The organism is Collimonas sp. (genome assembly GCF_035566375.1).
Lineage (GTDB): Bacteria > Pseudomonadota > Gammaproteobacteria > Burkholderiales > Burkholderiaceae_D > Collimonas.
Genome location: NZ_DATMRK010000071.1, coordinates 1 through 57,671 on the forward strand (window position 1 = coordinate 1; position 57,671 = coordinate 57,671).

Below are 57,671 nucleotides of genomic sequence, written 5' to 3' on the forward strand. Positions count from 1 at the left end.
CCACGTTTTACTCTAGGCATAATAACTCCTTAGTATGAGGTTAAGCGTTCGGCAACATGCGCGAAACGGATACCATGTTGTGGTCATTGACCCCAACGGAACCGCGCAATTGACGTTTGTTTTTGGTGGTTTTCTTGGTCAGGATGTGGCGTTTGAACGCTTGACCGCGCTTAACAGTTCCACCCGGACGCACACGAAAGCGCTTTTTGGCGCTGCTTTTCGTTTTCATTTTTGGCATGACACTATCTGTCCTCTGAGGACAGCTCCTTTTTTAACATGATTGCAGGTGGCAACATATCGTTACGCTTGGATGCCTGCTCTCACTTGTTTAAACCCAGCAGCACAATAACCACAGCTGGATTTCGCAGCAGAATCTGGTCTGCTGCTTTTGGGTGATCCAGATGATTGCTCATCCGGATCGCCTAAAATCTTACTTTTTCTTTTTAGGGCCAATGATCATGATCATCTGACGCCCTTCCATCTTCGGCCACTGCTCGACCTGTCCGTACGGTTCCAGATCCAGCTTCAGACGTTCCAACATGCGCACACCGATATCCTGGTGAGCCATTTCACGGCCGCGGAAACGCAGCGTGATCTTGACTTTATCGCCGTCCTCATCCAGGAAGCGGGTCAAATTGCGCAGCTTGATGTTGTAATCCCCATCATCGGTACCTGGGCGGAATTTGACTTCCTTGACCAGAATGACCTTCTGCTTCAACTTGGCTTCGTGCGCCTTCTTCTGCTCCTGGTACTTGAACTTGCCGTAGTCCATCAAACGGGCTACTGGCGGCTGTGCAGTCGGTGCGATTTCCACCAGATCAACGTTTGCCTCTTCCGCCAAACGGAAGGCCTCAGCCAGACTGACGATACCGAGTGCTTCGTTCTCGACACCAGATAGGCGCAATTCTGCCGCAGTAATTTCGCCGTTGATGCGATGTGACTTGTCCGTAGCTATTGCAGTTTCCTTTAAAAATCAAATAATTAAGCCGTGCTCTTGCGCTTGGGGGTTACCCCGTTCAGGCCTTGGTTTCAACCTCGCTCTTGAGGCGCTCCACCAGTACGTCAATAGGCATCACACCCAGATCGACATTGCCCCGCGCTCGCACGGCCACTGTGTTTGCATCCCGCTCTTTATCACCGACAACCAGTATATAAGGCGGCTTCTGCAAAGAATGCTGCCGTATTTTATAGGTAATCTTCTCATTACGCAAATCGCTCTCAACTCTAAACCCTTGTTTTTTCAGCGTTTGCGCAACATTCTTTACATATTCCGACTGAGCATCGGAGATATTCAAAATAACAACTTGCACCGGAGCAAGCCACAATGGCATGGCGCCGGCGTGATTTTCGATCAGAATGCCGATAAAACGCTCCAGCGAACCGACAATCGCCCGATGTAACATGACCGGCACCTTGCGGCCGTTCTCTTCCGTCACATATTCCGAACCGAGCCGACCCGGCATCGAAAAGTCGACCTGCATGGTGCCGCACTGCCAGGAGCGGCCGATCGAATCTTTCAGGTGATACTCGATTTTCGGTCCGTAGAACGCGCCCTCGCCTGGCAATTCTTCCCACTCTGTGCCGGAAGCCCGGATCGCTTCACGCAAAGCGCTTTCCGCCTTATCCCAGACCTCGTCTTCGCCGACCCGCTTTTCCGGGCGCAAAGCCAGTTTCACCGCCACTTCGGTAAAACCGAAATCGGTGTACACCTGACGCACCACTTTATCGAACGCCGCCACCTCTTCCTGCACTTGCTCTTCTGTACAGAAAATATGGCCGTCATCCTGGGTAAAGCCGCGCACCCGCATCATGCCGTGCAAGGCGCCGGACGGCTCGTTGCGGTGGCATTGGCCGAATTCGCCATAGCGCAGAGGCAGGTCGCGGTAGCTATGCAAGCCTGAATTGAAGATCTGGATATGGCCGGGACAGTTCATCGGCTTCAGCGCATAACTGCGGCTTTCCGATTCCGTCGTAAACATGTTGTCACGGTAGTTTTCCCAGTGACCGGTTTTCTCCCACAAGGAGCGATCCAGGATTTGCGGCGCCTTGACTTCCTGATAGCCATTGTCTTGATAAACACGGCGCATGAATTGTTCGACCTGTTGCCAGATAGTCCAGCCCTTTGGATGCCAGAAAATCAAACCCGGCGCCTCATCCTGGAAATGGAACAAGTCAAGCGCACGCCCCAGCTTGCGATGGTCGCGCTTTTCCGCCTCCTCCAGCATGTGCAGATACGCTTCCTGCTCATCCTTCTTGGCCCAGGCCGTGCCATACACACGCTGCAACATTTCATTTTTTGCATCGCCACGCCAGTAGGCGCCGGCCAGCTTCATCAGCTTGAACACCTTCAGCTTGCCAGTTGACGGCACGTGCGGACCGCGGCACAAGTCGGTGAATTTGCCTTCGGTATACAGGGAGACTTCCTGATCCTGGGGAATCGAAGCGATCAATTCTGCCTTGTAAGCCTCACCGATGGATTCGAAATAGGCGATCGCTTCGTCACGCGCCACCACCTTGCGTGTAACCGGCTCATCCTTCTTGGCCAACTCGGCCATTTTCTTTTCAATTTCCAGCAAGTCTTCCGGAGTAAACGGGCGCTTGTAGGCAAAATCATAGTAGAAGCCGTTTTCAATCACCGGCCCGATAGTCACCTGCGCATCCGGAAACAACTCCTTGACCGCGTACGCCAGCAAATGAGCGGTCGAATGGCGAATCACTTCCAGGCCGTCGGCATCCTTGTCGGTCACGATAGCCAACTCGACATCGCGCTCGATCAGGAAAGAAGTATCCACCAGTTTGCCATCGACCTTGCCGGCCAATGCCGCCTTGGCCAGGCCGGCGCCGATACTGGCGGCGACCTGCGCCACAGTCAGCGGCGCTTCGAATTGACGCTGTGAACCATCGGGAAGTTTGACTGCTATCATTTGGAGCCCCATATCGGTGAGCGCGGTGAGCGCCACTATCGATGGCGCTCGCGGATTGAATGAAATTAATTTGTTTTACAAAAATGCGGACGAAAAAAAACGCGGACCAGCCGCGCTTTTTTCAACAGGAAAAAGGCCTCGACTAGTGTCGCTCACAGATTGTGGTGGTAGTTCGCGGTGTCATAACCGGGATGCCTTTCTCGCTCTTACAGATGTTGAATTGGTTTTAACTTGCCTGCCGCAAATGGTAACAACGGCGACGACAACAGAATGCTGCCGATCATACCAGAAAATGGCTGCAACATGGCAAGTGCGCGAGCAGCCATGTTGCTTATTTGCCTAAATGCCGGCCCGCCGGATCAGCCGGGCCAATTTATCTGGCGGCAGTACTGGACGCAGGCTCGCTGCGATTCCACCAGCCCCCTCCTAAAGCCTGAAACAAGGCCGCCGTATCGGCAAACCGCGCCGCCTGCGCCAGCGCCAGATTGATCACCGCTTGCTGATAGGTTTGTTGCGCCGCCAATAGTGTCTGCGGGCTGGCAGCGCCCAGTTGCACCGACTTGCGCGAAATCTCCAGGCTATGCGCAGCAGCACGCTCAGCAACGTCCTGCGCTTGCAAGGCGTCGGCATCGTATTGCAAGGCGCGCAGACTGTCGGCGACGTTCTGGAAGGCCAGGATCACCGTGCTTTTATACTGCGCCGCGGCCTGGTCCAGCAGGGCTTCCGAGGCACGCTTCTTATGCAGCAGCGCACCGCCGGTAAACAGCGGTTGCGTCAGACCGCCAACCAACCCCCACAAGCCCGTACCCGAGGTAAACAAATTTCCCATTTCCGCCGCAGCGCTACCGATATTCGCGCTCAGGGTGATCTGCGGCAGCATGTTCGCGCTAGCGACACCGACTGCAGCACTGGCAGCATGCAACTGCGCCTCGGCCGCACGCACGTCCGGCCGCTGTTGCACCAGGCTGGATGGCAGGCTGAGCGGCAACTGCTGTGGCAGAGTAAGGCTGGCGAGGTCAAATTTCTGCTCCAGTTCCTGGCTCGGAAAACGTCCAGCCAACGCCGTCAACCGATCGCGTTGCTGCGCCAGGGATTTCTGCAAAGGCGGCAAACTGGCCTGGGTCTGCGCCAGTGCGGCCTGTTGCGTCAGAACATCCGCCTGGGCGACGTCGCCCAGCGCATACTGACGCTGCAACAAAACCAGCAATTCGCCCTGAATCTTGAGCACCTCCTGGGTCGCAGCGATCTGCGCGCGCAATCCGGCTTCCTGCACCGCGGCTGCCACCAGATTCGAGGTCAGCGTCAGATAAGCCGCCTCCAGCAGAAATTTCTGCTGTTCCGCCTGCGCCTGCAAGCCCTCTACCTGGCGTCGGTTGCCGCCGAAAGCATCCAGTGTGTAAGACACGCTGACTTGCGCCGTGTGCAAATTGAACGGCGAACTGCCCTGCCCGGCAGACACCGGCTGCTTCTGCCGGGTCGGCGCCAGACTGGCGTTGACGCTTGGGAAAAACGCGCCCTGCTGCACCGATACCTGCTCCTGCGCCGCACGCAAGGCGGCTTGCGCCGATTGCAAATCGGGACTGGCCTTGAGCGCCTCTTCAATCACCGCATTCAACGCCGGAGAATTGAACAGCGTCCACCACTGGGCGGGAATATCCATGCCCTCGACAAATTGCTGGGCGTCGCCGCCAAGCGTCGCCGCGGAAGCGGTTTTTGCTTGCAACGGCTCTTTGGTATACCCCTGCAGCTGGGGCGCCTCCGGCCGCTTGAAATCCGGCCCAGCGGCACAGCCCGTCAGCGCCAGCAGCGCAGCCAGCGCTGAGGTCTTCAGTTGCAATGCGAATTTGAAATCTATTCTGCTCATGTTTTTACCTGCTCAAGATTTGGTCGACGCCGCCGCAACGGCTGGCATTGCGGCGGAGGATAACGTTTTGCTCGCCCGCCCTAGCGGTCGTCAGGTTCCTCGCTTATCCCACGACGTTTCTCAATCCAGTTCTCCAGCGAGTAATAAAAGGCTGGCAGAACGAATAAAGTCAGCATGGTGGCCACAATCAAACCGCCCACCACTACCGTCGCCAGGCCACGCTGGACGTCGGTGCCGACGCCGGTCGCCAAGGCTGCCGGCAACATGCCGACCGACGCTACCGTCGCCGTCATCAGCACCGGTCGGAAACGTTCGAAGGCGCCCGCCTGCACCGCCTCCAGCAAGGCCACGCCTTGACGCCGGACCCGATTGATATTGGATACCATGATGATGCCGTTCTGCACCGCCACGCCAAACAGCGCGATGAAGCCGACCCCGGTAGCCACATTGATCGTGCCATTGGTAACCCGCAGTGCGATCAAGCCACCTAGTGCGGCCAGCGGCACCACGCCCAGGATCAGCAATGCTTGCCGCAATTTGCCGAAACCCGCATATAAAATAATCGCCATCAAGCCCAGCACCAGGCCGAACACCAGTATCAGACGCGATTGCGCCCGCTCCTGGTTCTCGAATTGCCCGGCCCATTCGAGACGACATTTGGTTTTATCGAAATGCACCTTCTGCGCCACCTGAGCCTGCGCATCTTTGTAATACGACAGCAAATCGCGATCCGCATAATCCAGGCGCACGGTCAGTTGGCGATGCGTGTTCTCATGCGCAATCGTGCTCTCGCCGGTGGTGGTCCGGATATGCGCTACTTGCGACAGGGGAATCCGCGCGCCGCCGGCAGTCGTCAACAACAAGTTGCCCAACGCCTCCGGATTGTCACGGCTGCTCTTGGGGAAGCGCACCGTGACGTTATGCACCTTATCCGCCAGATACAACTGGGTAACCGGCGCGCCGCCAATGCCAGTCTGGATCAGATTGGCGATATCGGCAACGTTAATTCCCAACCTGGCGGTAGCAGCACGGTCAATCTCGATAGCCACCTGCGGCACCGGCGGCTCCTGGAAAATCGCCACGTCAGCCGATCCTTTCACGCCATTCAACACCTCGACGATTTGATTGCCGATACGCCGCAGCTCCTTGAAATCATCGCCATACACGCGAATCACCAAAGGACTATGTGCACCACCCACGGCATCGTTGACGCCATCGCTGATCGGCTGGCTGATGCCGATGGAAAAACCGGGCAGTTGCGACAGGCGGGCGTTGAGCCTGCGTACAAACTGTTCCTTGGTTTCACCGCTGGGCCAGGTGCTGTATGGCTTCAACCCTACCGGCACCTCCATGTGCGACGGCGTCCAGGGATCGGTGCCGTCATCGCTGCGGCCGAGCTGGGTCACGGCATAGGACACTTCAGGGAATTCCAGCAGCGTGCGACGCAATTCACTGGCCATCTCGCTACCCTTTTCCAGCGACAGGCCGGACGGCATTTGCACCTGCAGCCAAAGCGTTCCCTCATCCAGGTTCGGCATGAATTCACGGCCGGTAGCGGCGCCCAGCACGATCACGCCGGCCAGCGCCGCCGCCCCAATCCCGTACGAAACCACGGGATTATTCAACAAGCGGCCCAGGGTTTTGCGATAGCCGGCGCTCAGCCATTCAAGCGGCTTGTTGTGAAAAATCCGGCGCGGCTTGTGCAACGCCATGTAAGCCAGGCCGGGCACCAGCACGATGCTGCACAGCAGAGCGCCGATCAAGGCGTAGGCTACCGTGAAAGCCATAGGCGATAACAGCTTGCCTTCGGCGCGTTCGAAAGCGAACAGCGGCAGATAGGCAACGATGATAATCAGGGTTGCAAAGAAAATCGGCCGTATTACCTCGGTGGTGGCGTCACGCACATCGGTTTCGGTCAGCTCTGCTTCAGGCCGGGCTTCACGGCGACGCAAGATCGCTTCGGTCACCACAATCGCGCCATCGACAATAATGCCGAAATCAATCGCTCCCAAAGAGAACAGATTGGCGGGCATCTTGGTCAGGTACATCATGATGAACACGGTCACCAGCGCCAGTGGGATCGTCACCGCAGCCACCAGCGCGCTGCGCGGGCTGCCGAGAAACAGGATCAGGACGATACACACCAGGCCGATGCCTTCCATCACGGTATGGCCGACCTTGTGTATGGTCAGCTGGATCAAGTCATCGCGATCGATATACGGCACGATCTTGACATCCATCGCCGCCAGCTGCTTTTGCAACTGATCGACCTTGCTGTGCACATCCTTGATGACTTCCGAGGCGTTCTGATATTTCAGCAGCTTGACGACACCCTGGATAGTGTCGGGATTATTATCCTTGCCAAGGATGCCCTGCCTTTCCTGATGGCTGTATTGCAGCTTGCCGAGATCACGCACCAGCACCGGCACGCCATTGGTTTGCTTGACTACCACGTTGCCGAGATCGGTCAGGCTGCGCATGTAGCCGATGCCACGCACTACATAACCTTGTTCGCCGCGCGTGATACGGCTGCCGCCGGCGTTGGCGTTATTGTTGCTTATGGCAGTCGTCACATCCGACAGGGAAACGCTAAAGCGCTCCAGCTGTTTCTGGTCGACTTCCAGTTGATATTCCATCGTCAAACCGCCAAAATTGCCGACTTCGGCGATGCCAGGCACCTGCTGCAGCTCCGGGATCACGATCCAGCGCTGGATCTCCGACAGCTCCATCAGATTCTTGCTGTCCGATTCCAGCGTATAGCGATAGATTTCCCCGGCAGGACTGGTGACTGAATCCAGGCTGGGCGTGATACCGGCAGGCAGCCCCGCTTGCGCCATACGCTCGGTGACACGCTGGCGCTGCCAGTAATCTTCCGCACCATCCTTGAATGTCAGCGTGATCAGCGACAAGCCGAAAGTACTGGACGAGCGCATGTGTACCAGGCCGGGTGTACCGCTCAACTGGCGCTCTAGTGGAATAGTTATCTGCTGCTCGATTTCCTCGGCGGCCAAACCCGGCGCCTGGGTGGTCACCTGTGCGGTCACATCCGATAACTCGGGGTAAGCTTCGACCGCCATCCGGGTCCACGAGTAGTAGCCGAACAGTGTCACCATCAGTGTCACCAGAATCACTGCATAGCGTTTTTGCAGGCAATAACGAACGATCTTGTTAATCATTGAGCAGCACTCCGCCCTTGATCACAACCCGGTCGCCAAGCTGCAAACCCTTTACGATCCGCACACTGCCGTCTTCTTCGTTGCCGGTTTCTATCGTGCGCCGGACAAACGTCCAGGGCGCGGTTTCGACGAATACCGTCGTGTTTTCGTTATTCATCAGCAGCGCCGACGGCGGGATTGCCGGCGCCGAGGCCTGCGCCACGGCAAAAGATGCGTTGGCGAACATGTTCGGCTTGAACTTTCCATCCGCATTAGAGACGCTGATCCGCACCAGCGCCCTACGTGTGTCCGCCTGCAGCACGTCGCTGACGAAAGACACATTGCCGTGGAACTGCTCGCCAGGATAGGCCGGCAAGCCAATATTTACCGCCTGCCCTTTCTTGATCGACGACAGCATGTTTTCCGGTACGCTGGCGGTAATCCAGACACTCTCCAGATTGGCAATCGTCATCAAGACGGCATTCGGATCGTTGGCGGATTGCCCTGCGCCGATGGCCAGGGTGGTGATGCTGCCGGAACTCGGTGCGATCAGATTCAAGCGCTGGCCGCCGCTGTCGGCGGCGCTGGCGCCGCTGGCGCTAAGTGACCTAAGGCGGGTATCGGCGCGCGCGAACTCAGCCTGCGCCTGAACATAAGCGCTTTCGCTTTGCTCCAGATCCTTGGCCGCAGCGGCGCCGGCCTGTTGCACACCGCGTTGCCGCTCCAGCACCCGCTTAGTCAATTGCATTGCGTCGCGCGATTTTTGCAGATCAGAGGTAGCCTGGGCAAAATCACCGGAAGTCATCACCAGCAACAACTGCCCTTTGCGAACCCGATCGCCAAGACCGACCTTCAGTTCAAGCACTTTACCCGCAACCGGCGGCAGGATATTAATGGTGCGCGCCGGATCGGCCTCGACTTGCGCCGGCAACTCAAGCGCGTGGGCGGCATCCAGCGCTGTCACCGTTTCTACAGCAAGACGCTGCCGTAATGGCGAACGCGCCGGAATAGTGATGCGATCACCCTGCCTGATGAAATTCGCAACTGCTTCATTATCGGCACCGGCGGCGTGAGCCGAAACCTTGCTGCCGGATTCGACGAAGGCAAGTCCGCCGACAATAAGTACGCTGACGACAGCAATCGCCAAAGATTTTCGTTGGGAAAAAAGATTATTCATGATCGTGCTCGGGATAAGAGATTGTTTGTCACGTCAGCTCCTAGCTACGTCGCTATGCGGAGCACTGGATGCCATTTTTTCAACCGGGATGCGCCAGACACGGCCGGCGATACCGGTTTAAATCAACGCGGCTGGAGAGCGGGGCAAGGAACGCACGACATTGTCGCTTCCTGCGCCTGCGCTGAAGGCCAGGCGGCAGTCAGCGTCAGCAGCAATGGGATAACCGGGGCTTGGCGCCAAAACAATAAAGTATTCTTGAACATCGGAAGTGGCGCCAATAAGTGGTCAGTAAACCGTCAATAAGCAGTCAATATGTAGTCAATAGCGATTTGACACATGCCATCGCTACAGGAACAGGATGTGGTCCCAAACTGGAATTCGTACAGAATACAGGCCGATTCTGTCAAAAACCTGAACCAAAGCTGACAAAATCCTGACAAACCGGATCTCCCCCTCGGATTCATCTAAAGGGGCGGTGCGCTATAGCGTCCGTGACGACAAATTTTGCCGCTCAGTCGGATCAGTGAGGCAGGAAACGCCAGATGGCGGGTGGACGATTCCATGGATTGCACCAGACGCAGCCGAATGTAATTAATTGCATCATTATTTGTTTTTTAAATAATCATAGGTATAGTTGGCGGCACTCAACATCACTCGACACCACTCGAAAATGACTATGAAACGCATGCTGTGCGCAGTTGCCCTCGTCGCCGTCAGTACCACCGCTCTATTGCCAGCCCAGGCGATGGCGCAAGTCGGCGTAAACATCATTATTGGCACGCCGCCACCGCCGCCAAGATACGAAGCAGTGCCGCCGCCACGCTATGGTTATATGTGGGCGCCCGGATATTGGAACTGGGACGGCCGTCGCCATGTCTGGGCCGGCGGTCACTGGGTACGAGCACGTAACGGTTATATGTATGACCGGCCGGAATGGCGCCACGGGCGCAACGGCTGGGAATTACGCCGCGGCGGCTGGCGGCGCGGCGACCATCGCGGGCGGCATGACGACCGACGCGATCATCATCGCGGCGATGGCTGGCGTCATCGTTAAGCTGCGCGTCTGATCTGCACGACAGCAGGCAAACACCAGGCAGGCGCCTGGATTCACATAAAACACGAACTTAGTGACAACCCTTAATGACAACCATGAAAATCAAAAAAATCCTTGCGATTGCGGCACTCCTGATGACAGCGGACCTTGCCACCGCTCAGGCACAAGAACCCGGCTCGCGCGTATCGCTCGATGCAGCAAAACCGCAAGCCAGCGAGGAATGCCGGCGCTTGCAGGAGCGTGTCGCTGAACTCGACAGAATGGACGACGAGCGTATTGCCCGCGCCGGACAAACCGGTGCACAGCAAAGCCCGGTACAGACCAAGGCATGGATAGACAAAGAACGTAAAGACGCCAAGACAAAAATGTTCTTTGCAAAGTGCTAGAACTCAGGAAGCTGACAGCCTGAGCAAGCAGCAAAATACGCAGCACCACGCGCAGCACGAAGTTCAAGTAAGCTTGAAGCCGATAACATTTCGAGGAAATCGAATGAGCGAGATATTGATCACTATCGGCGAACTGGCGAAACGATCCGGCGTGGCTGCGAGCGCCTTGCGGTTTTATGAAGAACAGGGATTGCTCAGCAGTAAGCGCGAAACTGGACGACAGCGGCAATTCTCCAGAGATGTATTGCGCCGGGTGGCCTTCATCCGCGTGGCGCAGACGGTCGGTCTCAGTCTCGATGAAATCAAGGTCGCCCTATCGACATTGCCGCAGCAGCGCACGCCGACCAAGCAAGACTGGGAACGGCTCTCGCGCTCCTGGCACCCTCTGCTGCAACAGCGCATAGATACCCTGACGGCGCTGCGCGATCAACTTACCTCGTGTATTGGCTGCGGCTGCCTGTCGCTTAAAAAATGTGCGCTATACAATCCCGAAGACGCCGCAAAACGGCGCGGCTCGGGGCCGCGTTATTTATTGGGCGACAATGCTGCGACAGTTCTCGCCGAGGATGACTCAAGCAGAGACAGCTAGCGTCAACGAAGCATCTGCGATGCCGATGCGCGGATTAAGGCGAGAGTAAATCCAGAAATTCCGCGGATGGCCGCGCACCATACGGAAATTGCGCAGCAAACCCTCGCATTGAAAACCACATTTTTCCAGTACTCTGACAGAGCGCGTATTCGAGTCGAGCGCAGTAGCTTGGATCCGAACCAGGCCAAGATGCGAAAAACCCCAGTCCACCATGACATCGCACACCGATGGCGCGATGCCTTTGCCCCAAACACTTGGGGCCAGGTCGTAGGCAATTTCCGCGCTCTTGTTCAGCACTGACACGCTGTGAAAGCCGACAGTCCCGACCAGCACGTCGGAGTCGCGCAAAACAATCCCCATGCGGATTTCCGAAGCAGGATCAATCGACTCCAAAGCATCGAATTTCCGCATCAGTTCGTCGATGGAGCGCAAATCCCAACTCGTATGCTCCAGCACATGCGGCTTGCTCAGATATTCGTACCAAGCAGGCGCATCCGCGCGGCTCAGCGGACGCAAGTAAACCAGTTTGTGTACAAACTCTGGCAGGTCGGGATAGTGCATAGATTTAGATTGCGCTTTGTACGAAAAGGGCTAGCTTTATACGCTAGACAGTCCCTCTCCATTCATTTAATTTGCTCCAAACCGAGCCGTCATTCGCTCAGTTTGAATGACTCCAACTCTCCGCTGTAACGTTCGGTACGAACACCGCCGTTGCCATAATATTCCTCAACTGATTTAACCCAGCGCTTAACTTCCGGGACATACCAGAACGCTTTGTAGGTTCTGCCAGTTGCCGGCAAGGCTGTAGTTTTTTGTATCTGAGTGACCATGGTGGTTCCACCCTGCCCCACTTGCGCCCCTTGCACAACACTCTGGCCGGGTTCCATCTCCGCATTCCATCGGCCTTCTTCTTCGATCTTGATAGCCTTGAATTTTCCTGCCGGCACTTCAACCGTTTCAAAGCCAATAACCGTAAACTTGTTGTTCCATTGCTCAAATCTGTGTGCTTTATTGGGGTGCTGTTCAGTGTACTGAATCTCCCATGTTTTCCCTGCGCTCAATGGAAATGACAACGGCTTGTTAACCACCGTCTCCTTGCCGTTCACATCGCGACTCCGGCTCCAGTCGGCGCCTGCAAACGTTTCATTTGGGGCTTGTGTAGATCCGCTTTGTTTGGTTGAGTAATAAATGCTGGAAGAAGTGACATGGGATACCGTGACTTCAGAACGGCTCTGCCCCCATCCTGTCGGCCCTTTCTCTACCGTAGTCCGATAAATCCAGCTGTCGCCTGCTTTGACCGAAGGAGCATCAATGGATTGTGCAAAGCTAGGCAAGGAGAAGACCACGCCCATCAAACCGAAAACGATATTTTTCATAGCGAATTATTGCAGTGGGGAAAAATTCCATAATAGCGATTTCGATCCGCGGCGTCATCTTTAACTAATAGCAAGTAAAAAGCTGCAGGTTCAAAGCCAAGGCGCCAATCCCGCCCCTACGGCTTTACGCCTCTTGTCGCGATAAAGCTCGGCATAAATTTCTCGATCTCAAACCGTGGCTTGGGTTGCTTCTCTTCCAGCAATCCCGCCAGCACGAATCCGGCGGCGAGCTCGCCGCCGATCTGGCTTGCCAGGCTATGACCGAAGATCAGGGCTTCGCCGCGCTCCTGTTTGCCTGCCAATGCGGCGCCGTCCAAATTTTCCAGGTCCGAATACGGGACAGCAAAGCGAGGCCGCATCACACCTTGGGCGGCATAGGCCGGATCACGGTCTGCAATAAATATGACCGGATTAAAAAAGCTCGCCAGCAATGCACCGCCCTTACGCAGTACCCGGAAACATTCATCCCATACCGGCTGGATGTCGGGGACGTACTGGACTGTCGGACAGGGCTTGTTGATCCCACGCTGCGGCGTTGTGGGCAAGCCAATCGAAGGGGATTGGTCGCGGCATGGGTAATACTCCTGGTGGTTAGGCTTGCGACCCGATCAATCGGGGAATCAAGGCCGTGTCAGGCACGGCAGTATCAAATGCTCATGTCGAAAAATTCTGTTGAAAAATGCGATTCATTATATCCGGATACATAAGCGGATACATGAGCGATGAGCGGCGCTTAAGCCAGCGTGACTGCGATTCCCATTTTGCGATACGGCGCAATCAAGCTTTCCGCCACTCCGGCATTGACCACTATTTCACTGACTTGCGTCAGGGGCGCAATCTGAAATGGCGATGCGGTATCGAGCTTTTCCGGCGACGCCAGCACCACAGTCTTCAAAGCCGCATTGCAGAGCGCGCGCTTGACGCACGCCTCTTCGTAATCGCCAGTACTGATGCCCGCCTCGGGATGCAAGCTGCACACTCCCATGAAGTACAGATCGGCGCGAATCTGACCGATGGCCTCGATCGCAGCGGCTCCCACGCTGACGATCGAATGCTTGAACAAACGACCGCCGATCATGATGACTTCAATTTGCGGATGTTCAAGCAGCTCCAGCGCGATGGACGGACTATGCGTCACCACCGTCGCCCTTAACGCGGGCGGCAACTGCCGCGCCAGTTGCACGGCGGTGGTGCCGCCATCAATGAACACCACTTGACCCGGCTGAATCATGGCGGCGGCGGCGCGGCCGATGGCGGGCTTGGCAGCGCTAGAAATCTGCTGCCGTTCAACGAAGGTAGCCGTCGCCGGCGATGCCGGCAAAGCGCCGCCGTGGACACGCTGTAGCAAGCCCTCTTTCGCCAGCTGGCGCAGGTCGCGTCGGATGGTGTCTTCCGACAGGCCGAGCTGTTCGCTCAGCAGTTTGGCGACGATCTGTCCGTCGCGCTCCAGGATTTCCAGCAAATGTTGTTTGCGTTGCAGAGTCAGCATGATTTTTTTCAGCGTGGTTTTTGCACGTTTTTTCTTGATATTTAACGATATTGCATGATAAATTCCCGAAACGCAAGTTCATCGCAACACCGACCGGAGATCCGCCATGCAAGATGACAGAGTCAAGATCCACAACGTCGAAGTATTGTCGAACGATTGGTATTTGCTGCAGAAAACCACTTTCGATTACCGCCGCAGCGATGGCAGCTGGCAAACCTTGACCCGCGAAACCTATGATCGCGGCAACGGCGCCACCATCCTCCTGTACAACCGCGAACGCCGCAGCGTGATCCTGATCCGCCAGTTCCGCTTCCCTACCTACGGCAACGGCCACGACGGTTTTCTGATCGAAACCGCAGCCGGATTGCTCGACCAGGCCAGCCCCGAGGAAAGGATCAAAGCAGAAGTGGAAGAAGAGACCGGTTATCGGGTGGCCGACGTGCACAAGGTATTTGAAGCCTTCATGAGTCCGGGCTCGGTCACCGAAAAGCTGTATTTTTTTGTAGCCGAATACGACCCGGCTTCACGCATCGGCGATGGCGGCGGCCTGCAAGCGGAAGGCGAGGATATCCAGGTGCTGGAGCTGCCGCTGGATCAAGCGCTGCAAATGGTAAGCAGCGGTGAAATCGCCGACGGCAAGACCATCATGCTGCTGCAATATGCGCAACTGCATTTGCTGCCGTCGCTGGCCATCGCGGATTGAATTGATGATTCATGTCGGCTAAACCGGGTGCTTGAGCATCAATTTCATCATGAGCACTTCAGCGTTTGATTCCGTCTCGTCAGGAACAAACCCCAGGCTCGAATAAATGGCATAGGCTGCGGGGTTGTCACGATAAACCCGCAGTGTCACGGCCTCGGCGGCGGTCGCATCGCCTGCTTCATCGATCAGCAAACGGCATAGCGACTTGCCCAGACCTTGGCCGCGCGCCTCAGGTGCGACGATGATGCGACACAGGTGAACCGTGCCGGGCTGGCGTAGCCGATATTGACCGAATCCAAGCCGTCCGGCATTAGCGTGACAGAGCACGTGGCTGGCGCCCTGCTCTACTTCCAGCAATCGGGGAAGTTCACTGGCGTTAAATGGATACGCCAGCTTCGGACCGGCCCAGCGGGCGCATGCCGAGGCGTCAGGGATCCATGAGCCGATGGCATCGTAATCAGCTGCTACCGCCGGCCTCAACATTAAAACGGTCATACGCTCTCTTTCAGACAACTGCGCAAGATGGCAAAGTGCTCGAAGCATGTTGCCACGGAAGAATTGGCAAAGCAACGTCGCACTCCGGCCATATCCCAACTGTAGAGTCAAGGTGTAAGCTGAGACTTGAAAATCCACTAATGCAAGAACCAGACGCATCCTTTGTAAGGAAATCCAGACTTTGTCGACTAATCACCAGTTCTGCAAAACTTACCATATCGAAGAGGATGAGCATCATGGACAATTTATCAACTAAAGCGAAACCGCACTCAGCCGCCATACCTTGGGCCAAGGGCATGCTGACGGCGTGCGGGCTCGGGCTGATTCTGCTGCTTGGCCAGAATCTCGCGTTTTCATCGGAGACGGCAAAAATCGTCCCCCCGGCAGTGAGCGACGAGCAGGTGTCCGGCAGCGAGCACGCGGCGACAGCAGTCTTCGCAGGCGGTTGTTTCTGGGGTGTACAGGGTGTTTTTCAACACGTGCGCGGGGTAACTGACGTGGTATCCGGTTATGCCGGCGGCAGCCGCGATACGGCGCAGTACAATCGGGTCAGCGAGGGCGATACCGGACATGCAGAATCCGTGCAAATCACTTACGATCCCACGCAAATCACTTATGGCAAGCTGCTACAGATATTTTTCTCGGTGGCACATGATCCGACCGAACTGAATCGTCAGGGCCCGGACTCCGGCACCCAATACCGTTCGGCAGTTTTCCCCGCCAACGATATGCAACGCAAGATTGCACAGGCGTATATCGGGCAGATCGACAAAAGCAAAGTGTTCGGCGCAGCGCTGGCAACCCGTGTAGAAACCTTGCACGGCTTCTATCCTGCCGAAGCCTACCATCAGAATTTCTTGACGCGCAATCCAGGCTACCCTTACATCGTCATCAACGACCTGCCCAAAATCGATGATCTGAAGCGCCTGTTTCCAACCCTGTATCGGGCCCAGCCGGCGCTTACCAAGGTCGCATCCCGTTAGATCGAACACCGCGCTTTAGATTGGCGCGCCGTCTGTGATAAATTCGGTGTGGGCTTCAGTCGCCCCCACCTATTTTTTTATCACAGCCGGATTCAACTAATGACCAGACCCAAGCCTTTTTCGATGATCCGCGAATTCCACCTCGCCGATTGGTTCACGCTCAGCAATGCGTTTTGCGGCGTCGGCTCCTTGTTTTCCGTAATGACGTATCTGCAAACGCGCGAAGTGCTGCACATTCTTCTGGCATGCAGCTTGATTCCGGCAGCACTGGTGTTTGATGTACTCGATGGACGGATTGCACGCTGGCGCGCGCAAAGCTCGGCCATGGGGCGCGAACTGGATTCGCTGGCCGATATCATTTCCTTCGGCGTGGCGCCGGCGATCATTGCCTACGGCTGCGGCATGCAAGGGTTGGTGGACCGCATCATCCTGGTATTTTTTGTCGCTTGCGGCGTATCGCGCCTGGCGCGCTACAACGTCACCTCTGAAAAGCTTTCTGAAGGTGGCGAGAAAGTGAAATATTTTGAAGGCACGCCGATTCCAACTTCCATGCTATTGGTCATGGTGCTGGCCGCTGCCGCCTGGCACGACGCCTTGGGCGAACAACTGTGGCTAGGCGTAGTGTATGTCGCGGGTTTTCAGTTTCATCCCCTGGTATTGATGTTCGCCCTGTCCGGCGCCTTGATGGTGAGCCGGATCCGGATTCCGAAACTGTAAGATGCAAGCGCGGCAGCAGACACCACAGCAGCTGCCGCGCGATAAAACTGCCGGAGATCCCCACCGGCAGGCGCAATAGGTCTACACTCATAGTTAGCGCAACGCGGGAGTGACATCATGACCGACATTGATCCCAAGAGCAGTTTCCGGGGGCTGCCGTTGACCCCGGAGCAAGACGCAGAGGTGAGGCACTACATCACGGTAAAAAAACGCCATGGCGAACCGTGGGATACGCCGGAACTGAACGCCATGCTGAAAGACATGCTGGAACCGCCGAGCGACGACGATGAAGAAGAATTCGGCGCCAGCCTGGACCCGACCAAAGCCGTCGCCGAGCGAGCGGCCGCAAGCATCGAAGACATCATCGACCCCATCGAAGCCAGCGAGGAACGCAATGCGGCGATGGAATCCGAAGCAATGAAGGCGCAATCGCGCTAACCCCACGGCGGCGCATCGACCGCCGCCGCTCTGCATCCGGCCATTCTTGAATTTGGTTTCGATGACAAATTGATATTCGTCATTTTTGTCATGGGAACTAATCATCCATTAATCCGCCATACATAACATGCATCTACAAAATCATGACTACGACTTTGCCGCCGATGCCTTGTTTCTGGACTTCGACAATACGCTGGTCGATTTCGCTCCGCTACCGGAGAGCGTGGTGGTTCCGCCAGATTTAATTACAAGCTTGCAATACTTGCAACAAGCTGCCAGCGGTGCGCTGGCCATCGTCAGCGGCCGCCCGCTAACGCAGATCGACCATTTCCTCGCGCCGCTACGTTTGCCTGCGGCAGGTGTGCACGGCGCCGAGCGGCGCAGCGCCGACGGCCGCATGACGCAACTGCCGGTGCCCGATATCGAACGTTTGCTGATGTATCTGCAGCCGCTGGCGGCGCAGCATGCGGGCTTGCTGCTGGAAGTCAAACGCGGCGCCTTGGCCTTGCATTACCGGCGCGCTCCGCATCTGGAACAAATATGCGTACAAGCAATGAGCGAAGCCTTGGCCCACGAACCAGGATTTGCGCTACTGCGCGGCAGCATGGTGGTCGAAGCCAAGGCCGCCGATATCAGCAAAGGCGACGCAATTGCAGCATTCATGAACGAAGCGCCGTTTGCCGGCCGCCGGCCGCTATTCATCGGCGACGACATCACCGATGAAGCCGGTTTTGCCTGGGTCCAATCGCCGTCGGCAGGCGGCCTCGGCATCAAGGTGGGCCCCGGCCCCAGCCTGGCGCGCGCACGTATCGCCAACCCGGCTGCTGTGCGCAGCATGTTAGCGCAAGTGCTAGAACAACAGCGTTAGAGCAACAACCATAAACTCGAAGGAAATCATGACCAAGCCAACTACAGAAACGCTGGTCGCTGCCGCGGTGATTGAGAACGGCGCAATACCAACCACTTCCTCCCTCGACCTCGGAGTCGTCGGCAACTGCTCCCTTAACGCCTTGATAGATAAACTGGGGCGCGTGGTCTGGTGTTGCCTGCCCCGCTTTGACGGCGACCCGGTATTCAATGCCCTGCTCGACCCCACTGAAGACGGTAGTCTATGGAGTTTCCAGCTGGAGAATTTTTCGCATAGTGAGCAATGGTATGAACCAAACACGGCGGTGCTGCATACCCGCCTGTTCGACACCTCGGGGCAAGGCGTCGAGATTACCGATTTTGCACCGCGTTTTCCCAGCCGCGGCCGCTTCTTCCGCCCCTTGACCCTGGTGCGCCGCTTGCAAGCGCTGAGCGGCGCGCCACGTCTGCGCGTAATACTGCGCCCGCGTTTCGACTGGGGCCGCGAAATACCGGTGGTCACGCGCGGCAGCAATCATCTGCGCTATGTCGGTTCGGAACAGACCTTGCGCCTGAATACCGACGCACCTGTCAGTTATCTGCTGGCGGAAACCTCGTTTGTGATCAGCCGGCCATACAACTTCATCCTGGGGCCGGATGAAACCCTGAACAATGGCATCGGCGACACCGCCCGCACCTTTGAACAAGAAACCCTGACCTACTGGCGCAGCTGGAGCCGGGCTCTGGCGACGCCGCTGGAATGGCAAGCCCCTGTCATCCGTGCCGCGATCACATTGAAACTGTCGCTCTACGAAGACACCGGCGCGATCGTCGCCGCGATGACTACCAGCATACCGGAAGCGCCTGGCAGCGCGCGCAACTGGGACTATCGTTATTGCTGGTTGCGCGATTCGTTTTTTGTGGTGCGTGCGCTCAACAGTTTGTCCGAATTGGGCACCATGGAAGATTATCTGCGCTGGCTAGGCAATGTCGTCGTCAGGAGTGCCGGCGGCCATGTGCAACCTTTGTACGGCATCGGCCTGGAACAGGAGCTGCCGGAAATAACGCTCGGTCATTTGCCCGGCTATCGGCATCATGCGCCGGTGCGCGTCGGCAATCAGGCTTACGAACATTTCCAGCACGACGTCTACGGCAATATCGTGCTCGGTGCGGCACAATCGTTTCACGATGAACGCCTGTTGCATCGTTCGGGCGTCGAACAATTCCGGCATCTGGAGGCATGCGGCGAACGCGCCTTTGCGCTCTATGACCAGCCAGACGCCGGCATGTGGGAGTTACGCACCCGCTCGCGCATCCACACTTCATCGGCTCTGATGAGCTGGGCCGCCTGCGACCGCCTGGCCAAGATCGCCGCCAAACTGGAACTCGCGGAACGCGCCGCCTACTGGCAAGAACGCGCCGCAACCATCGCAGAACGGATCCTGAGCGAAGCCTGGAATGAAGAGCGCCAGGCCTATGCCGAGAGTTTCGGCGGCCGCGATCTCGACGCCAGCGTGCTGCTGATGGTGGAGGTAGGCCTGGTCGCGCCTACCGACAAACGCTTTATCGCCACCGTCGACGCCTTGGAAAAATATCTATGCGACGGCCCTTACATGCGGCGCTACGAAGCGCCCGACGATTTCGGCCGGCCCGAAACGGCATTCAATATCTGTACCTTCTGGCGCATCGACGCGCTGGCGCGCATAGGCCGCAAAGAACAAGCACGCGAAATTTTCGAAGCCATGCTGGCTACCCGCAATCATCTCGGCCTGCTGTCGGAAGATACCCATCCTGTCACCGGCGAGATGTGGGGCAACTTCCCTCAAACCTATTCCATGGTCGGCATCATCAACTGCGCCATGCGTTTGTCTGCGGCCTGGGAGAGTGCTATCTGAACACATCGGGCAAATACCAGCTTCCGTGCACTATCCGCATTCAAAACAAGAAAGGAAACTGTCCATGTCACGCCTAGTAGTAGTATCCAACCGACTCGCCGATCCGCGTAAGCCGGCAGCAGGAGGTCTAGCGGTGGCGTTGGGCGAAACCCTGAAGAAAACCGGCGGCCTCTGGCTCGGCTGGAGCGGCGCTGTGATCAAGGACGGCACACCCGGCGAAGGAGAATTACGTGTGCATCAAGCCGGGCCGGTGACACTGGCTGAAATAGATTTGTGCCAGCAAGATCACGATGCGTATTACCGTGGTTACGCCAACGGCGTGCTGTGGCCGATATTCCATTACCGGCTCGACCTGGCCAATCTGGAATCCGGTTATCTGGCCGGCTATCGGCGCGTCAACCACCTGTTTGCACGCAAGCTGATGCCGCTGCTTAAGCCAGACGATCTGATCTGGATTCACGACTATCACCTGATCCCGCTGGCGGCGGAATTGCGGGCCATGGGCTGCAGCAATCGGATTGGCTTCTTTTTGCATATCCCGCTGCCGCCACAACAGATCCTGGCCGCGATCCCATCGCACGAATGGCTGATGCGCGCCTTGTTTGCCTATGATCTGGTGGGCTTTCAAAGCGAGGCCGATTTGCTGAATTTTGCACATTATGTGAAAGCCGAAGCCACCGCGGAAACTGTCGGCGTCAGCCAGTTTCGCGCCTTCAACAGCACCGTGCAAGCCGGCGCGTTTCCGATCGGGATCGACGTTGACGATTTCCAGCGCCTGGGACGCGCACGCGAGTCGCGAGAAACGTATGAGACCACGTGCAGCGAATTTTCGCGACGGCGGCTGCTGATCGGCGTTGACCGCCTCGATTATTCGAAAGGATTGCCACAACGCATCCGGGCATTCGGCGAATTGCTCAATGCCTATCCGGAAAACCGCCATAGCGCGACCTTGCTGCAGATAGCAGCGCCTAGCCGCGAAGATGTCGACGCATATACCGACATCCAGCATGAACTGGAAAGCCTGTGCGGCGCCATCAATGGCAACTACGGCGATCTCGACTGGATGCCGATACGCTATATCCACCGCGCCGTTGCACGGCGCCGCCTGCCCGGTTTATACCGGGCTTGCGATGTGGCGCTGGTTACACCGCTGCGCGACGGCATGAACCTGGTCGCCAAGGAGTTCATCGCGGCACAGGATGAAGCCGATCCGGGAGTGCTGGTGTTGTCCCGTTTCGCCGGCGCTGCGGAACAGTTGAAAGATGCGCTGTTGGTCAATCCCTATGATATTCCCGGCACCGCGCAGGCAATTCAGCGCGCCCTGCAGATGCCGCTGGCCGAACGCCAGACGCGCCATGCCGAGCTATTGGCCAATGTTCGCAAGTACGATGTGCATTGGTGGTGCGGGCAGTTCTTGGAATCGTTGGCAAATCTTCGCTGATCAATAGAGGGATCGGAATGGTCGCGCTAAAATAATGTGGACATCGAACAGTTAGCCGCCTATATTTATTTCAACAACTTTCTTGGCTAAACCGGAAATTTAGGAGGATACTCATTGATGTTGTTAGCATGAAATATGACAACAGTGCTGACAACAGCGGCGTATGTAGGTATTGAGTGAAAAATCTCACTCCTGCTACTAATGTGATGTGTAATTATTTGAGAGATTACTATGGCAACGGGTACCGTTAAGTGGTTCAACGACTCCAAAGGCTTCGGCTTCATTACTCCGGACGATGGCGGCGAAGATTTGTTCGCTCACTTCTCCGCAATTCAGATGGATGGCTTCAAGACGCTCAAAGAAGGCCAAAAAGTGAAATTCGATGTTACGGACGGCCCCAAGGGCAAGCAGGCATCCAACATTCAAAATCCCTGAAAATCGATTACGAGTGGAACACCTCGCAAGCTTTTCTGTAGCTTGCGAATAAGAAGCCTGACGTCGAAAGATCCGCCGCAACAAGGCTGGGTGGGTTGGATTTTTCGCACCGATTTCGAAGGCATGCGGATCGCACCAATGGATCCAGGTATGGCATGCAGCAAACAAGATTGGAAGCCGCAATACGCTTCCACTGTTAGGCTTTTCGCCCATCGATTTGCACGCCACGGGATTTTCTCCTTCGGCTCCGGCACTTCCACTATCCAGCAAATTCAAACCTTTGAGGACGAGAGCCCATGACACTCGGATTCCTGCTGACCACCTTGATCATTGTCGCATCGCCTGGCACCGGGGTGATCTACACCTTGTCCGCCGGCCTTTCACGCGGAGCAAAAGCCAGCGTCCTGGCCGCATTCAGTTGTACGCTAGGGATTCTGCCGCACCTCGGCGCCGCCATGTTTGGATTAGCCGCGATTTTGCATGCTAGTGCGCTGGCCTTCAACGCCGTCAAATATGCGGGCATCGCCTATCTGCTGTTCATGGCCTGGAACTCCTTGCGGGAAAAAGGCGCATTGCACGTAGACAGTGCCGAAGACAAACGCTCCGATTTTCGCGTGATCGTCGATGGCGTCCTCATCAATATTCTCAATCCGAAGTTATCCATCTTCTTCGTCGCGTTTTTGCCACAGTTTGTCAGCCCTCAAGAAGTCCATCCGCTGCTGCGCATGCTGGAGTTGTCCAGTACGTTCATGCTGGCTACCTTCGTCATTTTTTCAAGCTATGGCGTGTTTGCCGCCGTCATGCGCGATCGCGTGATATCACGGCCTGGCGTCATGACCTGGATGCGCCGCAGTTTCGCTGCGGCGTTTGGCGCCCTGGCGGTTAAGCTGGCATTGACCGAAAGGTAGGAAACTCTTCACATGGCGCGGTCCCGACATGAGTCCGGCAGCATGCCAATTTGCTATAACAGGAAAACTGTCTAGTCGTTAAAATCTGCGGCCAACAAAGTTACGCCGTTGCGACGCCCTGTTGCTCTCAGCTTGTGGGCAAGTGCCATCTGAATCTCGAGCCTGTGACCACGATAAGTGGCAAGCAGGTCTTCCGGCTGCGGCCCGGCATAGAATTTATTGTCCAGACATTCTTTGCTGACATTGCATTTTGTCAGCTTGTTATCAATCACAACCGGGATGATGATGCTGTCGGAATTGGGATCGTGAACTATCGCACCGAGAAAGGAAATACGCATTTTCTTCTCTCCTGAAAATAGGTGGAAAACCAGCAACTCCCATTTCAGCATTGCTGTCGCGTTTGTCATAGAAGTCACTGACGCTTGCGATGGGATTGATAGATTGAGACATCACTCTCAATTCGCAAGTTCAAATTTCGAGGCACTTCATATTGACCAAATGCCGGAGAGTTACATATTAACCATCTATCAACACAGAAGCGTTTTGAGCGACGACTTTGAGCCGATCTGCAACACCGGAGAATATTGCAGATCGGACCACGTTGATTCCCAAACCCGGTACATCTTACTTGCGATCCGGCACACTCAATTCTCGCAGCACCCCGCCTTCAAGTACGCTGCCACTGGTCGTACCTTCACCATTTATACGACGCTGACACGCATCCCTGTCATCCACTGGCAAGGCATTGCATCTTAACAAGGCATTTTGCTGATCTGCCGTTTGATCGTCAGTCAGATGGCCCCTTCTGGACTCTTGCAAAGCCGCCCCAGCCTCTCTCAGGCAAGTCGCGCGAGGCTGATTCGACTGCCCGTTCATGCAGGCTGCCCGTTCTGCCTGATAACGTGCGTTCGCATCTTGCGAATTGTTGGCGGCCATCGCTGCCAACGAGGCACTTGATACGAACAGCACCAGCAACAGCCACATTGCCTTGCGATTGAAATACGTGGACGCTGAACTAAAAAGATTCCGGTTATTTGGCATGATAATCTCCAAACTAAAATTTGAATCTACCGGATGCACCAGCTGCCGTATGTGCGTTACCGAGCTTTGCGAATATTCATGAACGGCGCCGCCAGCGAGAATTTTTACCTCATTTGCCGCCATCTCCCTTGCTGAACTATTTATCGATCTCGCGGCGCATTTTGGCAACACTGCACTCATGGTCGGACTGTTGCGCCGGCCAGAAAAACTCAACGAATACCCACCAATGAAAATAAGGTAATTCCTGTTTTTATGTAAGGATTTCCTTGTTTCTTGATTCGAGAAATCCATGGTTATTTTCGATATTTTTGCAGGTAGAATAATTTACAGAAAGGAACAATCTTTCTCGCAAGATGCTGCAGCCGGATGCCGTCCTTGACGAGCCGAAGAGAGTTCTGTCGGCAAGCAAGGGCTTGAATATGCCATCGGCATTTCCGCAGGATGGGCTCTGGCGCAGGAGCCCGGACTGATACATCTTCCTATTCCAGCCATTCCAGGTCTGCAGTATCAAAATCCAATTCCCTTTACATGGAGCCCGTATGTTGTTGAGCCCGATCAGATTTTTCACAATACTAGCTGTCGCCGGATTGGCAAATGCGCATGCCGCCGGCACGCCCGTCAGTACGCAATGGGGGCAAGTCTCTGAGCCTGCATTTCCCGCCACTGTCTGCAGCACACTGGCAGCTACGCTGACGCCGGTCAACGGTTCGGTCGATTCGCTGGACGGCGATCCGTCCCGCTCGCAGCCCGATACGTCGCTTATCCAGGATAAAATCGACGCTTGCCCGGCCGGGCAGGCGGTCAGGCTGGTTGCCGGTTCGGCAGGACAAACTGCATTCCTGAGTGGTCCGTTAAATCTCAAGTCCGGCGTTACGCTATGGATCGATACCGGCGTCACGCTTTTTGCCTCGCGCAACCCGAAGGACTACGACAATGGCGTTGGCACCTGTGGTACGGCTACTAAATCCAGCATCAAATCGTGCAAGCCGCTGATCCTGGCGGACAAGACGGCGCAAAGTGGCGTCGTAGGCGGCGGCATCATCGACGGGCGCGGCGGCAGCGTAGTCACCAGCGGGGCAAACGCCAACATGCGTACATGGTGGGATGTAGCCTGGCAGAACCGCACTTCCGGCCTGAACCAGCAGAATCCGCGCATACTGCAGATTCAGAACGGCAGTAACTTTACGCTGCACGGCATCACGCTGCAGAACTCCCCCAATTTCCATATCTGGGCCTATGGTGTGACCGGATTGACAGCCTGGGGCATCAAGATACTGACGCCGAGTCTGGCCTATACCAAGAACGGCTACGTGTGCCCGGCCGGCACCACGCCTGATGTCGTCACGCCTGCCACCTGCTTCACGCCGGACACGGCTGTGAACACAGACGGTTTCGACACGGGCTACTCCAGCAAGGTGCTGCTCGCTTACTCCTACATCAGCGTGGGTGATGACCATGTGGCGATCAAGTCGAGCTCCGGTGCAGGAGCCCACAATCACACCTACGCGCATAACCACTTCTATTACGGACACGCGCTGTCCATCGGCAGCGAAACTAATGCAGGCGTGAGCAACATCGCGGTTACCGACCTGACGCTGGACGGTTTCAACAGCGGCACCAGCGGCGGTCTGCGCATCAAGTCGGACCAGTCGCGCGGGGGTGCAGTCTCAAACGTGAGCTATAGCCAGATCTGCATGCGCAACGTCAGCCAGCCGCTCACCTTTGATCCGTTCTATAGCAACTCGAAAGGAACCCTGTATCCGAGCTTCACCAACATCACGGTCCGGAATTTCCATGACCTGGGAAGCAGCAAGTATGCAGGAGGCAGACTGACCTTTTCGGGATACGCTATCAATGGTCAGAACAATCCCCTGACGATAACGCTGGACAATGTGGTCTTCGACGCTACGCAACCGACGTTTACCGCAGCCCACAACGGCGGACCGGTCACCCCCGCTGCCACCCACTTCACGCTGGGCCCAGGGCCGGTAAGTTTTGCATCGTCTATCGTCACGTCGTCCTCCAACGGCGTGACCGTCAGCGGCACGCCGGGCAGCGGCAGCGCGGTGAATTGCAGCTCCGCGTTCGTGCCATTCAAATCAGTCTTGCCAACGTCTCCGATCTGACGCTGAAGGGAAGTTCTAAAAGCTCCGTCGTCCCTGCGTTCGCGGGAATGACGGGGCCGACGAGGTGAGACCGCCGAGACGGGGCTCCTAGACGTAATGTTTTTTTCGAGCTTCCCTGAACAACACTAAAAGCGAGTAGTGAACTGCAGGCCGAAGATACGCGGATTGGTGTCGTTGACAAAGCCTGTCAGGTTATTGAAATCGAGGCCGCCGATCAACTGCACGCGATTGGTGATGTTACGGCCGAACAGCGCTAGTTCGTAACGCTCATGGTCCCACTTGTAACCGAGGCGCAGGCCGCCGGTCAGCAAAGGCTTGCCGACATATTCGGCGGAACGGTAAAGCGTGAAGTTGACCGCGCTGCGATATACCCAATCGGTGTAGGCGAAGAATTCACCGTTCTTGTATGGCAATCCGTAACGCAAAGTGAAGTTGGCGACCCAGCGTGGCGCTTGCGGCAGAGGATTACCGTCGATGCGCACCAAGGTGGCGCCGGCGGCATTCACGAAGGTCGGGTTCTGTATGGTACAGGCTGCACATGCGCCGACGGCAAGGTCCTTATCTTCGATCTTGGTGAAGTTATAGCTGCCGCCGAGCGTCATCAGCAAATTTTCCGTAAGGTAGGCTTCGAGGTCCAGTTCCGCACCCCGTCCCACGCTCTTCCTGGCATTGAGAAGAATGGTCGAGTTGGAACTGCCTCCCACGGCGCTCAGCTGTTGGTTCTTGACCTCGTAATTGTAGATGTCGAAGTTAAGGCGCGCGCGCCGGGAAAACAGGTCGGACTTGAATCCGACTTCGTATGACGTGACCGTTTCCGGATTGGCGACCGACATCGGATTGAAGGAGCCGGCCGGCTGGATGGTCGCGCCGCGGAAACCGGTGGCGATGCGGGAATAGAGATTGCTTGTCTCGCTCAGCTTGTAGACACCGCTCAGGTCCCAGTTGATTTTTGAAACGCTGGTCGAGGCGCTCAGCCCGTTCGATTTGTCAAGATCGGAGCCGCCGTCAGGCTTGTTGATGGCAGCCGTGTCCAGATCCTTCTTGTCGTGGGTATAGCGCAGGCCGGCGCGCAGGTCGATGCGATCGCTCAATGCATAGTTGAGCGAACCGAACACGGCCAAGGCATCGTTTTTCTGCTGCGACCTGACGTCGCCGGTCAGCACGCCGTTGGCCAGAGAGTTGTAGCTGTAGCTGTCGACATTATATTTCTCGTCGAAGAAAAAAAGGCCGGACTGCCAGCTCAGCTTCTGCCTGCGGTCCGACTCCAAACGGAATTCCTGAGTGAATTGATGATGGCCGGACGTGCCGTCGGCAGATTCGACCGGAAAAGGAATCAAGCCGGGACCGGACGGCGGTGCGAATACCGCGCCATAACCGCCATCGACGTCGCCGCGGCTGAACATGCGCACGGTCTCGTAGCCAGTGGTCGAATGCAAGGTGTAATCCCCCAGTTTCCATTGCAGACGCAAGCTGCCGCCGTAATTATCGAGATGCTGGCCGTTCTGGCCATCCGTCGCGATATTGTTTTTGTCGAAACCGGGAATCAGGTTATCCGTGCCCTTTTGAATGATATTTGCGCGGAACAGCGATGCGCTGCCGTTCATCGTGCGCTCATGCAGATTGGCCAGGGCGCTGAAATCGGCATTGGGCTTGTAGAGCAGCTGCAGCCTGGCCGCGTTGTCGTTGTAGCCGCCGTATTGATCGGTTTTTCCGGTATGGGAATTGCCGACCCAGTCGTCGCGATGCTGGTCGAGCACGGAAATACGCGCCGCCAGCTCGCCGTTGATGGGCAGGTTGATAGCGGCCTCCAGATTGGCCGTGTTGTAGGTGGCGTCGGAAACGTTGACGTATCCCTCCTGCTTGAAAGATGGCTTGACCGAATCGAACTTGACCACGCCGGCTGGCGTGTTGCGCCCGAATAGCGAGCCCTGCGGGCCGCGCAGCACTTCAATCCGATCCAGGTCGAACGCCGGAAAACCTTTAAGTACAGGGCTTTCGAGAACGATGTCGTCATACACCAGCGACACCGGCTGTGAAGCATTCTGATGGAAATCGACGTTGCCGTAGCCGCGAATATAAAACCGCGGAAATGCTCTTCCGAGAGAGGATTCGACATTCAGGCTCGGTACCCGGCCAGCCAGCATTTGCATATCCTGACCGCTGGAATTGAGTACATTGAGCGCTTCATCGCTGATGATCGATGCCGACACGGGGACATTCCTGAGGTTTTCCTCGCGACGCTCGGCGCTGACGGTCACCGATTGCAATTGTCCCGCAGCGGGCGCCTGAGCGGGCGCTGCCGGGTTGGTCTGGGCATAGACACCGATGCCCGGTGCGAACAATCCTGCCACCAGGCTGAGTTTGAGGGAAAAACGCTTTGCTGCAAGTTCTCGCATGATTGCTCCAGTTTCAGATTAAGGTTGTCCGGTCAACGCAACATCAAACAGCGCCCACGGTGGGAGTAACCAGTTCACATGCAAATTTCACGCCATAGTGGTACGCACCAGATGCATGCAGACTCGCGCCGGCATTTAGCCGCTAATCGGGATAAATACCTTGATTGTGGTGCCGACATTGGGCACGCTGATGATGTCCGCGTCGCCATCGAGCATGCTAGCCCGCTCGCGGATGCCGACCAGGCCGAATGACTTCTTTTTGCGCACGGCGGGATCGAACCCCTTGCCGTTGTCGCACACCTCCAGCAGATAATGCGGATCTCTTCTCTTCAGCCGGATTTCCACCTGGCTCGCTTCCGCATGACGGCCGATATTGGTCAGGGATTCCTGCACAATGCGAAAAATGGTCGTCGCTCGTTTCTCATCCAGGGCGATTGTTTCCTCGCAGACGCGCAACGTACATGGTATGCCGGTGCTTTCTGAAAACTCCTCCACCAGCCATTCCAGCGCCGACACTATCCCCATGTCCAGCGCCCCCGGACGTAACGCGGAGACGATGTCGCGAACCACCTTGATGGTGCCGTCGACCAGCGATACCAGGCGCTGTATTTTTCCTTGCAGCGACGGATTTTTCTCTCCAAACTCCATGCCTACCACTGAAACCCCCATGCGCAGCGCCGACAAATATTGACCTAGTTCGTCGTGAATTTCGCGCGTCAGGTGCTTGCGCTCCTCCTCCCGCGACAATTCAAGCTCATAGGCGCGCTCACGCTCCAATCGCGCCATCAACTGCTGCTTGGCGAGCAGTCTGCGGGCGCGATGGCGCTCTATCAAAAACAGCAGCAGAAGAAGAAGGACACCACAGGCGACATAGACTGTCGTGGTCTTCCACCAAGGGGGGAGGATCACGATCCCGACCTCAGCCGTCGGCGAAAACGCCTGCATGGCGAGATTATCGGCGGCCACCTGGAGGCTATAGTGTCCCGGCGGTAAAGCCGAGTAACGGACTTCGGGGATGGCAGTCTTCGACCAGTCCCGCTCCAGCCCCTTCAATCGGTAACGAAATTGGACTGCCTCGCGATTCTGATACGAAAGTACCGCCAGCTTGAAGTTGAGCGGACCGGTCGTCCATGGCAGGCGAATCGGCTTATCAGCGGCAAGCACCTGACCGTCACCGATCATGCTTGCCACTCGCACTTCCAGGTGTACCGGAGCAAAAAGCGATTCAGGATGCAAAATATGAGAGGCGCCATTGCTGGTTCCCACCCAAATCGAAGCATCGCTATCTTCATACAAAGCGTACTGGTTGCTGTCGTTCCAGACCATGCCGCTTTCCTGATTGAAAAATCGCCATTGCGCGCGATTCCAGACTGCGATTCCGGTATCGGTAGCTAGCCACAGCCAGCCACGCCGGTCTTCAAGCAATGACAGTATTGCCTGGTTTAGCAACGGCGCTGGGGTCGCGTCGCTGATCTCCAGCGCATCGCCCTGCTCCCTGGCACGCCAAAGCCCGCCGCCGCCGGTACCGAACCACAACTCGCCATTGGCCGAGCAGACGATGGACTCCAGCCTGGCAACAGGAGCTGCCGGACTCAGTCGAAGCTTGTGCCAACCGCCACCGTCAAAACGCAACACCCCTTTATTGGAGACAAACCAGAGCGCTCCGGATTTACTTTGACATCCATGAAAAAGCCGGATGTCCTTATTCCCTGTCATTGACGAAAATTCTGTTACTTGCAACGGCACGGCGTTCGCATCGGCTTGCTTGATGACATAGAGCCCACGCCGCGTACATATCCAGAGTTGACCTGAACGATCAAAGAACAATCTCACGATCTTGGGCAGCTTGGCGACGACGACGTCCCGCTTTGCTCCGGGATCGCGGCGCACCAGGAATCCTGAAAGCGAGCTGGCCCAGATACGGCCTTGGCTATCCTGGACCATGCTGTCCCATTGGTGGGACCGACCGCCGTAGCGCCCCGGGAAAATGGAAAAGCGACCGGTTTTCTGTAGCACCGCGGATCCGGAAGCCGTGCCGACATGGAGAGAACCTTCCCGATCACGCAGAAAAGACCATACGACATTGTTGGGCAAGCCTTGTGTTGACGTCCAGTTCTCCCAGTTTGGATAACCCAGCCAGTGAATCAAGCCGTGGCCGAAGGATCCAAGCCAGACTCCGTCGTCGCGGTCGACCAGGATCGAGTTGATGCCGCCGCCGATCGTCAAGCCATTCGATTCGGTAAAGGATTCCCAGCCATTGCCTTGCCACCGAATGATGCCGCTATCCTGCTGGCTTAGAATCCTTCCGCTGGCATCCGCGACAAGAAGCGGAACCCGCCCCGCCTTTTTCTGTTCGTCCTGCGCCGGAGAGCGGTCCAGGAAACCATTCGCGTCCGCCGGCAACGCAAATACATGGCGCTCGCCACGCAGCCACAATGTCCCCTGCCGATCATGGAGCATGGCCACCCAACGCTCGGCAGGCAATCCTTCCTTCTTGCCCAAGACAAGCAGCCTGCCTTGCGCATAATGACAGAGCGATTGGCTGCAACCGATCCACAAATCCCCCTTCGGCCCCACATGGATACTACGAAGGGAATGCATTTCCGGATGCTGCGCCAGTTGCTCGGCGCTAAAAAATGGGTGTGCCTGCCATGTCACTCCCTGGTCCGCCGATTGCACCAGCCACAACTGGTCCTGGCTTAGCGCCAGAAAACGATTCGATCCCAAGGAGGCAAAAACCTGTCCCTTTTCAAACGTGAGCCGTGTGTTCTGAAATTGGGTGAGAACGAAGCGCTGCCCCTGCAACTGATGCAAGCCGTTTGCAGTGCCGGCCCATAAATGGTCATCCGTGTCCACATGCAATGCGGAGATATTAGGGGCGGCAACCCCATCGCCCAGTTCAAACCGTTCGAAGCGCGCGCCGTCGTAGCGGAACAAGCCGTTTTCCGTGCCGATCCAGATATAGCCGCTTCTCTCCTGCACAAGAGCGTTAACAGCCAGATTTCCCAAGCCATCCACTTGTTTGTAATAGCGTAAAGGCAGTTGCTGGCAGATGGCCAGCAACGGGAAGGAAAGCAGCCAGAGCAGTATGATAATTCGAGGGCGACAACGCAAGACCATCACAACTCCGGATTCCCCGTTTTAGGGTGGGCTGCTATCTATTTCGTCTAAAGCATGGAAGCGGCCCATGCGATAAAGGAAACGTCAAGCCAGGTTGCCGTAGCGAGTTGCGACCCCATCCGCTTCTCCGCGAGCAACGGCTGCATTGAAGAGAATGGTCAATCAAATTTCCTTTGATGCAAATCAGGATATTCCTGTTTTCGCGTAGGGATTTCCCTGCGCCTCATTGCGGACAGCGCCACGACCTCAGCCGACCTTCTCAGCCGGTCTTCTCAACATTCGTCAGAACGGCTTCCGCGCGACAACGGTTGGAAACATGCAGCCGCGATCATCAATGAACCGAATCTCGGCAAAACCGGCATCAACCAGTTGCGCCATGGTCTGTGCATGGCTACGAAACGCGCTCCATTTCGCCTCGATGACGCGTACAAACAGAAGATACTGAAGCGATAACGACTCCTGGTCGATTTCCGCCATATTCCACGGAGATTCCGCGGACAGGCTGGGCGGCGGCGTCAGGAAATTGGTGACCAGCGTGCCACCCGGTTTCAGCATGTCGAAGAACGAACCATACAGTGCCGTTACACGGGTATTGTCCGGCTCATAGATATTGAGGCCGTTACTCGTCAACACGTCGATCTCGCCTTTCAGACCCGGAGCCCAGGCGTCCTCGCAACGCAGCGACAGACGGTCGGCCAAGCCGCGTTCTCGCGCCAGTTCCAATGCGCCGTTCAAAGCCTGTTGATCCAGATCTATGCCCACCAGCGTGATATCCGGCTGCTGATCATAGTCAAGCAACAGCAATTCTCCCATCAAGCCGCAGGGGACTGACGCCAGAACAAGCCCTGGCCTGAGCAACGCTTGCAGTTGCTGCCGGAAAATCCCAAAACGTTCCCGGGTTGCCAGTACTGCCGGCAACTTCTCAAATATCCGGTACTCCAAGTCGGACACTGAATCTGCTGACGCCTGTCCTGGACGGTAGGTCACCAATTGGTGTGTCCAATAGGCATTCAGGCCACGATTCTCCAGCAAAAAGCGGCCGAGTTCGAAAGCGGACAATTCATCAAGCAAGCGAATTTGCTGCTCAACTGTGACGCCAGGAAAATCCCCCGCCAAGCTTAGCCTTGACCTGATGGACTCCAGCAGATCGGCATAGCCATTTTGTGGATCAACACCGTGAGAAATCAGTTGATGGCGACTGGTGGCGTCGGCCACGGGTGCATTTGCATTCTTCATTCTTTCCCCATAAGAAAACGTAGCTGGAATTGGCGATCAACCTTGGTAGCATCACGCTAGTCCGGATATCGTCAAGGCGATGACCGGGAAGCGCATTTCCCAGTGCCCTCAGTTGCTAAAACTCCTGGCGGCGATGGCTTGGTGATCGGATACGACTTCATCAATAATGCTACGAAATATTCGCTGTGCAAGAGATGCGTTCACGCCGTATCGGTTTGCCAAAACCTCATATCGCCGCATCTGTTGAGACTCTCGCCCGGGATCGGCCGCACGTAATTTCAGCTGCGCCTTGAGAGATCCAATTTCTGCCGTCACACGGAACCGGGCGGATAACAGCTCGAGGAGTAGTTCATCAATCTTGTCTATCTCATCCCGAAGGAGTTGGAGATCAAAGGCTTCCATAATGGTATTTTCCTATCAACGTATTTCGGATGAGCGGAAAAACACACGATTACTGCCGAAAAGATTATAAGAGAACGCTTTCAGCTTGCATTGCCGTCTCGACACAATCCTTTGCTTCTTTTGCATCGCCAGACTCGGGTCCGAAAACTCCGCCGCGCGCATGAACTCCGACTAGCCGCTCTGCGGACATGTCATTAGGAAAGCGCAGAAAACGTAATGACGGCGCGAGGTCAAATTAATTTTCGGAACTAGCAGCATAGGCTGAACTACTCTCGTGATTTCAAGGAAGCGGACTTCTCGCACCGTCATCATTGCCGGCACCTGGATCACCGCTTGCGTTTGGAGCGCCTCATTTTCGCATCCAACGATGATGCGACAAATATGCAGAATTACTCTTGTGAGGATATTCACGGCATATAGGAGATGCTATGGGATTGTGTATTTCCAAACCGAGAACGGGTGGCGCCGAATATGAGAAAAGCGGCGACAGCGAACGCGCCGCAAGTGAATCGTCGGCCGCGGGCTCGCCGGCTCGTCGTCCGTCCTCGTATCATCTGGAGAATTTGCCAAAGAGAGCGCGTGGTAAAGCAAGGGCACTGGAGGATTCCGTCAAGAATTCGTCCGTCGCAAATACGCATCCTCAGTTGGCCGCCTATGCGGACGCCGTCCTCCGCGCAGCAAGTAGCGATGGGGTGAATCCGGAGATATCTGCGCACGATGTTCAGAATCTTGAAGCGTTGGCGGACACATATAATGCGAGGCATCCCAATCTAAAACTCCAATGCTTTGCCTCCCCCGAAGCGTTCCTCGGAAAGCTCTACACCTCTGGCGAGCCGGCATGGCGCGCATTGTTCCGCTTGAGCAACGAAAAGACTCACCGGATAGCTGCGGATATTAGAACGCATCCTGATGGCGAGAAGACAGTGCTGCTCTTGGAGTCGGCGCTCTCTCACACCTGGGATCAGAACAAAGGGCAGCATGTTTTTATTTCCGGCTTTCAGTCTTTGCAGCGAAATGTTGATACCCACTTCAACAACTGCAAAATGGCCGTCATCGACGTGGAGGCCCAAAAATCGAAGATTGGCTGCATGATGTTCTCGCTCAATTTTGCATTGAACGCTTACCAGAAAGACGATTTTTTTAACAACCTCCATGGCAGGCTAAATGAAAATGGACGCTGCTTTGACGGCCACGAATCGCAAATCATCGGTGAGATGGAGTATATCGAGGGAACCAAGATGCTTCCGGCCGTTTTCTATAAACACGCCCAATCGCGCGGGACGATGGACGAAGTTGTCGCAAACCAACCAGACCTGCGCGACAGGAACGTAAGCAGCAGCCGTTCGAGTCCCCACGAGACTTTGCAGGATCGTGTCCAGAATTTTCGGATCACGCGCGGGGAGCTCTCTTATAGTATGTCGATCGAGGCATCGCGCATGCGAAAAATCAGGAAGGCTATTGAAGATTCTTGACTCGGGACTAACGGTTCGGTCCTTTTAGCAATTGCTGTCTTCGGCCTCAATTGCAGCCCTGGCGGCCTGCTGGAATGGGGTGGGCGGAGACCGGCTCAGTCATTTCCGAGCGTAGGTAGCATATTGAGAAATTTCGACGGCTAGTGCAGAAAACACGGACGGGTGAAAGCCGCGCGGCTCGACACAACGGTGCCGGCGGCAATCCACGATCACCGACCGCTACCGCAAGGTGGCGCCACCTTGCGCGAGATACTGACCCAGGAGGCGGGCAAATTGTCCACCGTCAGTGTTGATCGAGGTCTGGAACCCGCCCCCTGAGCTGAAGACGATTGCGAAGGTATGGGTGTCGCCGTATTCCTGCGTGTTGCGCAGCATGTAGTCGACATGGTTGTCGCGATAATGCTGATTGGTGCCGCCAGGCGTGACGGACGGCACGCCCATCGGCGTCTGCCACCACAGGATCGGGAGTCCATTGCCCAGAGCAGTGCGATAGTCTGAGATCGCGCTTTGCGACTGGTGGAAGGTCGGTGTGGCGATATTGTTTTCGTCCCAATAGAACGGGCCGGTTCGTCCTGCGCATTCCGCTGGAGGCGATGCGACCTCCATGCAGCCTGCGTCTCGGTCGCTGGTCTGGGCAACGATGAAATCCGCCAGATGTGCTCCGACCGCGTGCATTTCGGCGCCAATCGCGGTCGGGGAGCCAGCCCAGAACGAAGGCGGAAATCCGAGCAATGCGTTGGGCGCGATCTTCCTGCCCATCTGCACCAGGCACTGGCCGATGCCGGCGGCGGTATTCGGCAGCCCGCTGCATTCCGCCTGGTTGCTTACGACGGCTGGCATCTGCGCTGGATCATGCCCCGGCGCCTGCCCCCATACAAAGCCCCAGAAATCCGGTTCCAGATTGATCAGAACGGGTGCATTGAGCGCGGCAATGCGTTGATACATTAACCGAGCCTGTCCCCAGTAGTTGTTCATGAACGTCGCATCGTTGATTCCGCTCAAGTTGCCGCCACCGTTCTGGGCCATCTGATAAAACGTGAACATCGGGGTTGCGCCGTAGGCCTGGACAGCCTGCGCGGTATATGTGATGTACGCGCCGTCAGGACTGTTCCAAGTAGGCCACGCGCCCGCGCCGACGCCCACCAGGTAGGTATCGACGATATCCGGATGAACGCTCTGGCTTTGCATTTGCGCCAACGAATTGCCCGCGCCAAGTCCGACCAGCACCCGAGAAGGTTTGCCGAGTTTGGCCACCAAAGTGGCGGTCGCCGGGGCAGCTGAAGTGCTTCCCGATGTGCTTCCCGATGTGCTTCCCGATGTACTACCTGATGTACTACCTGATGTGCCACCTGATGTACTACCTGATGTACTACCTGATGTACTACCTGATGTGTTGCCACCTTGAGTGCCATCGGTTCCGCCACCGCAACCGAAGAGGAGGAATGCGAGCAGTAGTGCAGCAGTGTGTCGAAAGCGAAATACCGTCATCCAAAACCCCTTGAAATATTTGTGTCGAAGGATTTGCGCTGTATTACCTGGCATGATCTTCATCGGCTTTGACACGTAGAGCACGAACCATGCCTGCTTTTTCAACAAAGCCAGACGCCCCGCTTCGCCCAACAGGTGACGCAAGCATCGACCCGGCTTCGCAGTACGATAGTTGGATGCCTTATTTTGTCCAGAAAGTGACGTAAAGCATCCCTCCATGTCCTGAACAGTTACAGAAAATGTACATGCTCCCTGACTGTTGACATCCTCGAAAAACTACCGACTTGGCCCCCACAGTCGCATTTATGTCTCGCTCTGAGTAGTGGTCAGGTGCAGCCACTTGCCAGCATTGATTGCCTGCCTTCATTCAGATAGTAAGTCTTGCGCCACTCCTTCGAATGCGCCGCATGCTCTGACAAGGTATTCATCAGATCAAGTGCCGATATCTGTCCAATAGGAATACGCCGCGCCAGCAGAACATGCCGGGTTTCGAAGTTGATCGTAAATACTGGTGTATTCACACCATGCATAGACAAATTTATTTCCAATAGGCGTTCTAGTACATCGGCACGATTTTTTGCCGGCAGCGCACCAAAATCGCAGTACATGGCCAGGCCTTCTTCTTGTTCAGTGCTACCGTCAATCAAAGTGAAATTGACGCCGTCGACGGTCAGATCGGCAGTCGTATAAAACAACTTCGGATCCGCGATTTTTGCGATCGCACATACTTCATCTATCAGTTTCCGATAATTTTCGGATGCCATATATTTCTCCAGTTCTGTTGCAGGAAGTTATCGATCGTCCACGAATACAATCCGGCTTCAACGCGGCTTCGGAATCAGCGGCAGCGGCGATTCGCGGATATCATGCGCTACGTATTGCCCGCTCGTGTCATCGGAGATGTTTAGAGCCCTATCAGGTTGTGCCCTTTCATTTTTCATTTGCGCCAACTCTTTCTGCTTGCCCTCGGCTTTCTCGAACGCCGCCCTCGCCTTTGAAGCTGCAATTCCGTCCCGCGGCATAAAGGCCATTCCCTTGAAACCCAGCTTCAGCGCATCCAGACAATAAGTGGACAGCGATTTGATGCTGACACCGACATAGGGATACGCTCCCTGTGCGGTCGCTTCACGAATTTTGCGGCGCTCGTCCAGTTTATTGTTTTGATAAACGGTTTCCGATATGGACGATGTCGGTCCAGAGGCGACCTGCCCCCACAATTTGCCCAGCGGCTTGGTTTTGGCGTTCGCAACCTGGTATGCGGCAGCGACATTGACCAGCACCGCGCTCATGGTGACGCCTAAGGAGAGGTATCGCTCCCAGAGAGGTTCATGGTAGGTCGGGTCGTAGGTCTTTTTCTGAGCACTGACCAAGCCCAGCAAGGAGTTGATCATCAATGAGCCGTTTATGCCTGCGACCCCCAATTGGAATGCGCGCCAGGACGCCGCACCATAAGTCGCCGAGACCTCATCCGGCAAGCCGCTGCGTGTGTTGCCGGCCTTGACGAATCCCACCTTGAATTCCGGTGAGAGCTCGAACAAATTCGTGTGTTCCGTGACTTGCATGCCATCATGGACGGTGCGTTTGTTATCGTTGTAATCGGAAACCTCTGTAAACCGTCCCTCGCGTACGTGCTGAGGATCGTGGCGGGTCGACTCCCAGGCAGAGACAAGCGTATCGAATTTGCTCTTCTGGCTATCCGGCAAACTGCCGGAGGCCGTCTCGATCTTATTGCTCAATTGTTGCAGCTGCGCTTGCTCCTCATCACTCAATGGCGGTTGCTTGTCCGCCTGAGCTTGAAGGCTGGTGTACTTCTTGAAAACGCCGACATCGATCTTTAACTTGCCGGCAATGACCGCATGCAATTCGTCCGCGCGTTCATAATTCCGAACGGCCATCGCGGACGCCAATTCGATCTCGAACGCTTGCACCTCGGCCTGCGCGGCAGCTCCTAAGGATGCAAAAGCAGTGCTCCTGATGTCGCTCACGGCTGCTAGCCGCGCCGGGTATTCAGCGCGATCCTTAAGCGTCACGTGAGTCCGCCATTCGTTCGGTCCGTTGGCACCCAAATTCAATGTATCTGCAATCTGTTGTTCCAGTTCCCGGACCTGCCCCGTGAATATCTGATCCAGTGTCTTTACCCGTATTTGCAACGGGCTGCGCATGAGTTCCTTGAATTTTCCCGGATCATCCGCCGTCAGCATTTTCAGATCGATCATCAGATTCTGCTTGTCTACCTCGTCGGATGGCGCGACCAGCCGCTGCAACACCAATTGCGAGACGGACGTCGCTATCTGGATCCCGGCCGCGACGCGGGGATCCTTCGCAATATAGCCGCCCCACCCAGCCAAAAGATTGCCGTAGAATTTCAGTGTCTGCAAACATGACTGCCGTTGCAGCCCTTCGAAATAGACACGATTGAGCTGGCAGCGCGTAGTGTAATGATTGATGGCGTGATCAAGTGTCTTTGCAACTTCATCTACGGCGTGATTCGCCGCTTCCCTGAGCTCATGATTATCCGGATCTGCGACGGACCGTGTTAACAGCTCCTGCAGTCTGGGAGATTCATCCTGCACATGTTGCAGCACCTGTTTCAATTCCGTTTCGATCTTGTCGAATGTCGGGGTATTCAATTCCGGAGCAATATCGGCCGCGTTTCGAAACGCCATATCCTGATACGGTGTTACGTGCAGCAAGGTATAGGTATTTATCAGGCTGCTGACGGTGGAAGCCGCCATCACGCTGCCAAAGTAGCCCGCTGCCAGGTTCCGCGCAGGAACCGGCGCCTTGCCATGCGCCTTAAAGGTAAAAATTGTAGGCAGCAGGGACAGTATCGAGGCAGGAGCATTGCGCCAGGAATACGCTTTCCCGCCTTCCCTGAACCCTGCGTCCATAGTTTTCTGGTCCAGATTCAGCATCGTGTGAAAGCATTGTTTTGCCTGAGTCCAGTCACCTGTTTTAAGCGCCTGCGCCCGAGCTTCGACGAATGCCTGGACATGTTCCGGATTCAGTACAACCCGGTCCTCATCGATAAAGGCCTTGCTATGCGCCATCAAGTCTCGATGCAGCTCGTGCTCGCTCGGCATATCGATCACCGTGGCATTCCCGGCTTCACCGAGCGGGCTTATACGAGATGAAGCGTTTTCCGCGGTAATTTCTTCATGGTGAATCGCGGCATGCGGACCGATTGAATGGGAACTTGAAGCGATATCTTGCGTGTGTTGCGGCAACACCTTAGTAGTGTGAATCGCGACAGGCGGTTTTAATCTGTTCGCAGACAACCGCGGTCGTTGCGATGTCGTCGCGCTATCCGATTCCCCCGTACCTGAACTGCCGGCAACGTCTGTGGTCGAATTGCGCAATGACCCCAGAACTCTCAACGCAGCGCTTGGCTCACTCGACGAACGTCGCACGGAACGAAGGTCTGCTTCGTCACCTGCGCCAGATCGCTCATGTGATACCACATCATCGGCAGCCGCCGATTTGCTCGTGGATGGAGGGATATGCATAATGGCTTTCGTTTTTTTTCGACGATTGCAGATTACTGGTTTGACATGATCCCTGTTATTGCGCCGCGAAACACAGTGCGTTCTTACGAAATTTTTCGCAAACCGTAAAGAATTCTCATCATCGCCACGGCAATAGTCATCTGGGGTCAGAGTCAACTTTCGCATTGCTTCATCGCGAAACTTGACTCTGACCCCACATGACGGATTCGGAGAAAGACAGAGCGCATTCCGCGGTCTTGTTCTTTCTTCACGATGAGGCAGGCACTCCGTGGCCCGCTAAGTGGGGTCAGAGTGAAGTTTCTGCAAAAAGCGCGCAGAAAGTTCACTCTGACCCCAGTTAGCTGCGTTTGTCAGGCGCAACCGGGCAAGGACATTGTCATGTTTTATGAAACTCTCAATAGATAGAATATTCATCTCATCGGTTCATCGTTTCGCGCAAATCGCCGACGAACGGTTGAGATACCGCCACCCCTTACGCTATCGAGGCGACTGCCCGGTTGCCGTAATCATTCACACAACAATGAAGGAAATGCCTACCTTCAATTCAGGAAGGTCTGATTGAAATTGCATTGGAATCTGGCAATTATGCAAAAACGGAAAGCGTATTCAATACGCATTAATACGAATCAGAGTTGGCGCTTGAATAATTAGCACGGAAAAAATTTTGCACTGCATGCATCATCTTTCGCACGAAATGGTACTCACTGAGAGAAAACAACTTTGTTCCAGAACACGGCTTTCACAATAAACGGTCGTGGCGCGGGAAGAAAAGGAACAGATGTTCGATAGATCATCCGACGTCCGATGCCGGTTTGCCTGCATCGGAAAATTTCAGAAATGCTCAATCACCGTTTCAAGGTGATTCCGATAGAGGATTAGGCATGCGATTTGCAATTTTGACTGACGATTCAGTTTTAGCGCAGAAACTAGCGAAATATTTCGAGAAGTATTCAATCACCATAGACGCTTACTGTACTGAGCTGCTGATACTGCGTGCGATGCGCACAATCACCTATGACCTAGTGCTGCTTGACGCCAAGAGCACCGTCGGACTGGCCAGCAGCTTGCTTTCATGGCGAAGCTGCAACGCTGATTTTTATACCCCGGCGATCATATTAACCTCGCTCCTGACATGGAACGTGATGCAGGATTGGATCGAAGCCGGCGCGCACGACGTCGTAAGCCGCGCAGACATTGATCAGATCGGGCTGAGGGTATGTGTTGCCCTGAGGCGCCTGGCGCATTGCACCCGGGTTGACAGGATACAGATTGGCGATTACGTCTTGAATCGCGGCAGCGACATGGTTACCTGCGGCGGCATTGACGTCATTCTCACTCCGCGCGAATTCTCTATCGCATGGCTGCTCTTCTCCAATCCGGGAAAATTCCTGAGCCGGTCACAGATCACTACAAGCGTCTGGGGAAATTCCGAAGAGGTTGCAGCCCGCTCGCTGGAACAGCATATTTATAAGCTGCGCAAGAAATTGGGCCTATCGTCTACCGCTGCCGGCGCCAGCTTGAGAACGGTGTACGCGCTAGGCTACAAACTAGAGATATCTCCAGACCTGCGGCAAACTGAAAAATCCGCTCCAGGACAACTTCCGGCGACGGTTCTGGCAGAGGGTGAGGATAGAGCGATGTTTGTAACTCCCTGACAGCCTGATCAGGTCGCATCAGCTCCGCGCGCGATCCCGTATATTTATCCATTTCTCCCACAGCCGATAGTGTGCGGCTGAATCGTTGCTGCTTATCTTGGCACCCTTGGAAAAGCCGGATGGGCCAATTATCTATAGCTGCCGATCCGCTGATTGACCTTGCCGAGCAGCGCTTGCGCGTCATTGAAGAGCGACATGCTTAGTGGGGCTTGCTTGACGATACTTTCCAGATCTTGCGCAATCGCGCTGGCTTGTTTGAGTTGAGTTGCCAATGCAAGAATCTGCTGCCGGGTTGCTGCACCAGGGGCCGCTCTATCGCTATCGCGCAGATTCTTGATTTCGCTGCGGGTTACCTGCATGAATTGCTGTATTTTCCCTAAATCATGCGGCGCAGATCGATTGTTTTCGATCAAGCCATGCAGCGATTGCAGATTGGTTGTCAGGCTGGCGCGTTTATCATGCAGAGTCTGAAGATTGTTTTTTTTGCTGGTGAAAAACCCCAACTCAGGCATCGACAGCTTTTGCGCTACACCGCTATTCGTACGTCGGAACATGATTGGCGCATCCCGGTACTGCAAATGCAGTTGCTTGAATTCGGCTGGCGTACCGCCAAAAGGTATCGGCGGTGCCGGCCGCGACGGTGTTGCCAGCCCTTGAGCACGTGCCTGTTGCACCGACAGTTTCGGCACGGCGGCGCGGCGTGCCGGTGCGGCCGCCGCATGCGTGGGGCCTGGGGATTTTTTCAGTTCTTGCAAAAGCGTATGCAAATCGGCGACGGGCTCCGGTTTTGACTGAACCGGGGAGTGTTTCAACGCTTCAAACCGTGCAAACAATTCTGCCTGGGAGGGCACAGGGCCGCCTTTCAATGCCTGAAACCGGGTAAGTATCTCGGGGCTCAGTCCGCTACTCTCGGCCAGCCCGGCACCAGCGTCAGGCCGAACCGGCCGCGACTGAACGGCGACGGGCTCCGGTTTTGACCGAACCGAGGAGTGTTTCAACGCTTCAAACCGCGCAAACAATTCTGCCTGGGAGGGTACAGGGCCGCCTTTCAATGCCTGAAACCGGGTAAGTATCTCGGGGCTCAGTCCGCTACTCTCGGCCAGCCCGGCACGCCCAGCGCCAGACTGAGTCGGCCGCGACTGAACGGAGCGGCCGGCGAGATGAATTGCATGCCTTGCGGTGCTCGTGCTGTCGCTTTTGTGTCCATTCACCCGCTTCGCCAGAACATTCAATAAGGGGTGACTTTTCCGAGCCGGTTTCTCGCCGGCAGGCGGAGCTTGCGGTTTTACATGCTGCGTGACACCGGGTGACAGGAATCCGGGGAGACCGAATTTCGGAAGCTTCATGATGCGCACCTTGGAAATGTTTGATGCCATTGTAGAAGCTGTCCGGGCGCATCCGATCCGTTACGCGAAATTCCGGTATGGATAGCGAAGTTCCTGTTTGTCGGAAGTTACCGCTGCCGGACCAACTTCCAGACTGAGGCTGGGCTGGGTTATTGCCGATAGAGATTGCGGCCGGCGCCCAGCGCGCAGGTCTAGCTCACGGCCTTGCCCTTTTCCTGAGCGCCTGCTGGCGCCGGCAAACCATTTGATCATCCGGCACATTCTGGTTTGCCGGCAAGCGGCACTGAACCAAGACGTGACAGGCTTACAGCCGCTTTCCGAAAACCTGGCGAACCATGTCATCGGAATATCTATAGTTCCATCTGAGTTCAACCCCGGCGGGAATATCGCGGGTGGCAAAAAACGCACGGATCGAAAATTTTCCACCGATATCCGACTCGACGTCAAAAACCACCGGCTCGGCATTGTAAGCGTCGGGCGATTGCCTGGCGCAACAGCCGGATTCATCATATTCGAGCGAAGTGTTCATCATCGCCAGGATATTTTCGCCATCCAGGAACGAGACTGCGGTACCACTGATCGACGAAATCGCAAACGAGTCGGAACGCAACATGAAATACGTTGCAGGCGTCATCAGACGGCCGCCGTAAACCCCGACGCACTCGCCTTTTTGCAGCGGACGGATCGCAAAAACGCCTCTTTCGCCGACCAGGCTCGATTCCCTTGGGTCCTGCAGGTCGCCGGCTTCGATGAGCCGGCATTGAAGCATCGAATGATAATGCGCCATTCTCGCTTGCGCAGTTGCCAGCGGGTCAATCAACGGCCAGACTGCATCGGGTGAATATACTTCCCCCGACGCCGTGGGCTGCGATTGCCATATTTTTCGAATCATCACAGGTCGGGATTCGGCGTCGCGGAAAGGATATCTGCCGTCCAACTCGGGAGAATACGGCAGGCGCTCGATTGCGCAGTGTGCTTGCAACATATGGAATTCCTTGAGCAGCCGGTGTGCCCCGTAGCGTACCAGCAACCACATTTCGCAAGCTCTCTCAAGTTCGGCGTTACCGCTGAAATTGTCTATGATGTCGCAGCGGATGCTGTTCCCGTCGTCAGTCAATTCTCCTTCAACCTGGGCGCCCGCCTCCCAGCTGACGTCAACACCGGCAGCTTGCAGCGCCGCGCGCATTGCCGGCGTGAGTATCCCTTGGATTTCGCCGCGCAGAGCTGGCACCATTTCGAACAGAAACTCATGCTGTTCCGCCAGGTTGGAAAATTCATCAACATCATTCAGGCGCAGATGGATGTATTCGCGCAGTTTTCTGCATTCGGTCGCGATCCGTGATGCGCGTACGCTGTTTTCACTAATTGAAATTACAGCACTCATAACAATTCTCCTTGCCTCTTTTTGAACTACGGTTTCACGTTTAATTTTTGAGCGGCTGCCCGGCGTTGATCCGCGGCAGCTGGCGGGATTTCACCCCAGGCGGCGACGATGCGCTGGATACGCTGCGCATATGCGTCACGTTCCGGCAGCGTCTCCGAATGATAGGCGCCGACCGCCTTCCAGCTGTTGCCGTATTTGCTCACCATCCGTCGCAGATGCCAGGCCGCGATGTAAACGTTCTGGCAAGGTTGCAGCAAGGTCTGCCGGTGCACGCCGTACCTGGCGAGTTCGGCCAGATGAATCGAGTTGATCTGCATGACGCCATAGTCGGTAGAGCCATTCGCGTTGACGTGAATCGCGTCGGCCCTGTTATGCGATTCTTGCCAGGCAATTGCCCGCAGTATGGTCGGATTCACGTTATGGTAAAGCGCCGCGTCGTCGAAGCAATCGGCGCGTGCGACGTCAGTCGGCAGCAGCATCGACGCCAGAGCGGACAAGACGATCCAGCCGATGCGGCAAGCAGCACAATTTTTTTTTATTTTCACTATTGGTCTACGCTGTCATGTACTTAGATGAAAACTGAAATGGGGGCATAAAAAAGCAGGTGACGCGTTCTTCGGTATCACGACACGGTCGATGTGCGGATTCCGAAGACTGACGCGATCGCTATCGCGCCCGGTCACCTGCTGGCCCAGCTCAGATGGCGATCTTGCCATCGACGTTTTTGCTTCTCAAGCGATCTCTCAGCCGATTCTTCAGCCGATGGCTATGCTCGATCAACAGCACGCGATCGTCGCCAGCACCGCATTTCGGCAACTCTACTTCGAAGCACGCCGTTTCGTCGAAGATCGAAGTGAATTCAACCTGGCGATACGGCCTCAAATGGATGCTGTCAAAACGCATCTGGATCCTCGGCCTTAAGATCCGCATTTACTTCTTTCGCTTGCTGTATCGATTTCTGCATGAGAGAGATAGCGAAGTTAACTATCAAAGCATTCAGCTCGTCCTGATTCTGATTCTGGGTACTGGAATCATCTTTCTTTTTCTTTCCAGTTTCGTCAGGTTTGTGCGTAGTATCAGGTTGGTGCGTCGTATGTGTCGGACTATTACTTACGGAATGGTGAGCCATATAAATCTCCAATAGTTAGCAGGAACTCAAAGATCGCAGATTGACGCCGCGGCCGGCATGCAAGCACGAATGCAGGGACCGCAAAACGAAACTGAAAGCGCTGCCCGGCATTGCCTGGATATTCGACATTTTTCTTAAAGGGAAAAAACCTGAAAATGCACATGACCGCATCATGCTTTTTGCTTTCCTGGCGCTGTCATATCGTCCGCCGGCACAGCGGGACTGCCGCCTAGCGCTGCGAATTTATCCACCAAGGCTTGTTCCCACACCATGTAGGAAGAGGTTTGCGCAAACCCCTTGAGTTTGGCCAGCAACTGGTCGACAGTGTTTTTCTCTGCCTTGCCAGCCGACAGGTGGCTGCTGCCATCCGCCTTGGTCGCCAGCTTGTACTGGCGGTCGCCGGCATAGGCAGCACGGTGCAACACATGCAAGAGATTGCCAGCGCTATGCCCCTCGCCGCTGACATCCATTTTCAGCGCCGTATGCTTGCCGTCCTGGTTGCGAATCGCATAAAACCCATCGTCGCCGACGCCTATCATTACGGCCGGCTCTGCATGTAGCGACACTTTGTCGTAGGTCTTGTTTATGTCGACTCGGCTATCCATGTCAATTTCATGTCCGGCCTCGGCCCCGCCCCTGATCCTGACCATGCTGATTGGCTTGCGCAACATGCTGGCGGCGGTCCAGGCCAGCATTTCGCCCGGCATGCCGCCGGTGGCCGTCAAGATCTGCTCGGAACGGTCAGGGAAGGCCGCAGAAATATCGGCTGCCTGTTTTCGGACGGCAGCCTTTTGCTCCACTTCACGGACGCCGGTTGGCGTTTCGTAGTAGCCGTTCAACAGCCGGAAATGCTCGTGATGGATATTCTTGGTCGCGTCATCCAGATGCGCAACGATGGGATCGCCGCGCAAGATCGCGGCATGGATCGCGTCCTTGGTGGTACGCGGCGAGAAATCCGAGGTATAGGGATGCCGCCAGCGCGCATGCTGGGTGCTCGGCTCAGAACTTTCGAGAGGCTTGCCAAGAAAATAGTTTTTGGTCGGCGCGACATAGACGGCTTGCCCGCTTTTGGCATCGTAAGTGTGGAAATGCCCGGATTCAGGATGAACCATTGAGGCGCCGTCATCGGCTTCAGTCAATTTTCCCTCAAGAAAATCGCAATATCTTTTTTCCAGTTTCCCGGTATCGATGCTATCCATGTACACCACCTGGCCGATGTCTTTTTTCAGATCCTGCGATTCGCCGGGCTGGAGTTGCGGTTTAGGCGGCGACTTGTCGACATGCCGGATGCTGTACAGGGCGCCTGGCAAGACAATCACTTCGGCTTGTCCCAGATCGGATTCAGCAGAAATATTCAGCGCCGTTTGCTGACGCATCACCAGCCGTTGATTTTGTGCTTTTGGCGCAGCGCCAAAGCCAAGCGCTTGCCCGAATGCCGCTGCCAGGCGGCTCGACATCGAGGCCGACAATATTTCAGTCAGCGTGGCCACGTCGCCAGTGGCAACATGCCAATCAGGGGTATCTGCGGTTTTGCGCTCTACGTAGGGAGCTTCGGTAACCACGGCACGCTGCACGATGGCGGGAAATTTTTTTGAATGCAATGCGCCCAGATTGATATGGATCGCCTCGATCGGGTCGAAATGCTCTTCACCGCCCATCCGATGACTCTCTGACGGACCCTCGGTATTGCCCGGCTTGTTCATGATGTTGTAGACAAAGTCGATGCCCGGCACTACCGGCTGATGCTTGGCCTGCCCGGTGCTTTCCCAGCGCAGCGGATAATGAAAATACTGCGATTCGATGGTGTAGTCGCGCACTGCCTGCATGATGTTTTTCTGCAGCTCGTGGGACAGCTCCGGCTTGGAGCTACGCATGGAATCAAGTCCCGGCCCTTTCAACATCGCTTCGTGCGTCGGCAAAGCATAGGCTTGCGCGTTCCAGCTCCAGGTGGTGAGCGTCTTGGGAATCTTTGCCGAATCGCTCAGGCCGAACGGCGCTGCGGTGGCGCCCGCGGGATGGGCCTTGCCGTCGAAGCTGAGGTTAACCGGATAGGCGCTGTAGCCCGGCGTGTCCTTGGTCGCCTGTTGCATATACAGCGTGTGATCCTGGTCCAGCCGGGCCATGTAGGCGGCCGACTTCGGCGGCAATTGACTACGATTGTTTTGCACCGGCTGCGCCGTCGGCGTATTGCCAGGCCCTGGCTGGCTGCTGCTGGAAGCTCCCTGCGCGGTCAGGTTGGCAACCATCTCAGTCATCGTCTGCTCCAGTTGCTCCAGATATTCCTGTTGCTGCTGCGGCTCCAACTGGTGAAACTCGATAGCGTCCTGTACCGCCTTGATTTCGCCGTCTATCCGTCCTTTTGGCTTGAGCATGATGCGGTTGCTCCACTGCTTGACTTGTTCGAGGCTGTCGGTAACGGAAAAAACAGCGTCGCGAATCTTTTTGATGTCGCCAAAATGGGCTCCCATCCGGTCGCCGGCGGCCGCGACGTCGTTGGCAAAGCCAAGCAGCACTGAAATGGCGTTATTGAAGCCGCGTTCGCGCTCGATCTGGCCGTCATAGGCGCTGGCATTGCGTCCCACGATGCCCAGACTATTGAGCACCGTTGCCACGATGGGCAACACCAGCTTGTCCAGGCTGCGGGTTGCCAGGCGCGTCACGATAGCTTCGCGATAGTCGGCGACAACCGTATCCGGATTGAATTTCGTCGAATTATAGGTATTGCCCAGCGAGCGGAACGTAACGTCGTTGATGAAGCGCACTATCGCTCTTGCACTGTGCGCAGCCGGATGGTTTTCTTCTTCGCCGACACGATTTTTCCACAACTGGTCGATGCCGGCATTGACCAGCGAGGCGGCCAGCAGCCCGGCGACGTCTGCCTTGCTGCCACGGTTGAAGCCGAAACCTTTCTGCACCAGGAGATTGCTGACCAGGCGGGTGAACTCTGGAATGGCAGGCACCAGCAAATCATTCAGCAGAACGGAGGCCTTGGTTTCGCGGTCTTTGCTCTGCGCCGGAACAAATTTGCTGACGAAAGAAAAGACATGGGTCAGCGCTTCTTGCACCACGACCATCGACGTGATCGCACAAAACAACACTTCGGGGCTGACGCTTTGTCCGCCAGCCGCACTGAAGCCGTGCGAACCGCCCGCAATGGCGCCATTCGGCGAGTGTTTGTAGAATTTGAGCGCATCGTTGAGTCCGACCACAACGGCGGCGGTGACAAACGATTTGGTCGCCAGGTTCAAGGTATACGTGACTGCCCCCCTGCCGCCGGCCAGCGTCGGCGCCATGGTTGCCGCTCCTAGCATCAGTTTGGCCAATGATTGCCCATGTCCGGCCAGCACCTCGGTTGCAGCGGTCGCAGCGTCGGCTACGGTGTCGCCGGTAAACCGCCTGATGCCACCGGCGGCAGACGCCAATGCGGCGGCTGGCGGGCCTTTCAGCAAAGGCCCGGCCTTGAGCTTGTCGCCGGTGGACAAGATCAATTCCGAATCGGGAAAACCATCCTTGCTGCCGGTCTTGCCGGTATCGCGGCCTTGATACGAATAGAGGTCGACATCAACCCGTGCGTGCACTGTCTCATCCAGGCCAAACGCCCTGCCCGACGCATGGCCTGACAGCGCCGGCTGCGGGTTGATGAGCGACATCTTGATGCCGTTGTCGCCGAGCACAAGCCGGTGCACGGCCTCATCTTCCGTGGTGATATGCAGCGTGACATCAGCACGTGGCGCGGGGCCGCGTTCCAGATCGGCCCAACTGCGCAGCTTGGCGCCCTTGACGCCCATCTCCTGCCCGGCCGGCCCCATCACTTCGATGTGTTTGATACCTTGAATGTCGGCCAGCACCGCGCCATCCATATTGACCGAAGTCGGATGGCCGGCTTCGTTCTTGCCGGGGGTTACCTGCTTTTCTTTCTTGAAGATCAGCAAATGGTTTTCAATCTTGTTGTGATCCATATAGATGGGGAAAAACCCGTCCCCATCGCGCGTCCCGACGCCGTGCGGCATGGCATGCTCGGCATTGGCCCAAGTGCTTCTGCGCGGCAGCGGCGAAGGATTCGGCGGCAGCAGCATGAACTTGTCGTCGGATTCCTTGCTGTCCCTGCGAGCCGACAGCGGCGAACGCTCGGATAGAGTCATGATTGCGCTGCGCAAGGGCGTTTCCATTTCGGTGGCCGCAGCCTTTCCCTTGCCTTTGACGGCAGCACCCGGCGCTGCGTTGATTTCATCCAGCGCGAGATCCAGTTCTTCCAGTTTGACAGGCCGGCCGCCATAGCCCACCACAAATAAGCGCTGCTCGGTCCCGGTATTACTAACGCGCACGGTGTCAGCCACCACTTTCAGCCTTTCCATCACGGTGAACCGGCCGTCCCTTGCCGGGATCATCAGCACGCCGGCGGCATCATTGAGGCTGCGCAAATCCCGTCCGGCAGAGGCGGATGGCGAGAACACTGCCTGATGCTTGCTCATGAATTGATCAAACCTGGCCTGCGTGACGCTGTGATCGCTTTTCTCCTGATCCAGTGCGGTGGGCATTGCATCCGGGACAGCAGCAGCGGCAGCAGGAGCGGCCGCAGACCTGATAAAGATGGAGCTGGTGAAGATCGAGCCGGCGAAATTGGCGATCGAATGGTAGGCGGCGTCAAGCGCCTGGCCACTCTGCGCGACGGCGTTCCAGCCACCGCTTGAAAGCGCCCTCAGGTGGCTGCGCGGCGCCAGGGAGGAGATAGCCGTGACACTGCGCTGGAGATAGCTGGCCGGCAAACCGGTTGCGCTTGACGCTGATTCGGATGAACGCTCACGGGCTCTGCCCGCTCCGCTCTCAGATTGCGCTTCGGCATGGCTGGGGGTAGTTTGGATCAGCAAAGGCGCTGGCGAACTGATTCGATCGATGGTCATGAGTAAAGTGAAGACGTGGCTTTTGGTCACGACCCCAGACATAGTTAATCGGATTGATTAACTCTAGCTTCAGGCGCCACGTACCCACGGTGATCGCAACGAAGGCAGTTATCTTCCAGCGAAACTACATGCCGCCCGCATGCGGGCCGACCTGGTGAGTAAGCCTCGGGATAATATGTGCCGGCGCCCGACCAATCTCAATTCAGCTACGCTAGAGGAAATTGCGCCGCGGTGCGTTGTCCATCAACCGTAGCGACACTTTGCACTCGCAATCCATAGTTGAGGCCAAGATTTGTTGCCTCCTTGCCCTTTTCCCGGACGATCAGCATTAACGGACGCCACGTAGCCGGTTGCTGCAAAACGGCATCAGCCAGTTTTACTTTTTCGTTCACTCGGCCCGCATCGCCAAGCATTTCAGCCAGCTCGCCGACCAGCCGAGCGCCATCGATGCGTGCGGATGCCTGGGGCCGCATTGAGTAATTGACGTTGAACTGGCAATACTTGCCCTCTGCTTCCAAGGCCACGATATCCTTTTCAAACTGGGCAAGCAGTCTCTGAGCCTCAGCGCGATTCTCCGGCGTGTCCTTGGTTCCGTTCACTTCCGGCAGCGTCTCCAAGGCACGCGCGCACCACTGGTCACGGTTTGCGGAAATTTCCGCCAGCATCTCCTTGGCGCCGAAGTAGTGCCGGTCAAGGTCGCCATCCTGCTTGTCATTGATGCGGAACGGCGACAATCCATGTTTCTGCAGGTGCTGGGCAAACTCCCTTTCAAACGAGAAGTCAATGGGCAGACTGCCTCCGCCCAATGCACCTCTCTTATCAGGCGACGAGGGACTTGCATCTGCATTGTGCGGTACCGATAAGGGAAGTGCGTGTGTATCGTGCGGTAGCGGCAAGGACAGGGTTTTTGCATTACGCGGTAGCGGCAACTGCACATCCAGTGAAGCGCTGAAAGTCTGCTTGCCCGTGCTTGATTTGTCGGCCACCACATATACCGCTGCTTTGTCTTCCGTCCGGTATTCAAACGCCCTTTGTGCTTTCGCCTTGGTGGTCAATATCGCACCAAGGCCGTATTCAGCGCCACGGCTGTCTGGCTTGGTTTGAAGCCGGGCCCCGGCGCTTGCTCTTGCCTCGCCCTGGGTTGCGACAGATCCGGCGTCAAATCCGGTAACCACCGCGTCCGGCAGTCGAGAAAGAATGGCCTCCATCGGCCCAGAGAAACCTGCGTCGCTTTTAGTGGGTTTCAGGTCCTTCCACAACACAGTGGATTCCCATGTTTTCAGCATATTCTGACGCTGAGCCTCATCCTGGCCTCGTGCACGTAGAAAACGTACTACAGTGCCATTCATCTTCATGCGCTCGTGAGTCGCAGCAATCGTCGCCGTTCCCCCGGCATAGAGGTGCTTGCCACGCGTCTTGCCGACTGCAACACCCATACTGCCTTCCGTGGTTTTGGTCTTGCTTTCACCCACCATCATCTCGAATCCAAGAATGGGCTGGAAGAATTGAACAAAGGCTTCCTGTTTCTGAGAGTAGCCGGCAGTTAGCAAAGGGGTGACAATCTTGGGCGATATATAAGGCAGTAGCGGCAGGCCTAGTCCCAGAGTCCCGCCATTTGATGTCTTTAATTTATTGCGCAGTCCCCATTGCGCGAACATCGGCCTGTAAAACTTGACCAGGTCCTGGTTATCGTCGAGGCGCAATTTCTGCCCCTGCCCGTAACGTGAAATGTGGGAAAGGCGGAAATTATCCTGAACCTCTGATGCGTCCAAACCAAGCCCGCCAACGATAGAATCAATCTGTTGCGGACTCAAGTGTTCGGCATTCTTTTGCAGAAATTGCTCTGACACATCGCGCAGGACGGATTCTGCGCTGACGCCGATATTGGCTTTACGCCGCAAAGGAAGGGAGCTGCTGCTGCGCGCCATGGCATTGGCTTCGGCGGCATGTTCCTCCAATGGCTCAGGCAGAGCTTGCTGCTTCGCCGTTGTGCCGGCGGCGGCTGTTGGCAGCGCTTGATTGAAGCGTTTTCTGATCGCATCGAAATCCGCCGGCGTCAATGCGCGAAGCTCGCTGAAGTTTTCCCTTATGTGATCGCATAAAACCGTCACAGCCAGGCAATGCATCTGTCCATCGCCGTTTAGGGCGCTCGCCGGCAAGCTTTTGGCAGCTTCACCTAGTGACGAAGCTGCCGCCGAGATCGCGGCGGCGACCTTGCTCGCATGCGTCGTAATGCCGAAACGCTCGGCCATTGCTGCCGTATTTGTCAGAGCGTGAGATGTAAACGGTGTTTTTGCGCGGGACGGAGTGAGTCCCCGCAACAGGCCTTCGCCATAGCGGCCCAGCCTGCGTTGCATCCATTCTTCGCCGACTTTGCGCAACTCCTTGTCGCGAGCATCGTAGGGCGAGCCAGGCTCATTGCTGACATAGCCGTTTCGAACCGCATTGTAAGCGCCCAGCTGGCGCTCGCCGAACCGTTCAGACAAATGCTGGTCCGGGTCGGCCTCGGTATTCAGGTGCAACCTTTCCGCAGCTACCAATTTGGCGTCGTTTAGCCACGCCATGACCGGCGCAGATTTTGACTCGGAAATTGTCTTGTCGGCTTGCCAATACACCCGCAACGCAACCAGCTGTTTGCTGGCAAGGACTTCACCAGCGTTATTGCCTAGCGATTGCAATACTTCGATTCCTCGCGGCATGCCGGCCATCAGATGGAATAACGCCTTGATGTCGGCCGAGGTTTGCCCCGCCGATGAGCTGGACGCTCCTGCGCCATCTTCCCGCATGACCATGGACAAGGTGGGGCGTGCCCTCAACTCCCGCAACAGCACGATGGCGCGTTGGGCGTCACCGCCGCTCACGATCGCCAAGGCATACGAAAGGCTCTCGGCAGTATCCGTCTTCGGCAGCGCGTCGGCTGCTGGATTCGCCGGTATCGCATTGATTGCGATATTCAATTCCCGGCTTAAAGCCCGAAGCGATTCCGAGGCTCCGAAGCCTGGCGGGTGCAGCAGCAATTTGCCGACTGACTCTGCGCTCACATCATCCGATATTGAGTGAATCTTCTGGTTCTCGGTGGTCGCGACGCCAAGCCGTTCCTCAACATCAACCTTGGCTGAGGCAAGCGCTTCCTGTGCTTTTCCAGCCCCCTGGATGCCCGTCTGTGCGGTGTGAAGGCCGCGCATCACCACATCCAGTTGTCCAAGAACCCGTTCCGCCTCGCCAACCATGTGCTCGACACGCTCTTCCGCAGAGGTGACCAGGGTTCCGATTTCTGCAATCAAGCCGTTAAGGACCTGTTCCAGCTGGCCGAAATGGGCGCACTCAGCCCGGATCGAGCTCAGCTCATCGGCATTGGCCTCAGGCTGCCCGGAAATAGCCGTCAAACGTTGTTGTAAAGTGTTTTTATGTCCAACTACCAAGCTTAGGTCGTTCTTGAGGGAGGCCTGAGTATGCTGTTGCACGGTGCATTCGGTTTGCACCAATTGCAGGTTTTCACATATCTGCTGATGCGCCTCTACCAGCGCTCCAAGAGCAGGTTCCAGGCTGGCCTTGTCAGTCTCGCATTGCTTGAGCAGTTCCTGAGAAATATCGCTTAGCCGGCCCAATTCCGCTTGAGTAAAGTCCAGGTGCTTGACAGTGATGTCTGACGCCAGCACGGCTCCAGCTATGTCATTTACCTCACTGGGCGTCACCAGTGCATGCAGGCGTGAGGCTGCATGCAACATCCTTTTTTCAGCTTGCGAGCTTGCGTCTGCCGCAATTTGTTCGCTCTGCAGCAATGGCGCCAAGCGCCTGCTGTGGGACGATTGTTGCAATCGACATTGCTGAAGCTGCGCTTCCAGGCGCTCGGCTTCATGTCTCAGGCTTGCCACCTCCATCCGTTGCGGGGAAAAGCTTGGCGCGTGCTGCGCGGCCATCACCCGGTTTTGGATGTTGTCTATGTCCTGCCCTGCTTTTTCACTCAAAGGGGTCAGCATGGCAATCTTCTCTTCGAGCGCTTCACGCTGCGCCGTCAATTGCTGATGCTCACTTGCCAGCTCTTGCCAATCCGTGCGTGCCGCCTGGTATTCCTGCCCAAGTCCCTGCAAGTTTTGCGCTAAACGGGTTTTGATGGATTCGGCTTCGCCAGTCGTCAACATACTTGAAGAATTGGATCGCTTCAAGGGCTTTGCCTGGAGCGTCTGCATTTTCGGCACTGCATGCGGTTGCAGCAGTGGGAAGCATTCGACCAATTTTTCCCAGGCGGTAGTCGCGCCACCCGGTCTGTCCGACAGGCTGTGGGATGGTTGCGTCAGACGTTGCTGCAAGGACTTCGCTTGCTGGGCAATGTCATCAAACTTGCTTGGAATATCCTGAGGTTCAGATGGGGAAGCTTGCTCGGCATTCTTATTGAGCTGACTTCTGGACGGGCGTTCCAATGCCACAGAAGTGCCAGGTAAAGGCCCGCCAACGCTAATTGGCCGCGCCGCGATTGTCTTGACCCCCGCACGATAACCGCTACGGATGCTTTTTATCGGCGCGAAGAAAGAACTCGACGAATTCTTCCTGGTCCTGGAGTTTTTCTCGCCCGCCGCATCTGTCGTCGCTACTTTATCCGGCGAGACGGGAGATTCGGTCGTTATGGGAACTGATTTCCGTGTAATGAAAGTGAATCCAGGCATCCCCACCCCCTCCAATTTATCAAACTTGTCAGCATGCGCGGCACACGCAGCGCTCTTTTCCAACTCCTTGTGGAAAACATAGCTTCATGCAACCGACCTATCTTCTGATGTGCGAAAAACATGCTCAACGTGCGAAGCAATTGGCATGCGCTGCAGCTTCGAACCTCGCCTCGTGCGTGACGTGGCGCTGCGCTGAAAGAGTCATCTGGGGTCAGAGTCAACTTTCGCAGTGCTTCATCGCGAAACTTGACTCTGACCCTACATGACGGATTCGGAGAAAGGCAGAGCGCACCAGGTGGTCTTGTACTTCATCAGCGATGAGACAGTACTCCGTAGCCCGCTAAGTGGGGTCAGAGTGAAGTTTCTGCAAAAAGCGCGCAGAAAATTCACTCTGATCCCAGTTAGCTGCGTTTGTTAAGCGCATACCGGGCAAGGAGATTGAAATGGGAAGGCTTCGTATCCCGCAATATAGATTCGGCAGAATTAAGGTTGCGGGAAGAAAAAAGAGTGACCATTTACCGTGCGAGGTTGTTGGAAAGCCGGAAAGCTCTGCGAAGTCCTGGAGTGAGAGCCAGGTTGGCTTGGCAACCGCGACATAACGTAACCAGAGGATAATCATGCACGCAAATCACACCAATGTTTTTTTCGCGACGCGGTCGGGCGACATTTTGAAGGTATCCAAGCCCGGCGCCGGCGCAATTGAAATTCCGATCAACGACTGCGCAATTCACACCAGATTGAGCGGCGTCCATCTGCACGGCGGACCGTATTTCCAGATCGGGCCGCTGACCTGCGACGAACTGACGATGCTGCGTCATTTAGGCGTCAGGGAACCCAATCTGGAGTTGATCGACATTGTTCGTCACTGAAAAAAAAGCCCCGTGCATCGCGTTGTTTTGCACGGGGCTTATTGATGAAATGCGTTTTCGCATCGAGAGCATTACCCCGGAAGCCCCGGAATAGCGGCGCCTGCCGCCTGGTCGATCCGCTGCCAAAGACGTTCAAGGCCCCGTGCCGCGTCAGGCTCCAGGACCCGGCCATTGCTCATTTCCGCGAACAGCGCACTCTGAAATTGGTATTCTGTCCGGCAATCTGCGCACTCTCGCAAATGCACTTCGACCATGCTGCGCTCCGCAACGGATGCGCGCCCATTGATTACCCAAGGCAATAGCTCCAACACTTTCTCGTGACAAGCATTGACATCGGTCGAATCGCTCAATATTTCTTCTCCAAAAGACCTCCCAGTTTTGGCAAGGTGCTGCGCAGCGTGACGCGGGCGCGAAACATCCTTGCTTTTATTGTGCTGACGGGACACTCCATAATCTCGGCGATCTCTTCCTGCGAGTACCCCATCCAGTACGCCAGCTCCAACGTCAGCCGCTGATCGATCGGCAACAGGACCAGCCCTTTGGCGACCCAGTCGAACACCTCATGGTCGTCGAAAGGAGAAGTGACCGACAAATCGCCGCCTGGCGCTGTTTTTTCCCACAAAGCCTGCCCCGTTCTACGCAACGACTTGAGCGCAGTGCGGTAAGCGATTCCCATGATCCAGGTCGACACCAGCGCCTCCCCGCGAAATTCACAGGCTTTTTGCCAGACGATCAGGAATGTGTCGTTAATCGCCTCCTCAATCGCCTCTTCGCAATACGTCACTCGCCCGAGGAACCGACTTAACCTGCGGTGATACTTCAGGTACAGGGACGATAAGGATTGCCGGTCCCCAGCAGCGATGCGAAGCAGCGAACCAAGGTCGTCATTATCTGCTGGCTGTGGCTGGCGCGTCAAATTATTAGAGATTAGTGTCATGGCCATCGAATGTAATTAGACTGGATTAATGGCAGGTGGTCGAAGTGAAAGTCTGGCGCCGGAATAGACATCAGCTTTGTCGCTCTTACCGTATTTGATTTTCTTTTGATTTTGGTAAAAACGCCGCACCGGATTGCGCACAACAAGCGACGTCCCCGGTGCGGACTGTCGACGGCATCGATACGCAAAACCGGGGCGGAAAATCGCCAGCCTGCACCTGGCGACAATGAACGCCAGATTTCAGTGCGACGGATCGGTAATTCTCAGTAACAGCTCTTTCAGTTGATCGTTCAAGCGGTCCGAGCATTCGCGCAGGAAATTATAAAAAAGCAATCCGAACAGCGCTATCGATATCCCTAAGGCAGTCGCATAGAGCGCCGTACCGATCCCCTTGGATACGCCGGATGGATCCGAAATGCCGGATGAAGCCAGCACCGCAAACGTATCGATGATCCCGAGGATAGTGCCGACCAGCCCCAGCAACGGCGCCGCAGTCACAATCGTATCCAATATCCATAAGCGGGCGATTACACGCGATCTGCTGGACAGATAAATGGCTTCCGAAAGATCTTCCAGGCGAGCCGGGCCAAGCTTCGCCTCGCGCGACTGCATTGCTTCACGCAGCAGCTGCGCGGGAGTTGATTTGCGCTCCAGAAACGCGGCCGGGACCCGCGTTGCATCGTTGTCCGAGGCGGCCATAAGACGCAGGATGGCGCTGGCGTCGCGTCTGCCGGTCATGTAAAAAATTTGCCGTTCAATGATGACAAATACGGCCAGCGCAGCGGCGCCGTACATCGCGTAAAACGTCAGACTATGGAATAGTTCAATGTAGTTCATATGGGTACCTGGTCAAGATGATATGCCGCATGGGGCGCGGCATCCGGTTGAAACAAGATTTCATTACTGGATTAGAAATCCGTGCTCAAAGCTATTTGCAAAGTGCGCGGCGCACCGGCATAAAACGATGGCGAGGTCGGATTACCGGTTGCGGATAGATTTCCAGCGACAGTGCCTTGCGCTGTCACTACCGGATTCACGTTGCTTGTAAACGACGAGCCGCTGTTACCGGTCATGCTCAGATATTGCCTGCTGAACAGATTGGATACGGTCAGGCGAATCGTCGG

46 protein-coding genes and 1 pseudogene (1 of these 47 running past the window's edge) are annotated in these 57,671 nt (G+C 55.9%); 16 read left to right on the plus strand and 31 right to left on the minus strand.

Annotated elements, in window-relative coordinates; translation table 11 throughout:
* Positions 1-40: 40 nt before the first annotated feature.
* The 6 genes from rpmI to VNZ60_RS21360 all read right to left on the minus strand — a co-directional run bounded on the left by rpmI (position 41) and on the right by VNZ60_RS21360 (position 9,120).
* Complete coding sequence (gene rpmI, locus VNZ60_RS21335; RefSeq protein ID WP_061539612.1) at positions 41-238, minus strand: 50S ribosomal protein L35; 198 nt, start codon at positions 236-238, stop codon at positions 41-43.
* Positions 239-430: 192 nt separating this feature from the next.
* Positions 431-955: a translation initiation factor IF-3 gene (gene infC / locus VNZ60_RS21340; protein ID WP_325663023.1), complete on the minus strand. Its 525-nt coding sequence runs from the start codon at positions 953-955 to the stop codon at positions 431-433.
* Positions 956-1,016: 61 nt separating this feature from the next.
* Positions 1,017-2,924 (minus strand): threonine--tRNA ligase, encoded by a 1,908-nt coding sequence (thrS, locus tag VNZ60_RS21345; RefSeq protein ID WP_325662765.1) that lies wholly within the window; start codon positions 2,922-2,924, stop codon positions 1,017-1,019.
* Positions 2,925-3,297: 373 nt separating this feature from the next.
* Positions 3,298-4,788 (minus strand): efflux transporter outer membrane subunit, encoded by a 1,491-nt coding sequence (locus tag VNZ60_RS21350; RefSeq protein WP_325662767.1) that lies wholly within the window; start codon positions 4,786-4,788, stop codon positions 3,298-3,300.
* 80 nt (positions 4,789-4,868) lie between these two features.
* Positions 4,869-7,964 carry an efflux RND transporter permease subunit gene (locus VNZ60_RS21355; RefSeq protein WP_325662769.1) on the minus strand — a complete coding sequence of 1,032 codons (3,096 nt, stop codon included), beginning with the start codon at positions 7,962-7,964 and terminating at the stop codon, positions 4,869-4,871.
* On the minus strand, positions 7,957-9,120 hold the full coding sequence (locus tag VNZ60_RS21360; RefSeq protein ID WP_325662771.1) for an efflux RND transporter periplasmic adaptor subunit: 1,164 nt from the start codon (positions 9,118-9,120) through the stop codon (positions 7,957-7,959). Before VNZ60_RS21360 ends, VNZ60_RS21355 begins: the two co-directional genes overlap by 8 nt.
* A gap of 676 nt (positions 9,121-9,796) precedes the next feature.
* On the opposite strand from VNZ60_RS21360, the gene VNZ60_RS21365 reads away from it, so the two are divergent.
* The 3 genes from VNZ60_RS21365 to soxR all read left to right on the plus strand — a co-directional run bounded on the left by VNZ60_RS21365 (position 9,797) and on the right by soxR (position 11,149).
* Positions 9,797-10,174 carry a YXWGXW repeat-containing protein gene (locus tag VNZ60_RS21365; RefSeq protein ID WP_414648943.1) on the plus strand — a complete coding sequence of 126 codons (378 nt, stop codon included), beginning with the start codon at positions 9,797-9,799 and terminating at the stop codon, positions 10,172-10,174.
* Positions 10,175-10,269: 95 nt separating this feature from the next.
* Entirely contained in the window at positions 10,270-10,560 is a 291-nt protein-coding gene (locus tag VNZ60_RS21370) for a hypothetical protein (RefSeq protein ID WP_325662775.1), read from the plus strand.
* Between the two features lie 103 nt (positions 10,561-10,663).
* Positions 10,664-11,149 carry a redox-sensitive transcriptional activator SoxR gene (gene soxR, locus VNZ60_RS21375; protein WP_325662777.1) on the plus strand — a complete coding sequence of 162 codons (486 nt, stop codon included), beginning with the start codon at positions 10,664-10,666 and terminating at the stop codon, positions 11,147-11,149.
* Here the strand turns inward: soxR and VNZ60_RS21380 are convergent.
* The 4 genes and pseudogenes from VNZ60_RS21380 to VNZ60_RS21395 all read right to left on the minus strand — a co-directional run bounded on the left by VNZ60_RS21380 (position 11,132) and on the right by VNZ60_RS21395 (position 14,014).
* Positions 11,132-11,710, minus strand: a complete 579-nt coding sequence (locus tag VNZ60_RS21380) for a GNAT family N-acetyltransferase (protein ID WP_325662779.1) — start codon at positions 11,708-11,710, stop codon at positions 11,132-11,134. The two genes, soxR and VNZ60_RS21380, sit on opposite strands and share 18 nt — an antisense overlap.
* An 89-nt stretch (positions 11,711-11,799) precedes the next feature.
* A complete protein-coding gene (locus tag VNZ60_RS21385; protein WP_325662781.1) occupies positions 11,800-12,525 on the minus strand; it encodes a hypothetical protein in 726 nt (241 codons plus the stop codon).
* A 116-nt stretch (positions 12,526-12,641) separates the two neighbouring features.
* Positions 12,642-13,019, minus strand: a pseudogene (locus tag VNZ60_RS21390) (SAM-dependent methyltransferase); the annotation flags it as partial.
* Between the two features lie 239 nt (positions 13,020-13,258).
* Positions 13,259-14,014: a DeoR/GlpR family DNA-binding transcription regulator gene (locus VNZ60_RS21395; RefSeq protein WP_325662785.1), complete on the minus strand. Its 756-nt coding sequence runs from the start codon at positions 14,012-14,014 to the stop codon at positions 13,259-13,261.
* Between the two features lie 106 nt (positions 14,015-14,120).
* Here VNZ60_RS21395 and VNZ60_RS21400 point away from each other — a divergent pair, with 106 nt between their 5' ends.
* Positions 14,121-14,717: an NUDIX domain-containing protein gene (locus tag VNZ60_RS21400; RefSeq protein WP_325662787.1), complete on the plus strand. Its 597-nt coding sequence runs from the start codon at positions 14,121-14,123 to the stop codon at positions 14,715-14,717.
* A gap of 18 nt (positions 14,718-14,735) precedes the next feature.
* On the opposite strand, the gene VNZ60_RS21405 is transcribed toward VNZ60_RS21400, so the two are convergent.
* Positions 14,736-15,212 (minus strand): GNAT family N-acetyltransferase, encoded by a 477-nt coding sequence (locus VNZ60_RS21405; protein ID WP_325662788.1) that lies wholly within the window; start codon positions 15,210-15,212, stop codon positions 14,736-14,738.
* A gap of 296 nt (positions 15,213-15,508) precedes the next feature.
* Here VNZ60_RS21405 and msrA point away from each other — a divergent pair, with 296 nt between their 5' ends.
* The 8 genes from msrA to VNZ60_RS21445 all read left to right on the plus strand — a co-directional run bounded on the left by msrA (position 15,509) and on the right by VNZ60_RS21445 (position 22,875).
* Positions 15,509-16,195 (plus strand): peptide-methionine (S)-S-oxide reductase MsrA, encoded by a 687-nt coding sequence (gene msrA, locus VNZ60_RS21410; RefSeq protein WP_325663025.1) that lies wholly within the window; start codon positions 15,509-15,511, stop codon positions 16,193-16,195.
* A gap of 99 nt (positions 16,196-16,294) precedes the next feature.
* Positions 16,295-16,912, plus strand: a complete 618-nt coding sequence (pssA, locus tag VNZ60_RS21415; protein WP_325662789.1) for a CDP-diacylglycerol--serine O-phosphatidyltransferase — start codon at positions 16,295-16,297, stop codon at positions 16,910-16,912.
* A 117-nt stretch (positions 16,913-17,029) separates the two neighbouring features.
* Positions 17,030-17,350, plus strand: a complete 321-nt coding sequence (locus VNZ60_RS21420) for a hypothetical protein (RefSeq protein WP_325662790.1) — start codon at positions 17,030-17,032, stop codon at positions 17,348-17,350.
* A 127-nt stretch (positions 17,351-17,477) separates the two neighbouring features.
* Positions 17,478-18,218, plus strand: coding sequence for a trehalose-phosphatase (gene otsB / locus VNZ60_RS21425; RefSeq protein WP_325662792.1), 741 nt, complete (start codon positions 17,478-17,480; stop codon positions 18,216-18,218).
* Between the two features lie 28 nt (positions 18,219-18,246).
* Positions 18,247-20,091: a glycoside hydrolase family 15 protein gene (locus VNZ60_RS21430; protein WP_325662794.1), complete on the plus strand. Its 1,845-nt coding sequence runs from the start codon at positions 18,247-18,249 to the stop codon at positions 20,089-20,091.
* 64 nt (positions 20,092-20,155) lie between these two features.
* A complete protein-coding gene (otsA, locus tag VNZ60_RS21435; protein WP_325662796.1) occupies positions 20,156-21,532 on the plus strand; it encodes an alpha,alpha-trehalose-phosphate synthase (UDP-forming) in 1,377 nt (458 codons plus the stop codon).
* 231 nt (positions 21,533-21,763) lie between these two features.
* The gene (locus VNZ60_RS21440; protein ID WP_092357437.1) at positions 21,764-21,967 is read left to right on the plus strand and encodes a cold-shock protein; all 204 of its coding nucleotides are present in this window, start codon (positions 21,764-21,766) and stop codon (positions 21,965-21,967) included.
* Positions 21,968-22,263: 296 nt separating this feature from the next.
* Complete coding sequence (locus VNZ60_RS21445) at positions 22,264-22,875, plus strand: LysE family translocator (protein ID WP_325662799.1); 612 nt, start codon at positions 22,264-22,266, stop codon at positions 22,873-22,875.
* Positions 22,876-22,946: 71 nt separating this feature from the next.
* Here VNZ60_RS21445 and VNZ60_RS21450 read toward each other — a convergent pair whose 3' ends face one another.
* Both VNZ60_RS21450 and VNZ60_RS21455 read right to left on the minus strand, forming a co-directional pair.
* The gene (locus tag VNZ60_RS21450) at positions 22,947-23,264 is read right to left on the minus strand and encodes a DUF1488 family protein (protein ID WP_325662801.1); all 318 of its coding nucleotides are present in this window, start codon (positions 23,262-23,264) and stop codon (positions 22,947-22,949) included.
* Positions 23,265-23,499: 235 nt separating this feature from the next.
* On the minus strand, positions 23,500-24,207 hold the full coding sequence (locus VNZ60_RS21455; RefSeq protein WP_325662803.1) for a hypothetical protein: 708 nt from the start codon (positions 24,205-24,207) through the stop codon (positions 23,500-23,502).
* A gap of 248 nt (positions 24,208-24,455) precedes the next feature.
* On the opposite strand from VNZ60_RS21455, the gene VNZ60_RS21460 reads away from it, so the two are divergent.
* Positions 24,456-26,042 (plus strand): glycoside hydrolase family 28 protein, encoded by a 1,587-nt coding sequence (locus tag VNZ60_RS21460; RefSeq protein ID WP_325662804.1) that lies wholly within the window; start codon positions 24,456-24,458, stop codon positions 26,040-26,042.
* A gap of 125 nt (positions 26,043-26,167) precedes the next feature.
* On the opposite strand, the gene VNZ60_RS21465 is transcribed toward VNZ60_RS21460, so the two are convergent.
* The 4 genes from VNZ60_RS21465 to VNZ60_RS21480 all read right to left on the minus strand — a co-directional run bounded on the left by VNZ60_RS21465 (position 26,168) and on the right by VNZ60_RS21480 (position 33,196).
* Positions 26,168-28,438, minus strand: a complete 2,271-nt coding sequence (locus tag VNZ60_RS21465; protein ID WP_325662806.1) for a TonB-dependent receptor — start codon at positions 28,436-28,438, stop codon at positions 26,168-26,170.
* Between the two features lie 135 nt (positions 28,439-28,573).
* Positions 28,574-31,558, minus strand: coding sequence for a sensor histidine kinase (locus tag VNZ60_RS21470; protein WP_325662808.1), 2,985 nt, complete (start codon positions 31,556-31,558; stop codon positions 28,574-28,576).
* Between the two features lie 282 nt (positions 31,559-31,840).
* Positions 31,841-32,794 (minus strand): SAM-dependent methyltransferase, encoded by a 954-nt coding sequence (locus VNZ60_RS21475; RefSeq protein ID WP_325662810.1) that lies wholly within the window; start codon positions 32,792-32,794, stop codon positions 31,841-31,843.
* A 108-nt stretch (positions 32,795-32,902) separates the two neighbouring features.
* Entirely contained in the window at positions 32,903-33,196 is a 294-nt protein-coding gene (locus VNZ60_RS21480) for a chorismate mutase (protein ID WP_325391994.1), read from the minus strand.
* A 428-nt stretch (positions 33,197-33,624) separates the two neighbouring features.
* On the opposite strand from VNZ60_RS21480, the gene xopJ reads away from it, so the two are divergent.
* A complete protein-coding gene (xopJ, locus tag VNZ60_RS21485; protein WP_325662812.1) occupies positions 33,625-34,668 on the plus strand; it encodes a YopJ family type III secretion system effector XopJ in 1,044 nt (347 codons plus the stop codon).
* A 219-nt stretch (positions 34,669-34,887) separates the two neighbouring features.
* On the opposite strand, the gene VNZ60_RS21490 is transcribed toward xopJ, so the two are convergent.
* The 3 genes from VNZ60_RS21490 to VNZ60_RS21500 all read right to left on the minus strand — a co-directional run bounded on the left by VNZ60_RS21490 (position 34,888) and on the right by VNZ60_RS21500 (position 39,662).
* Positions 34,888-36,300 (minus strand): hypothetical protein, encoded by a 1,413-nt coding sequence (locus VNZ60_RS21490; protein WP_325662814.1) that lies wholly within the window; start codon positions 36,298-36,300, stop codon positions 34,888-34,890.
* 182 nt (positions 36,301-36,482) lie between these two features.
* A complete protein-coding gene (locus tag VNZ60_RS21495; RefSeq protein ID WP_325662816.1) occupies positions 36,483-36,920 on the minus strand; it encodes a CesT family type III secretion system chaperone in 438 nt (145 codons plus the stop codon).
* 57 nt (positions 36,921-36,977) lie between these two features.
* Positions 36,978-39,662 carry a hypothetical protein gene (locus tag VNZ60_RS21500; RefSeq protein ID WP_325662818.1) on the minus strand — a complete coding sequence of 895 codons (2,685 nt, stop codon included), beginning with the start codon at positions 39,660-39,662 and terminating at the stop codon, positions 36,978-36,980.
* Between the two features lie 812 nt (positions 39,663-40,474).
* On the opposite strand from VNZ60_RS21500, the gene VNZ60_RS21505 reads away from it, so the two are divergent.
* On the plus strand, positions 40,475-41,317 hold the full coding sequence (locus tag VNZ60_RS21505) for a response regulator transcription factor (protein WP_325662820.1): 843 nt from the start codon (positions 40,475-40,477) through the stop codon (positions 41,315-41,317).
* A 128-nt stretch (positions 41,318-41,445) separates the two neighbouring features.
* On the opposite strand, the gene VNZ60_RS21510 is transcribed toward VNZ60_RS21505, so the two are convergent.
* The 7 genes from VNZ60_RS21510 to VNZ60_RS21540 form a co-directional block, all read right to left on the minus strand.
* A complete protein-coding gene (locus VNZ60_RS21510; RefSeq protein ID WP_325662822.1) occupies positions 41,446-42,072 on the minus strand; it encodes a hypothetical protein in 627 nt (208 codons plus the stop codon).
* 895 nt (positions 42,073-42,967) lie between these two features.
* On the minus strand, positions 42,968-44,047 hold the full coding sequence (locus VNZ60_RS21515; protein WP_325662823.1) for an SET domain-containing protein-lysine N-methyltransferase: 1,080 nt from the start codon (positions 44,045-44,047) through the stop codon (positions 42,968-42,970).
* Positions 44,048-44,073: 26 nt separating this feature from the next.
* On the minus strand, positions 44,074-44,526 hold the full coding sequence (locus tag VNZ60_RS21520) for a lytic transglycosylase domain-containing protein (RefSeq protein WP_325663027.1): 453 nt from the start codon (positions 44,524-44,526) through the stop codon (positions 44,074-44,076).
* Positions 44,527-44,743: 217 nt separating this feature from the next.
* Positions 44,744-44,950, minus strand: coding sequence for a hypothetical protein (locus VNZ60_RS21525; RefSeq protein WP_325662825.1), 207 nt, complete (start codon positions 44,948-44,950; stop codon positions 44,744-44,746).
* Positions 44,940-45,176 (minus strand): hypothetical protein, encoded by a 237-nt coding sequence (locus VNZ60_RS21530; RefSeq protein ID WP_325662827.1) that lies wholly within the window; start codon positions 45,174-45,176, stop codon positions 44,940-44,942. The genes VNZ60_RS21525 and VNZ60_RS21530 overlap by 11 nt, the downstream gene beginning before the upstream one ends.
* 170 nt (positions 45,177-45,346) lie before the next feature.
* Positions 45,347-50,077, minus strand: coding sequence for a hypothetical protein (locus VNZ60_RS21535; RefSeq protein ID WP_325662829.1), 4,731 nt, complete (start codon positions 50,075-50,077; stop codon positions 45,347-45,349).
* 206 nt (positions 50,078-50,283) lie between these two features.
* Positions 50,284-54,741 carry a coiled-coil domain-containing protein gene (locus tag VNZ60_RS21540; RefSeq protein WP_325662831.1) on the minus strand — a complete coding sequence of 1,486 codons (4,458 nt, stop codon included), beginning with the start codon at positions 54,739-54,741 and terminating at the stop codon, positions 50,284-50,286.
* A 617-nt stretch (positions 54,742-55,358) separates the two neighbouring features.
* Between VNZ60_RS21540 and VNZ60_RS21545 the strand changes: the two genes are divergently transcribed.
* On the plus strand, positions 55,359-55,610 hold the full coding sequence (locus VNZ60_RS21545) for a hypothetical protein (RefSeq protein WP_325662833.1): 252 nt from the start codon (positions 55,359-55,361) through the stop codon (positions 55,608-55,610).
* A 71-nt stretch (positions 55,611-55,681) separates the two neighbouring features.
* On the opposite strand, the gene VNZ60_RS21550 is transcribed toward VNZ60_RS21545, so the two are convergent.
* From VNZ60_RS21550 to VNZ60_RS21565, 4 genes are all read right to left on the minus strand, one after another.
* Positions 55,682-55,960 (minus strand): zf-HC2 domain-containing protein, encoded by a 279-nt coding sequence (locus VNZ60_RS21550; RefSeq protein ID WP_325662835.1) that lies wholly within the window; start codon positions 55,958-55,960, stop codon positions 55,682-55,684.
* Positions 55,957-56,547: an RNA polymerase sigma factor gene (locus VNZ60_RS21555; RefSeq protein ID WP_325662837.1), complete on the minus strand. Its 591-nt coding sequence runs from the start codon at positions 56,545-56,547 to the stop codon at positions 55,957-55,959. The genes VNZ60_RS21550 and VNZ60_RS21555 overlap by 4 nt, the downstream gene beginning before the upstream one ends.
* Positions 56,548-56,787: 240 nt before the next feature.
* On the minus strand, positions 56,788-57,384 hold the full coding sequence (locus tag VNZ60_RS21560; protein WP_325662839.1) for a MotA/TolQ/ExbB proton channel family protein: 597 nt from the start codon (positions 57,382-57,384) through the stop codon (positions 56,788-56,790).
* Positions 57,385-57,455: 71 nt separating this feature from the next.
* A protein-coding gene (locus VNZ60_RS21565; RefSeq protein ID WP_325662841.1) for a TonB-dependent receptor crosses the window boundary here: on the minus strand, positions 57,456-57,671 show its final stretch. Its footprint extends 2,289 nt past the window's final position; the window shows 216 of its 2,505 coding nt (coding positions 2,290-2,505); the start codon falls outside the window, past its right edge — the gene reads right to left on this strand; its stop codon occupies positions 57,456-57,458.

Excerpts from the sequence above, each read along its gene's own strand:
- VNZ60_RS21540 (WP_325662831.1), bottom strand. The coding sequence starts at position 54,741 with ATGCCTGGATTCACTTTCATTACACGGAAATCAGTTCCCATAACGACC.
- VNZ60_RS21385 (WP_325662781.1), bottom strand. The coding sequence starts at position 12,525 with ATGAAAAATATCGTTTTCGGTTTGATGGGCGTGGTCTTCTCCTTGCCT.
- VNZ60_RS21430 (WP_325662794.1), top strand. The coding sequence starts at position 18,247 with ATGACCAAGCCAACTACAGAAACGCTGGTCGCTGCCGCGGTGATTGAG.
- xopJ (WP_325662812.1), top strand. The coding sequence starts at position 33,625 with ATGGGATTGTGTATTTCCAAACCGAGAACGGGTGGCGCCGAATATGAG.
- VNZ60_RS21560 (WP_325662839.1), bottom strand. The coding sequence starts at position 57,384 with ATGAACTACATTGAACTATTCCATAGTCTGACGTTTTACGCGATGTAC.
- VNZ60_RS21460 (WP_325662804.1), top strand. The coding sequence starts at position 24,456 with ATGTTGTTGAGCCCGATCAGATTTTTCACAATACTAGCTGTCGCCGGA.
- VNZ60_RS21515 (WP_325662823.1), bottom strand. The coding sequence starts at position 44,047 with ATGAGTGCTGTAATTTCAATTAGTGAAAACAGCGTACGCGCATCACGG.
- VNZ60_RS21455 (WP_325662803.1), bottom strand. The coding sequence starts at position 24,207 with ATGGATTTCTCGAATCAAGAAACAAGGAAATCCTTACATAAAAACAGG.
- msrA (WP_325663025.1), top strand. The coding sequence starts at position 15,509 with ATGCTGACGGCGTGCGGGCTCGGGCTGATTCTGCTGCTTGGCCAGAAT.
- otsB (WP_325662792.1), top strand. The coding sequence starts at position 17,478 with ATGCATCTACAAAATCATGACTACGACTTTGCCGCCGATGCCTTGTTT.
- VNZ60_RS21405 (WP_325662788.1), bottom strand. The coding sequence starts at position 15,212 with ATGACCGTTTTAATGTTGAGGCCGGCGGTAGCAGCTGATTACGATGCC.
- VNZ60_RS21400 (WP_325662787.1), top strand. The coding sequence starts at position 14,121 with ATGCAAGATGACAGAGTCAAGATCCACAACGTCGAAGTATTGTCGAAC.
- VNZ60_RS21535 (WP_325662829.1), bottom strand. The coding sequence starts at position 50,077 with ATGACCATCGATCGAATCAGTTCGCCAGCGCCTTTGCTGATCCAAACT.
- VNZ60_RS21495 (WP_325662816.1), bottom strand. The coding sequence starts at position 36,920 with ATGGCATCCGAAAATTATCGGAAACTGATAGATGAAGTATGTGCGATC.
- VNZ60_RS21440 (WP_092357437.1), top strand. The coding sequence starts at position 21,764 with ATGGCAACGGGTACCGTTAAGTGGTTCAACGACTCCAAAGGCTTCGGC.
- VNZ60_RS21480 (WP_325391994.1), bottom strand. The coding sequence starts at position 33,196 with ATGGAAGCCTTTGATCTCCAACTCCTTCGGGATGAGATAGACAAGATT.
- rpmI (WP_061539612.1), bottom strand. The coding sequence starts at position 238 with ATGCCAAAAATGAAAACGAAAAGCAGCGCCAAAAAGCGCTTTCGTGTG.
- VNZ60_RS21395 (WP_325662785.1), bottom strand. The coding sequence starts at position 14,014 with ATGCTGACTCTGCAACGCAAACAACATTTGCTGGAAATCCTGGAGCGC.
- VNZ60_RS21530 (WP_325662827.1), bottom strand. The coding sequence starts at position 45,176 with ATGGCTCACCATTCCGTAAGTAATAGTCCGACACATACGACGCACCAA.
- VNZ60_RS21500 (WP_325662818.1), bottom strand. The coding sequence starts at position 39,662 with ATGCATATCCCTCCATCCACGAGCAAATCGGCGGCTGCCGATGATGTG.
- VNZ60_RS21470 (WP_325662808.1), bottom strand. The coding sequence starts at position 31,558 with ATGGTCTTGCGTTGTCGCCCTCGAATTATCATACTGCTCTGGCTGCTT.
- VNZ60_RS21355 (WP_325662769.1), bottom strand. The coding sequence starts at position 7,964 with ATGATTAACAAGATCGTTCGTTATTGCCTGCAAAAACGCTATGCAGTG.
- otsA (WP_325662796.1), top strand. The coding sequence starts at position 20,156 with ATGTCACGCCTAGTAGTAGTATCCAACCGACTCGCCGATCCGCGTAAG.
- VNZ60_RS21420 (WP_325662790.1), top strand. The coding sequence starts at position 17,030 with ATGACCGACATTGATCCCAAGAGCAGTTTCCGGGGGCTGCCGTTGACC.
- VNZ60_RS21465 (WP_325662806.1), bottom strand. The coding sequence starts at position 28,438 with ATGCGAGAACTTGCAGCAAAGCGTTTTTCCCTCAAACTCAGCCTGGTG.
- pssA (WP_325662789.1), top strand. The coding sequence starts at position 16,295 with ATGACCAGACCCAAGCCTTTTTCGATGATCCGCGAATTCCACCTCGCC.
- VNZ60_RS21365 (WP_414648943.1), top strand. The coding sequence starts at position 9,797 with ATGAAACGCATGCTGTGCGCAGTTGCCCTCGTCGCCGTCAGTACCACC.
- VNZ60_RS21380 (WP_325662779.1), bottom strand. The coding sequence starts at position 11,710 with ATGCACTATCCCGACCTGCCAGAGTTTGTACACAAACTGGTTTACTTG.
- VNZ60_RS21520 (WP_325663027.1), bottom strand. The coding sequence starts at position 44,526 with ATGCTGCTGCCGACTGACGTCGCACGCGCCGATTGCTTCGACGACGCG.
- soxR (WP_325662777.1), top strand. The coding sequence starts at position 10,664 with ATGAGCGAGATATTGATCACTATCGGCGAACTGGCGAAACGATCCGGC.
- VNZ60_RS21555 (WP_325662837.1), bottom strand. The coding sequence starts at position 56,547 with ATGACACTAATCTCTAATAATTTGACGCGCCAGCCACAGCCAGCAGAT.
- VNZ60_RS21525 (WP_325662825.1), bottom strand. The coding sequence starts at position 44,950 with ATGCGTTTTGACAGCATCCATTTGAGGCCGTATCGCCAGGTTGAATTC.
- VNZ60_RS21360 (WP_325662771.1), bottom strand. The coding sequence starts at position 9,120 with ATGAATAATCTTTTTTCCCAACGAAAATCTTTGGCGATTGCTGTCGTC.
- VNZ60_RS21545 (WP_325662833.1), top strand. The coding sequence starts at position 55,359 with ATGCACGCAAATCACACCAATGTTTTTTTCGCGACGCGGTCGGGCGAC.
- thrS (WP_325662765.1), bottom strand. The coding sequence starts at position 2,924 with ATGATAGCAGTCAAACTTCCCGATGGTTCACAGCGTCAATTCGAAGCG.
- VNZ60_RS21450 (WP_325662801.1), bottom strand. The coding sequence starts at position 23,264 with ATGCTGAAATGGGAGTTGCTGGTTTTCCACCTATTTTCAGGAGAGAAG.
- VNZ60_RS21370 (WP_325662775.1), top strand. The coding sequence starts at position 10,270 with ATGAAAATCAAAAAAATCCTTGCGATTGCGGCACTCCTGATGACAGCG.
- VNZ60_RS21475 (WP_325662810.1), bottom strand. The coding sequence starts at position 32,794 with ATGAAGAATGCAAATGCACCCGTGGCCGACGCCACCAGTCGCCATCAA.
- VNZ60_RS21445 (WP_325662799.1), top strand. The coding sequence starts at position 22,264 with ATGACACTCGGATTCCTGCTGACCACCTTGATCATTGTCGCATCGCCT.
- VNZ60_RS21350 (WP_325662767.1), bottom strand. The coding sequence starts at position 4,788 with ATGAGCAGAATAGATTTCAAATTCGCATTGCAACTGAAGACCTCAGCG.